This window comes from Streptomyces sp. IMTB 2501 (assembly GCF_001953885.1).
GTDB lineage: Bacteria > Actinomycetota > Actinomycetes > Streptomycetales > Streptomycetaceae > Streptomyces.
The window spans coordinates 1-57671 of sequence record NZ_MQUS01000026.1 but is presented as its reverse complement, the minus strand read 5'-3'; the positions used below and the strand labels follow the sequence as shown (position 1 = coordinate 57671).

Here is a 57671-nt window from a genome sequence, read left to right as displayed (position 1 = left end):
AGTCTCTGATCACCCAGCGCCGACCGCAGGATGTCCATGTCCCGTGCCGCCTCCACGGTGGAGACGTGCCGCAGCAGCCGCGCCGAGCGCGCCCCGCAGCTCTCCGCGAACGTCTTGTCCGCCGTGACCAGCGCGTTCCGCTCCTGCTGGTCGTCGGGCGTGAGGTCCGTCTGTGTGTATGTGTCCATCTGGCGGCCGTCGAGGCATTCGACGGGCTCGCTGCGGGCGACGCCCCGCGGGTCCACCGCGACCAGGTCGTAGCGGGCACGGACGTCGGCCGGGTAGCCGGCGCCCGCGTAGCTCTGGAGGTAGCTGACCGCCGAGCCGCCCGGACCGCCCGGGTTGATCAGCAGCGAACCGAGCGGCTTGCCCTTGCCGGATGCCTTCTTGCGGGCGACGGCGAGCCGGACGTCGCCCGCGCCGGGCTTGGCGTAGTCCAGCGGAGCCTTCATGGTCGCGCACTGGAAACCGGGGACACCGCAGCTGCGCCAGTGCAGCTGCTGGGTGTAGTACGACGACAGCGCGGAGGGCGTCGCACGCGGCAGAGCGGCCAGCACCGCATCCGCCGCACCGCCCGACGAGGTGGTCGAGCTCTCGGAGGAGCAGGCGGACACGAGCAGGGCGGCGGCCGTGAACAGGCTGGCCGTGAGGCGGGCCGTCGTCCGGGAGCGGGTGCGCCGGGTCCGGCGGAGGGATGGCCTGGTGTGCATCAGGCGAGCGTAACGCTGTGCGACCGCTCGGGCGCGATGCGTGCGGGCGATGAGCTCGTACGGGGGACATACGAGGGATGTGCCGTCGCGATCGCCGCATGCCTCTCACCCCGCCCGCAGCGCCATCGTCATCGCCTCCACCGCCAGCAGCGGAGCCACATTGCGGTCCAGGGCCTCGCGGCACGCGGCGATCGCCTCGATGCGGCGGAGCGTTGACTCCGGGGAGCTGCCGCGCGCCAGCCGCTCCAGGGCGTCCTCGGCGTCCGCATTGGCGATCGCCACGCGTGAGCCGAGCTGGAGGGCGAGGACGTCGCGGTAGAAGGCGGTGAGGTCGCCGAGGGCGATGTCGAGGCTGTCGCGCTGCGTGCGGGTTCTGCGGCGCTTCTGCATGTCCTCGAGGTCCTTCATCACGCCCGCCGTACCGCGCGGCAGCCGGCCGCCCTGGACCGCGCCCAGCGCCGCCTTCAGCTCCTCGGTCTCCTTGCCGTCCATCTCCTCGGCGAGCTGCTTGGCGTCCTCGGCGGCCGCGTCGACCAGTTCCTGGGCGGCCTTCAGACAGGCGCCGACCTCGTCCAGCCGCAGCGGCAGCTTGAGCACGGAGGCCCGGCGCTCGCGGGCCGCCGGGTCCGTGGCCAGGCGCCGGGCCCGGTCGACATGCCCCTGGGTGGCGCGTGCGGCGGCCGTCGCGACCTGGGGTTCGATGCCGTCGCGCCGTACGAGCATGTCGGCGACCGCGTCCACGGACGGCGTGCGCAGGTTCAGATGGCGGCAGCGGGAGCGGATCGTCGGCAGGACGTCCTCGATGGAAGGGGCGCACAGCAGCCAGACCGTGCGCGGGGCGGGCTCCTCGACGGCTTTGAGGACGGCGTTGGCCGACTTCTCGTTCAGCCGCTCGGCGTCCTCGACCAGGATGATCTGCCAGCGGCCGTTCGCCGGGGAGGTGAACGACTTGCGGACCGTGTCCCGCATGTCCTTCACGAGGATCTCGGAGCCCACGGCGGCCACGGTGGTGACGTCCGCGTGGGTGCCGAGCAGCGCGGTGTGGCAGCCGTCGCAGAAGCCGCAGCCGGGAGTTCCGCCGAGGGCGCGGTCGGGGCTCACGCACTGCAGGGCCGCGGCGAAGGCTCTGGCCGCCTGGTTCCGGCCCGCTCCGGGCGGGCCCGTGAACAGCCAGGCGTGCGTCATCTTCGACGTCTCGGGCAGCGGCCCGTCGGCCGCGGCGGCCGTGACGAGGGCGTCGGCGTCCCGCGCGGCGGCGTCGAGCACCGCGCTCACCTTCTCCTGCCCGACGAGGTCGTCCCATACGGTCATGGGTCACGCCGCCCTTCCGTCACACTCCGCGTTCCTTCATCCATTGTGCGGGTGGGCACTGACAACTCGGTCCACGTGCGCGTCGACGGCAGGCGGAAAGGCGAGGGCGGCGCCGGCCGGTGTTCCGACCCACGCCGCCCTCTGTACACCGTTCCCAGCCGTCAGCCCCGTCGGCCCCGGCCCCTGCGGTGCTGCTCCTCGTCCTGGCTGCCGTGCTCCCGCTCGTCGTACGAACCCAGCAGTTCGTCCGCCAGCGACGGCAGGTCGTCCAGCGGGGTCTCCTCGGCCCAGTCGGAACGCGGCCGACGGCGAGGCTTGCCGTCGGCGTCGACCTGCGGCATCTCGCGCGTACGGTCCTCGGAGCCATCGGGGCCCGCGGCCGGCCGCTCGTCCCGGAAGAACCCGGGCGGCACCCGGTCCGCCGAAGCGTCCCCCCGTACGGGCGGCAGTACGGCCGTCTCGTCGGCCGCACCCGGAACCACCGGAGGCAGCACGGCGGTCTCGTCGGCGGGGCCCTCGGACACAGCCGGAAGGACCGTTGTCTCGTCGGCAGGGCCGGAAGCCGCCGGAGGCTGCGGCAGCTCGGCGGTCACCTCGGAGTCCGCAGGGGAGCCGCCGGAAGCCTTGGCGTCCCGGGCATCCCGGGCGTCGTCCGCGGAGCCGTCCCGCTCCTCACGCACCCGACGCAGCACCGTCGTCTCGTCGGTTCCCGGCGAGACCACCGGCGTCGGAACCGTCTCCTCGGAGCCGCGCGCGTCCGGCGACACCACCGGCGTGGGGACCGTCGCCGCGTCCGGGACGACGCCCGGTGCGGACGGCTGGGGGGTGCCGGGCCTGCGGGCCGCCGTGTCGGCCGCCGCCGCCGCCTGGGCCGCCTGCCGGCGGGCCTCCTCGGCACGCAGCAGCGCCTCCTCGGCCTTGCGCTGCTTCTCCAGGCGCCGCGCGTCTTCCTCGGCGCGCAGCCGGGCCTCTTCCTCGGCCTGCTTGCGGCGCCGCTCCTCCTCGGCCCTGCGGCGGGCCTCCTCCTCGGCGCGGGCCTTCTCCTCGGCGAGCAGGCGCTGCCGCTCCTCCTCCGCGCGCCGGGCGGCCTCCGCGGCCCGCTGCCGGGCCTCCTCCGCCTGCCGTTCGGCCTCGCGGCGCTGCGCCTCCTCCAGCTCGCGGCGCTTGCGTTCCTCCTCCTCGGCGCGCAGCCGGGCCAGCTCCTCCTGGCGCTCGCGCTCCAGGCGCTCCTCCTCGGCCTTGCGCGCGGCCTCTTCCTCGGCCTTGCGGCGGGCCTCCTCCTCGGCCTTCTTGCGCGCCTCCTCCTGGGCCTTGATCTCGGCCTCGGACAGCGGCAGCACGGTGTCGAGCCGGTGCCGGATCACCGTGGTGACGGCCTCGGGCTCCTGGCCCGCGTCCACGACCAGATAGCGGCCGGGGTCGGAGGCGGCCAGCGTGAGGAAACCGGCCCGCACGCGCGCGTGGAACTCCGCCGGCTCCGACTCCAGCCGGTCCGGCGCCTCGGTGAACCGCTCACGGGCGGTCTCCGGGGAGACATCCAGCAGAACGGTCAGGTGCGGGACGAGTCCGTTGGTCGCCCAGCGGTTGATGCGGGCGATCTCGGTCGGGGACAGATCACGGCCCGCGCCCTGGTAGGCGACGGAAGAATCGATGTAACGGTCGCTGATCACCACCGCGCCGCGCTCCAGGGCGGGCCGTACAACGGTGTCGACGTGCTCGGCGCGGTCGGCGGCGTAGAGCAGCGCCTCGGCTCGGTGCGACAGGCCTGCCGAGGACACGTCCAGCAGGATCGAGCGCAGCCGCTTGCCGACCGGGGTGGCACCCGGCTCACGGGTGAGCACGACCTCGTGGCCCTTGGCGCGGATCCACTCGGCGAGGGCCTCGGCCTGGGTGGACTTTCCGGCGCCGTCGCCGCCCTCCAGGGCGATGAAGAAACCGCCCGTCGCCGGTGCCTCGACCGGGTCGTCGCCGCCGAGCAGCGCGTCCTTGAGGTCCTGGCGCAGCGGGATGCCGGAGCGGTCGTCGACCTTGGCGAGCACCAGCGCCGCGACCGGCAGCAGCAGTGCGCCGACCAGCATCAGCGTGAAGGAGGCACCGCCGTGCGCGAACACGAACCGGCCGTTCTCCAGCCGGTGCCGGCCGATGAGCCCGGCGACCACGGGGGCGATCAGCGCACCGAGCGCAATGAAGACCCGGACGACCGCGTGCAGGTGCTCGGTGACGCGCGCCCGGCGGTACTCCTCGGTCTCCTGGTCGAGCAGGGCGTGCCCGGTGTTCGCGGCCACGCCCGCGCCGGCACCGGCCAGCGTGACGATCAGCAGGACCGTGGTGACGTCCGGGACCAGCCCGGCGGCCAGCAGGGCGATGCCGGTGAGGGCGATCGCGAGGGCGAGCAGCCGACGGCGCGAGAGCGAGGGCAGCAGCGCGGGGGCCGTACGGATGCCGACCGCGACACCGCCGGTCAGGCCCAGCACCAGCAGGCCGTACAGAACCGGGCCGCCGGCCAGGTCGGTGGCGTGCAGCACGCAGACCGACACGGCGGCGGCGATGGCTCCGGCGACCGCCGCGCAGGCCGGGACGAGCAGCGGGATCGCGCCCGTACGGCCCTTGTCGACGCCGGTACCGGTGCGCGGGCGGCGCAGGCCCTCCAGCGGGGACCGCGCGCGGGGGGTGCGCGTGTCGGGCAGCTCCAGGAAGGTCAGCACGGACAGGGAGGCGGCGAACAGGCCGGCCGCCACATACGCCCCGAGGGCCGCGTGGTGCTGGTCGAACCAGGCCACACCGGCGCCCAGCAGGTTGTTGAGCAGACCGGCGACGACCAGCGTGGCGGCCGCCAGCGGGACCGCGAGGAAGCTCGTGCGCAGCGAGAGGCGGCGCAGGGCGTCCATGTGGTCCGGCAGCGGCCGTACGGTGGCGCCCTCCGGGGGCGGACCGGGCAGCAGGGCCGGGGCCGCGCTCTCCCGGCACACCGTCCACAGGCGCTCGGCGACACCGGTGACGAAGGCGGTGACCAGCAGGACGGCCAGTGCGTTGTCCGGGGTCCAGTCGATCCACAGCGGGGCGATGATCAGCAGGGCGGCGCGCACGCCGTCGGCGCCGACCATGGTCCAGCGGCGGTCCAGCGGGCCGTCCTGGCCGGTGAGCGCGGTCAGCGGGCCGAGCAGGACCGCGCCGAACAGCAGCGCGGCGAGGACACGCGCCGCGAAGACCGTCGCCACTGCGAACGCCACCCCCCGGTATCCACCCCCGAAGGAGCCCTGGGCGATCGCCGCCTGGAGGGCGAGGACGACCAGGACGAGGAGTGCCAGGGTGTCGCCGACACCGCTCACCAGCTGCGCGCTCCACAAGCGCCGCAGCTGCGGTCGGCGCAGCAGGGAGCGGACGGCGCGCTCGCGGGAGTCCGCGACCAGGGCGTCGTCCGGAGCTGTGGTGGGGGCCGTTGGCTGCTCGGCTCGCGTCATGCGTTCAGCCTATCGGCAGCCACCGACACCACACGTCGCCTGCCCTGGCATGAGCACGCCCCGACACCAAAGTGATGCCGGGGCGTTCGCTGAGCGAAGCCGGAGAGCGGCCGACGCCGGGTTTGTCCCCCGGTCAGTCCTTCGCGTCAGCTCTCCGGGTCGGTCCGCCGGGTCAGTCCTCCGCACCGGAAGCCGTCGCCTTGGAGGCCGTGGCCTTCTTGGCGGTCGTCTTCTTCGCCGTGGTCTTCTTCGCGGCCGCGGTCGTCTTCTTCGCCGCCGTCTTCTTGGCCGCGGTCTTCTTCGCCGGGGCTGTCCTCTTGGCCACGGCCTTCTTCGCGGTCTTCTTGGCGGGGGCCTTCGCGCGCTTCTCGACGAGCAGTTCGAAGCCGCGCTCCGGGGTGATCGTCTCGACGCTGTCGCCCGAGCGCAGGGTCGCGTTGGTCTCCCCGTCGGTGACGTACGGACCGAAGCGGCCGTCCTTGACCACGACCGGCTTGCCGGAGACCGGGTCCTCGCCCAGCTCCTTCAGGGGCGGCTTGGCGGCGGCCCGACCACGCTGCTTGGGCTGGGCGTAGATCGCCTGCGCCTCCTCCAGCGTGATCGTGAAGAGCTGGTCCTCGGACTGCAGCGAACGCGAGTCCGTGCCCTTCTTCAGATACGGGCCGTAGCGGCCGTTCTGTGCGGTGATCTCCTGGCCGTCGGCGTCGGTGCCGACGACACGCGGCAGCGACATCAGCTTCAGGGCGTCGTCGAGCGTCACCGTGTCGAGCGCCATCGACTTGAACAGCGAGGCCGTACGCGGCTTGACCGCGTTCTTGCCGGTCTTCGGGGTGCCCTCGGGGAGGATCTCCGTGACGTACGGGCCGTAGCGGCCGTCCTTGGCGACGATCGTGTGGCCGGTGGCCGGGTCCGTGCCCAACTCGAAGTCGCCGCTCGGCTTGGCCAGCAACTCCTCGGCCAGCTCGGCGGTCAGCTCGTCCGGCGCCAGGTCGGCCGGGATGTCGGCGCGCTGGTGCTGCTCGGTGTCCTTCTCGCCGCGCTCGATGTACGGGCCGTAGCGGCCGACGCGGAGCACGATGTCGTTGCCCACGGGGAACGACGACACCTCGCGCGCGTCGATCGCGCCCAGGTCGGTCACCAGCTCCTTGAGGCCGCCGAGGTGGTCCCCGTCGCCGTTGCCGGCGTCGGCCGCGCCGCCCGTGGCGGTGCCCTCGCCGAAGTAGAAGCGCTTGAGCCACGGCACGGCCTGGGCCTCACCGGCCGCGATGCGGTCGAGGTCGTCCTCCATCTTGGCGGTGAAGTCGTAGTCGACGAGCCGCCCGAAGTGCTTCTCCAGGAGGTTCACCACGGCGAAGGACAGGAAGGACGGCACCAGGGCCGTGCCCTTCTTGAAGACATAGCCACGGTCGAGGATCGTGCCGATGATCGACGCGTACGTCGACGGGCGGCCGATCTCGCGCTCTTCCAGCTCCTTGACCAGCGAGGCCTCGGTGTAGCGGGCCGGGGGCTTGGTGGCGTGGCCGTCGGCCGTGATCTCCTCGGCGGACAGCGCGTCGCCCTCGGCGACCTGCGGCAGCCGGCGCTCGCGGTCGTCCAGCTCGGCGTTCGGGTCGTCGGCACCCTCGACGTAGGCCTTCAGGAAGCCGTGGAAGGTGATCGTCTTGCCGGAGGCGCTGAACTCGACGTCCCGGCCGTCGGCGGCGGCGCCGCCGATCTTCACGGTCACGCTGTTGCCAGTCGCGTCCTTCATCTGGGAGGCGACGGTCCGCTTCCAGATCAGCTCGTACAGCTTGAACTGGTCGCCGGTCAGGCCGGTCTCGGCGGGAGTGCGGAAACGATCACCCGAGGGCCGGATCGCCTCGTGGGCCTCCTGCGCGTTCTTGACCTTGGCGGCGTACGTACGCGGCTGCGGGGGCAGGTAGTCGGCGCCGTACAGCTGCGTGACCTGGGCGCGGGCTGCCGCGATCGCGGTGTCGCTCAGCGTCGTGGAGTCCGTACGCATGTACGTGATGTAGCCGTTCTCGTACAGCTTCTGCGCGACCTGCATCGTGGCCTTCGCACCGAAGCCGAGCTTGCGGCTGGCCTCCTGCTGCAGCGTCGTCGTACGGAACGGGGCGTACGGCGAGCGGCGGTACGGCTTGGACTCGACGGAGCGCACGGAGAACTGCGTGTTCTCCAGGGCGGCGGCGAGGGCGCGGGCGGTCGCCTCGTCGAGGTGGAGGATGTTCGCGCTCTTGAGTTGTCCCAGGGAGTCGAAGTCGCGGCCCTGCGCGATCCGCCTGCCGTCGACGGTCTGCAGGCGGGCGACCAGCGACGACGGGTCCGACGGATCACCCGCGCGGCCGGTCGCGAAGGTGCCCGTCAGGTCCCAGTACTCAGCAGAACGAAACGCGATGCGCTCGCGTTCCCGCTCCACGACGAGTCGCGTGGCGACGGACTGCACACGGCCGGCCGAGAGCCGGGGCATGACCTTCTTCCACAGCACCGGCGAGACCTCGTAGCCATAGAGGCGGTCGAGGATGCGGCGGGTCTCCTGGGCGTCGACCAGCTTCTGGTTGAGCTGGCGCGGGTTGGCGACGGCCTCACGGATCGCGTCCTTGGTGATCTCGTGGAACACCATCCGCTTGACCGGGATCTTCGGCTTGAGGACCTCCTGGAGGTGCCAGGCGATCGCCTCGCCCTCCCGGTCCTCATCGGTGGCGAGGAAGAGCTCGTCGGACTCCTTCAGCAGGTCCTTGAGCTTCTTGACCTGCGCCCTCTTGTCGGCGTTGACCACATAGATCGGCTGGAAGTCATGGTCGACGTCCACACCGAGACGGCGCACCTCGCCGGTGTACTTCTCGGGCACCTCCGCGGCGCCGTTGGGGAGGTCGCGGATGTGCCCGACGCTCGCTTCGACGACGTAGCCGGGGCCGAGATAGCCCTTGATCGTCTTCGCCTTGGCAGGCGACTCGACGATGACGAGTCGGCGGCCGCCCTGTGCGGTCTCGCTGGTCGGGGACAACTTCGCTCTTCTCTCCGGTCGACGCTGGGGCCTCCCCAGGCCTTCGTCCCGGGGTCGCGGCGTAGTGCTGGCACGTGTGACGCTGCGGAGTGTGACGGTACAGCCCGCCCCCGTGTCAAACGGGAAAAGCCCACAACGGCCACTCGAACGGTAACCCGACTACCGCCATTCCTGCCGCCCGGAGTACCGGGTACCCACTTGAGGCATGTCCGGAGCGTGACGCTCCCCTTACTCCCGCGGCACTCTCGCCGCAGCACACCCGCCGACGTCAGAGGCGGGTCAAGCAGTACAGACCGAGGGCCAGCGCGACCGTCCCGGCCACGCTCGCGAGGGAGGCCGATGCGACCTGGTTCACACCCTGCGCCACCGGCTCGCGACGCTTGAGGCGGGTACCGGTCCAGGCCAGCAGGGCACCTCCGAACAGGGCGAACACCGTTCCCGCGAAGATCGCCGGCACGCTCTCCATCGCCCGCCCGCCCCTTCCGTGCCGTCCGGCTCCGCCCAGCGCCGGGAGAGTGGCACGCGCGGGAGACGGGCGGTCGACATCGGGGTGAACGGAGGGTCGACGTGATGCCGAACACATGAGCGGACACCGTCGGTGCGGGCACGGGGGTCCGTATTTTTCCGGCCTTTTTCCCGGCACCGGCGCGTCACGGCCCCGGCCGCCGTCCCACACCGGCCCGTGCCACCGGCATACGACGATGATCCCGGCGCGGTCACCCGGACATCCCGGGACGACTACGACCGCAGGAGCACCCGGCGTACCTCAGGCGCACCAGCCGCCATGGCCCCCGGCCCGCCGGGCCCGTGCGCCGGACCAGCCGTCGAACCCGCCGGTCCATTCGCAGGCGGCCCAGCGCGCGGACTCGGCGCGGAGATTCAGGGTGCAGACGCGATGCGCCGACCCAGTGCGCTCACTCGGTTCGCTCAGTTCGCCGGTTCGAGGAAGCCCTGCTCCACCAGCAGGCGGATCTGTGCGGGCGTCCGGTCGCGGAGCAACACCGGGTCCTCGTTGACGAGTTGGGCGATGGCGTCCAGGATGCGGCCCGCGCTCAGCGTGCCGTCGCAGACGCCCGCGAACCCTGCGCCGACCGTGTCCACCTTCGTGGCCCGGCACATCCCGCGGTGCTGGCGCAGCACCACATGCTCCGGATCCTCGGCACCGGGCAGCCCGACCTGCTCCTGGACCACCTCGGCGGCGAGCCTGAAGTGGCTGGCGAGCAGCGCCGCGTCGTCATGCTCCCGGAGATAGTCGAGCCGCTCGAAGTGCGCCCGGATCGTGTCCCCGAGAGGCTGCTCGACCGGATGCGGCCACTCCTCCACGGTGACGACGGGATCGGCGGACCCCGTCCTGCGCAGAGTGATCCAGCCGAAGCCGACCGCCTTGACCTTGCGTGCCTCGAACTCGTCGAGCCAGGCGTCGTAACGCGCCTGGTACTCCGCCGGATCCCCGCGGTGGTCACCGGCGTCCCTCAGCCACAGCTCGGCGTACTGCGTGACGTCCTGCACCTCGCGCTGCACGATCCAGGCATCGCACCCGCGCGGCACCCATGACCTGAGCCTGTCCTGCCAGTCCTCCCCTGCCACGTGCTGCCAGTTGGCGAGGAACTGCGCGAACCCGCCCTCGTTCAGCCGTTCCCCCGCCTGCTGAACGAGCGAGCGGCACAGATCGTCCCCGCCCATGCCACCGTCCCGGTACGTCAGCCGGGCACCGGGGGAGATGACGAACGGCGGGTTGGACACGATCAGGTCGAAGGTCTCGTCGTCCCGGACGGGCGCGAACAGCGAACCCTCGCGCAGGTCGGCGGCGGGCGCGCCGGAGAGCGCGAGCGTGAGCGCTGTGATGTGCAGGGCCCGCGGGTTGAGGTCGGTCGCCGTCACGCGCGTGGCGTGCTGGGCGGCGTGCAGCGCCTGGATGCCGGAGCCCGTGCCGAGGTCCAGGGCGGAGGCGACCGGCGTGCGGACGGTGATGCCGGCAAGGGTCGTGGAGGCGCCACCGACGCCCAGGACGACGCCCTCGTCGCGCTGCCCGATGCCGCCCGCACCGCCGACGGCGCAGCCCAGGTCGGAGACGATGAACCAGTCCTCGCCGCCGGGGCCGCCGTAGGGGCGTACGTCCACGGTGGCGGCCACCTCGTCGCCGCCCACGCGCGTGAGCCACCCGGCCTCCAGCGCCTCCTCGGCCGGCAGAACGGCCGCCACGCGCGCGTGCGGCACCGGTTGCTGGAGCAGGAACAGCCGTACGAGCGTCTCCAGCGGCGTGTCGCCGCGCGTCGCCCGGAGGGCGGGCACGGTCTCGCTGCGGGCCAGCGCCGCGTACGCGGGGGCGCCGAGCCGGTCGAGCAGCCCGTCGGCGGTGAAGGAGGCGGCCAGCAGCGCGTCCCGCAGGCGCGCGGCGGTGTCGGGCCGGTCGGAAGCGGGCAGGGAAGCGAGTCCGGAGTCAGTCACGCCCCCCATTGTGGCCCGCGGCACGGCCCGGACGCGGCCTCAGCACGCCTCACCGACACACCCCGGCCACGACCGGCCGGCCGCTGCCGACGGCCCGCCCGAGCGAGACCGCCGCGCTTGCCTGCCGGCCGTGAACCGTGAGCCGTGAAGCGTCAGCCCTGGGCCCCGGCCGTGAGCCCGGCTGTGGACCGCCGCGTCAGCCCGCCGACGGCGAAGACGCCGACGACGCGACCTTCTTGCAGCTGGCCTGCTGGGCGATGGCGTTCTTGACCTCGCCCTGCTGGAGCTTGTCCAGCGCGTCGGTGCCGCTCTTGTGCTGCTTCTCCAGGTCCGTCATCTGCGTGGCGACGTCGTGCAGCCCGGAGGCGAACTTCGCCTGGTCCTTGGTGTCCAGCGCGTCGACCTGCTTCTTCAGTCCGGCGTACGCGACGGAAAGGCCGTTGAAGCTCTTCACGACGGCCTGCAGCCGCTGGTCACCGTCGGCGACACCGGGCGGCGCACCCGCCTTGCTCACCGCGCCGGCGATCGCCTTGTAGCCGTCGGACATGTCCTGGAAAGCCTGGGAGTCCGTCTTCTGGAGCGTCTCGGGCTTGGCGGTGTCGGCGGCCGTCGTACTGATCGCCGCGTTCGCCGACTTGATCTTCGCGTCCTGCGCGGGCACCGCGTCACAGACCGACTTGGCCCAGGCGACCAGCTTGGGGTCGGGCCCCTTGTCACCGCCGCTGCTGGTGCATCCCGTCAGCGCCACCACCAGTACCGCACCGCCGGACAGTGCGGCCGCGAGCTTCTTGTTCACCGGATTGGTCCCTTCCCTGGCTCTCGGCCCACGGACCCTACACGGCGGATGCACACTCTCCGCACCCCGAACGCCACCTAAGGCCCTCTTTGTGATCCTTTGCACCATGAGAGACAAGGCTCACCACGTGGGCGATCCCACAGCCACCCCCACAGACACCCCCGCAGTGCACCCACAGGGCACCCACAGCCGCGTGCAGGCACGCGAACGGGCGGGCGGCACGTCAACACGTGCCGCCCGCCCGCCCGTTGACCAGGGCTTCTCCTACAGACCCAGGAGTACGCCTACGAAACCACCGCCGTGTTCGGCGAGTTGGCGACCCGCTCGGTGCTCTCGTCATCACCGACGGCGATCCCGCGACGCTTGGAGACGTACACGGCGACGACGATCACAATGAGCGCGAGGAGCGCGATCGTGATCCGCACGCCCAGGTTCTTGTCGCTGCCGTAGGAGAACTTGATCACCGCGGGCGCGATGAGCAGCGAGACCAGGTTCATGACCTTCAGCAGCGGGTTGATCGCTGGTCCGGCGGTGTCCTTGAAGGGGTCACCGACCGTGTCGCCGATCACCGTGGCCGCGTGGGCCTCGCTGCCCTTGCCGCCGTGATGGCCGTCCTCCACCAGCTTCTTGGCGTTGTCCCAGGCTCCGCCGGAGTTGGCGAGGAACACCGCCATCAGCGTGCCCGCGCCGATCGCGCCGGCGAGGTAGGAACCGAGCGAGCCGACGCCGAGCGTGAACCCGACGAAGATGGGCGCCATCACGGCGAGCAGACCCGGTGTGGCCAGCTCTCTGAGGGCGTCCCTGGTGCAGATGTCGACGACCTTGCCGTACTCGGGCTTCTCGCTGTAGTCCATGATCCCGGGCCTCTCCCGGAACTGCCGCCGTACCTCGAACACCACCGAACCCGCCGAACGCGACACGGCGTTGATGGCCAGTCCGGAGAAGAGGAAGACGACTGCGGCGCCCGCGATGAGGCCGACGAGGTTGTTGGGCTGGGAGATGTCCAGGGACAGGCTCATCGGCGCACCGGGGCCGGTGAGTTTCTCCCCGACGCCCTGCACGTTGGTGGTGATCGCGTCGCGGTACGACCCGAACAGCGCCGACGCGGCGAGGACGGCGGTGGCGATGGCGATGCCCTTGGTGATGGCCTTGGTGGTGTTGCCGACCGCGTCCAGGTTGGTGAGCACCCGGGCGCCCGCGCCCTCGACGTCGCCGGACATCTCGGCGATGCCCTGGGCGTTGTCGGAGACCGGCCCGAAGGTGTCCATGGCGACGATCACGCCGACCGTGGTGAGCAGTCCGGTGCCGGCCAGCGCGACCGCGAACAGCGCGAGCATGATCGACGTACCGCCGAGCAGGAACGCGCCGTACACGCCGAGGCCGATGAGCAGCGCGGTGTAGACGGCCGACTCCAGGCCCACCGAGATGCCGGACAGCACGACCGTGGCCGGGCCCGTGAGGGAGGTTTTCCCGATGTCCCTGACGGGGCGGCGGTTGGTCTCGGTGAAGTAGCCGGTCAGCTGCTGGATGACGGCGGCGAGCAGGATGCCGATCGCCACCGCGACCAGGGCGAGGATCCGCGGGTCACCGTCCTTTGCCTTGATCGCCGCGTCGGTCACCCCGTTGAGGTCGGAGTACTTCGACGGCAGATAGACGAAGACGGCGATCGCGACCAGCACCACGGAGATCACCGCGGAGATGAAGAAGCCGCGGTTGATCGCCGTCATGCCGCTGCGGTCGGCGCGGCGCGGGGCGACCGCGAAGATGCCGATCATCGCCGTGACAACGCCGATGGCGGGCACGAGCAGCGGGAACGCCAGCCCGGAGTCACCGAAGGCGACCTTGCCGAGGATCAGGGCCGCCACCAGGGTCACGGCATACGACTCGAAGAGGTCGGCCGCCATGCCCGCGCAGTCGCCGACGTTGTCGCCCACATTGTCGGCGATGGTCGCGGCATTGCGCGGATCGTCCTCCGGAATGCCCTGCTCGACCTTGCCGACCAGGTCGGCGCCGACGTCGGCGGCCTTGGTGAAGATGCCGCCGCCCACACGCATGAACATGGCGATCAGGGCGGCGCCGAGGCCGAAGCCCTCAAGCACCTTCGGCGCGTCGGCCGCGTACACCAGCACCACACAGGAGGCGCCCAGCAGGCCTAGCCCCACCGTGAACATGCCGACCACGCCGCCCGTGCGAAATGCGATCTTCATCGCGGTGTGCGAAACGGTGGTGAGATCCTTTTCCGGTTCTCCTGGTGCCGGTGTGGCCTCCCGGGCCGCCGCGGCGACCCGCACGTTGCTGCGCACGGCGAGCCACATGCCGATATAGCCGGTGGCTGCCGAGAACGCCGCACCGATCAGGAAGAACACCGATCGTCCGGCGCGCTGATTCCAGTCGTCCGCGGGCAGCAGCATGAGCAGGAAGAAGACGACGACAGCGAATACGCCGAGCGTGCGCAGCTGCCGGGCGAGATACGCCTTCGCACCTTCCTGGACCGCCTCGGCGATCTTTTTCATGCTGTCGGTGCCCTCGCCGGCGGCCAGTACCTGGCGCACCAGGATCCCCGCGACCGCCAGTGCGGCCAGGGCGACCGCCGCGATGACGGCCACCATGATCCGGTTGTCGTCGGTCAGGACTGCCGCTGCAAGGGTTGTGGGGTGATCCGATTGAGGGATGGAAAGCCCCGCCATTCGTCCTCCTTGACGCTTGGGCTGAGCTCAAGATGTGGACGGATTCTAGGTACCTCGGAGTGATCTCAACAGAGCGCGGTAAACGGAATTAGCCTCAACGGGCTCATCAGCAAATGATCGCGATCCCGCCATCCAACCCGAATGGAGTAATGCCCTCGAACCATTGACGGGCCAGAGGCCGCTGGATTGGCGCTTGATCAAATGCAGCGAGGGTTTGATCGTGATTTCATTCACGAATTCGTGGGCGTGTCGGAAAAACGATGAGGGCCCTGCTCGGCAGGGCCCTCGAACGGTGGAACGGCGGCGCTCAGAGCAGCGCCGCGGCCGGCGGTGTGGTCGGCCAGGTCATGCGGATACGGCCGCCGTCCTGCCCGGTGGTGACCTCGACGTCGTCGACGAGGCCGCTGATGACCGCGAGGCCCATCTCGTCCTCCTCGGTGTCCGCGTCGCTGTCCTGCCCGGCACCGGGCGCGCCTGTCGGGACGGCGTGCGGCGCCTCGTCGCCGACCTCGATGGAGAACTGTTTCTCCTCTTCGATCAGCGCCACCTTCACAGGCGCGCTGATGCCACTGCTCTGGTGGAGTCCGACGGCGCGGGAGCAGGCCTCGCCGACGGCGAGCCGGACCTCGTCCAGGACGGCCTCGTCCACTCCTGCCCTGCGTGCCACCGCGGCCGCCACCAACCGGGCGGTCCGGACGTGCTCGGGCAGCGCGCTGAAGCGGAGTTCGACGGTGGCCATGCATCCCCCTCGCGACTACGGGCGTGCGGTCGGGGGCGGGGCCGCCGAAAGCCCGCCCCCCTGCTGTGGTTCTGTGCCCGGGCCCCTTCATCGGCCCGGACGGGACCGCCCGGCGTACGGGCTCCGGAGGGAGCCCGACGCCGGTCACGGGTCCAGGTCAGTCGGTGGCCGCCACCGCTTCCTCGACCGAGGTGTGGATCGGGAACACCTTGGTGAGGCCGGTGATACGGAAGATCTTGAGAATGCGCTCCTGGTTGCAGACCAGGCGCAGCGAGCCCTCATGGGCACGCACTCGCTTCAGGCCGCCGACCAGCACGCCGAGCCCGGTGGAGTCGAGGAAGTCCACGCCCTCCATGTCGACGACGAGGTGGAAATTCCCGTCGTTCACCAGCTCGACCAGCTGCTCGCGCAGCTTGGGCGCGGTATACACGTCGATTTCGCCACCGACTCGGACGACCGTACGATCGCCGACGGTCTCGGTCGACAAGGACAGGTCCACGGATCCTCCAGCACCTTGCTATCGAGCGGTCGCCCCTCGGGCACCTCGGCTTGCGGCCCCCGGGACGCTTCGCCAGCCGCGATGGCATTCAATCACTTACCGGCAGGCGTGCACGACGCCTTGGCTCCATTGTCCGTCACTCCAGTGACACACTCGGTGCCGATGGCCAAGAATCACCGATCCGATCGACCCCCGGCGGACCCGGCGCCACGCCCGTCTCCGGGCGCGGTCCTGGACCGGCTCGCCTCCGGGCCGAGCCGGTCTGCGCGCATCACTCATACGGAGCACTTGCCCCCGCGCGTGGGCCGCCATGCCGTCTGGCCTCATCGGATTCGGTCCGAGGTGATCGCTGCCGTCCAGGCGTGCGGCATCGAACACCCCTGGGCGCACCAGACCCTGGCCGCCGAGCACGCCCTGGACGGCGAGTCGGTGATCGTCGCCACCGGCACCGCCTCCGGCAAGTCCCTCGCGTATCTGGTGCCCGTCCTGTCCACCCTCCTGGACGGCTCCGAGGCGCCGAACGGCCGAGGGGCCACCGCCCTGTACCTGGCGCCCACCAAGGCGCTCGCGGCGGATCAGTGCCGGTCCGTGAAGGAACTTTCACAATCTCTGGGCACTGCCGTACGCCCCGCGGTGTACGACGGGGACACCCCGTTCGAGGAACGGGAGTGGATCCGCCAGTACGCCAACTACGTCCTCACCAACCCCGACATGCTGCACCGCGGGATACTTCCGTCCCACCCGCGCTGGTCCTCCTTCCTGAAGTCGCTCAAGTACGTCGTCATCGACGAGTGCCACACCTACCGCGGCGTCTTCGGCTCGCATGTCGCCCAGGTACTGCGCCGGCTTCGCCGTCTGTGCGCCCGCTACGGCTCCTCGCCCGTCTTCCTGCTGGCCTCCGCGACCGCCGCCGAGCCCGCCGTGGCCGCGCGGCGACTGACCGGCCTGCCGGTGGTCGAGGTCGCCGACGACGCCTCCCCGCGCGGGGAACTCGTCTTCGCCCTCTGGGAGCCCCCGCTCACCGAACTGCACGGCGAGAGGGGCGCCCCCGTCCGGCGCACCGCCACCGCCGAGACCGCCGACCTGCTGACCGACCTGACCGTGCAGGGCGTGCGCTCGGTCGCCTTCGTACGGTCCCGGCGTGGCGCCGAGCTGATCTCGGTGATCGCCCAGGAGCGGCTCGCCGAGGTCGACCGCTCCCTGGTCCGGCGGGTCGCGGCCTACCGCGGCGGCTACCTCCCCGAGGAGCGCCGCGCCCTGGAACGCGCCCTGCACTCCGGCGATCTCCTCGGCCTCGCCGCCACCACGGCCCTGGAGCTGGGTGTGGACGTCTCCGGCCTGGACGCCGTGGTGATCGCCGGATACCCGGGCACGCGCGCGTCCCTGTGGCAGCAGGCGGGCCGCGCCGGCCGCTCCGGGCAGGGTGCCCTGGCGGTTCTCGTCGCCCGCGACGACCCGCTGGACACCTTCCTGGTCCACCATCCGGAGGCCCTGTTCGACCAACCGGTGGAATCCACCGTCCTCGACCCCGACAACCCCTACGTCCTCGCCCCGCACCTGTGCGCCGCCGCCGCGGAACTCCCGCTGACCGAGGAGGACCTGGAACTCTTCGGCCCCGCCTGCGTGGACGTGCTGCCGCAGCTGGAGGCCGCGAAGCTGCTGCGCCGGCGCACGAAGGCCTGGCACTGGACGCGCCGGGAGCGGGCCGCCGACCTGACCGACATCCGCGGCGCGGGCGGGCGGCCGGTGCAGGTCGTCGAGTCCAGCACGGGCCGGCTGCTCGGCACGGTCGACGCGGGCGCCGCGCACTCGACGGTCCACGAGGGCGCCGTCCATCTGCACCAGGGCCGCACCTACCTGGTGCGCTCGCTCGACCTGGAGGACTCCGTCGCCCTCGTGGAGCAGGCCGATCCGCCGTACTCCACGGTCGCCCGCGACACCACCGCGATCTCCATCCTGGAGACGGACACCGAGATCCCGTGGGGCGCCGGCCGCCTCTGCTACGGCTCGGTCGAGGTCACCAACCAGGTGGTCTCCTACCTCCGCAGACGCCTCATCACCGGCGAAGTGCTCGGCGAGACCAAACTCGACCTCCCTCCTCGTACGCTGCGCACCCGGGCGGTGTGGTGGACGGTCACCGACGACCAGCTGGACGAGGCCCGGATCAACCCGGAGATCCTCGGCGGCTCCCTGCACGCCGCCGAACACGCCTCCATCGGCCTGCTCCCCCTCTTCGCGACCTGCGACCGCTGGGACATCGGCGGCGTCTCCATCCCGCTGCACCCGGACACCCTGCTGCCGACGGTTTTCGTGTACGACGGCCACCCCGGCGGCGCGGGCTTCGCCGAGCGCGCCTTCCACACCGCCCGCGCCTGGCTCACCGCCACCCGCGAGGCCATCGCCTCCTGCGAGTGCGAGGCCGGCTGCCCGTCCTGCATCCAGTCCCCCAAGTGCGGCAACGGCAACGACCCACTGCACAAGAGGGGGGCGGTACGACTCCTCACGGTGCTGTTGCGTGGAGCGCCGGGGGAGGCGGAGGCCGAGGGGAGCGACGGAACCTCGGCCGAGGCGGCTCCGGGGCAGGTACCCCGGGCTTGAGCGTGAGCGCGCCCGGCTCCTCGGGCACCGTCCTCTCCAGGCGCCAGCCCCTCCGTCACCGGCCTCTCCCGCACCGGTTCCGTCAGCAGGGCTCCGGGCGACGCCGGTCCTGTCGGCACGGATCTCCCCGGCACCGCACCCGCCGGCCCCGCTCTGGCCCTGGCCTCCGCCGCGAACGGCCCTTTCCCCGAGGCCGCCGTCACGTCCGAGGTCTCGCCGACGATCGCGCACCGCACCAGCCGTACGCCCTGGGCCGCCGCCACCCGCTCGGCCCGCGCGCAGGCGGCCGTACGGCCCTCGGCCCAGTGGTCCGCCGCCGCGAGCGCCGCCAGGTCCGCGCCGCCGGCCGCCCGGTGCCGGACCACCACGGCCTGTCCGAGTGCGAGTACGGCGCCGAACACCACACAGAGCACGGCGATCGCCCCCAGGCTCCACACGGTGGCGGACCCCCGGTCGGACTGTTGCCGGTCCCGCGCCCAGTCTCTCCTCACGGCCCCGCCTCCCCAGCCCCTGCGGTCTCCTCGGCCCCTGTCGTCTCCTCGGCCGGTGCGACGGCCTCCTCCCGCACCTCGAACGGCAGCCCGCTCAGCACCGGCGGCCTCGCCACCACCGTCACCCGGACCTGGTCGCCCTCGCGCCCGACGGTCACGCGCGCCCCGCGTGGCGCCGCTTCCCGGGTCACCGTCACCACCGCGTCGGCCGGGTCCTGCCGGGCGGCGGCCCGGGCGCCGATGCGGGCGGCGTCCACGCACCGGATCTGCGCGGCCACCACGAGCAGCCCCCAGACCAGTGCCATCGTGAACGCCACCAGCACACACAGCACCACGGCCGCCTCCGCGGTCACGAACCCCCGGTCCGCGCCTCGCTCACATCCGCGCACTGAGGGCCTTCTTCACGATGTCCTGCAGCTCCGCCCGGACCTGGCCGCTGGTGACGACCTCGTAGAGCAGCAGGGCGAACCCGACGGCCGCGATGATCCCCATCGCGTACTCGGACGTCACCATTCCGGCGTCCCCGCGCCGCTTCCCCCACAGCCGTACCGCCGCTTCCTTGATCTTCCGGTGCATTCCAACCCCCGCGAGATTCATGTCTCTTGCTCTTCTCCGCTCTTGCTCTTCGTCGCGACTTCTTCGGTGCCTGCTCGGGCTCGTTCGCTCGCGTTCGTCCCCGTATCGCCTCACCTGCCTCTCATCACGCCGCCCGCGAGTCCGATCACGACGGGCAGCACACCGACCGCGATGAAGGCGGGCAGGAAGCACAGACCCACCGGCGCGGAGATCAGTACGGCCGCGCGCCGGGCCCGGGCCGTCGCGGTACGGGCCCACTCCGCGCGTGCGTCCGAGGCGAGGCGGGCTGCCGGGCCGGCCGCCGGAAGCCCGGACTCGTCGGCCCGCTCCAGCAGCCGCGCCAGGGCTCCGGCGCCGGGCAGCTCGGCCAACCTCCGCCAGGCGGCCGCCGGTTCACCACCGAGCCGTACCTCCGCAGCGCCCTGCGCCAGCGCCTGTCCCACGGGCCCGCCGAGCGCCTCGCCCACCGCCTGGGCGGCGATCACCGGGCCGGCGCCCGCAGCGACACAGGCGGCCAGCAGGTCGGCGGCGAGCGGGAGTTGGCGGGCAGCCGCGGGGGCGTCGACCGGGTCCGCCCGGCCGGATGCCGCCTGCCTGCTCCGCCAGCGCCACAGCACGACCCCGATCCCCAGCCCCAGCGCAGCCCCGGTCACACCCCCGACCAGGACCCAGGCGCCGCACACCGCCCCGGCCGGCGGCAGCCACCGACGCGCGGCGTCCGCCGCCACGAACCGCGCTCTGGTCACCGGAACTTCCCGGCTCAGCAGCTCGGCCACCCGCCGCCTGGCCCGACGCCGGCGCCGGACCAGGTCCAACCGCCAAGCCGTCCAGCCGAGAGCCAGCGCCACACCCGCGACCATCCCCAACCTGTGGACAACTTCCCCGCTCATACCGCCCGTTCTCCTCACACGTCCCGTCCCCGAGCGCCCGTCACACGCCGCGCCCCGCACACTGCCTCTTCGCTGACACCGCCCCCCGCTCTCCGCACGTCCCGGAGCGCAGCGGATCGCCGCTCCCCCTCACACCGCCCCCGCCTGCCGCACGATCCGCGCCGCCCACCACATGCCGGCCGCCTCGAACGCCGACCCGGCTGTCAGGCAGGCGAGGCCGGGGCCGGTGTGGAACAGCACATGGAGGGGGGCCGCGCCCAGGGCCGAGCCGAGCAGCAGGCCGAGGGCGGGCAGGACGGCGAGCAGTACGGTGGTGGCCCGGACACCCGCCAACTGGGCCCGCAGGTCCGCACGCTGGTCCCGCTCGGCCCGAAGGGCCGCCTCCAGCCGGTCCAGGCCGGCCGCGAGTCCGGCGCCCTGGTCCACGGCCACCCGCCAGCACGCGGCGAGCCCGAGCAGGCCCTCGGCGCCCGGCTGCCGGGCCGCCGCGGCGAGCGCGCCGGGCACGTCCCCGCCGAACCGCGCCGCCGCGGCCACGGTCGCCTGCGCCTCGCCCAGCCCGCCGGAGTCACACGCCGCCCGCAACAGCGCCTCGCCCGGCTGCCGTCCGGCGCGCACCTCCCCGGCGAGCGCCCCACACAGGGCGATCACCGCGTCCGCCCGCCGCTCCCGGACGCGCCGGTCCTGGCGCGCCAGCCGCACCCGACGCAGCACCGGCACCCCGGCCGCCCCCGCGGCGGCCGGAATCACCGAGGCCCCCAGCAGCCCGATCAGCAGGCCGGCCGCCAGCGCCCACCATTCGACCCCCAACCGGCCGCGCAGTCGGACCAGTTCCGCGCGGGCTTGGTCCCAGGAGGGCGGACCGATCGCCACCGCTCCCCCGCCCGCGAGCAGCAGCCGCGCCCGCCGGGCTCCGTAATGAGGCCCGCCCAGCAGCCAGACCAGCGCGCCGAGACAGATCAGCGCGGCCGCCATGGACGTCTCACCGGTCACTTCCGTCACCTTTCTCCGCCCTCCCCGAACCCGAACTCGCCCGCGGCGTCAAGGAGGTGCCGCAGCCGCTCCCAGCCCCGCTCCCGCACGAAGGCCCGCTCGCCCCAGCGCAGGGCCGGGACCGTCCGGACCAGCCCTGTGGCGTCCCGCTCCAGTACGTGCACCTCGGCGATCCGACGCCGCCCGGACCTGTCCCGTACGAGATGCACGACCACGGAGAGCGCGGCCGCCAACTGGCTGTGCAGTGCGGCCCGGTCCAGCCCGGCGGCCGTGGCAAGCGCCTCCAGGCGGGCGGGTACGTCTCCGGCGGCGTTGGCGTGGACCGTGCAACAGCCGCCCTCGTGGCCCGTGTTGAGAGCCGCGAGCAGATGCACGACCTCGGGTCCGCGGACCTCTCCGACGACCAGCCGGTCGGGCCGCATCCGCAGCGCCTGCCGGACGAGGTCCTCCAGGGTGACCAGGCCGGCGCCCTCCTGGTTCGCGGGCCGGGTCTCCAGCCGGACGACATGCGGGTGGTCCGGCCGCAGCTCGGCCGAGTCCTCGGCGAGCACGATCCGCTCGCCCGCTCCGACCAGGCCCAGCAGCGCACTGAGCAGGGTCGTCTTGCCGCTTCCGGTCCCGCCGCTGACGAGGAAGGACAGCCGGGCCGCCAGCAGTGCCCGCAGGATCCGGTCGCCGCCGGGCGGCACGGTGCCGGCCTCGACCAGTTCCTCCAACGTGAAAGCCCTGGGCCGTACGACCCGCAGGGCCAGGCAGGTGCAGCCGACGGCGACCGGGGGCAGCACCGCATGGAGCCTGGTGCCGTCGGGAAGCCGGGCGTCCGCCCACGGCCGGGCGTCGTCCAGCCGGCGTCCGGCCACGGCGGCCAGCCGCTGCGCAAGGCGTCGTACGGCCGCCGCGTCGGGGAAGGTCACCGGGGTCAGCTCCAGTCCCCCGCCGCGGTCCACCCACACCTGGTCCGGGGCGGACACCAGGACGTCGGTGACATCCGGGTCGGCGAGCAGCGGCTCCAGGGGGCCTGAGCCGACGAGTTCCGACCTCAGCTGCCGGGCCGCGCCGAGGACCTCGGCGTCGCCGAGGACCCGGCCCTGTTCGCGCAGGGCCTGGGCCACGCGCGCGGGGGTGGGTTCGGCGCCGCTCTCGGCCAGCCGGCGCCGGACGCCGTCAAGCAGGGCGGCGCCGTCCGCGCGGTCAAGTCCGGGGAGGCTCATCGGGTGCCTCCCGCCTCGACCAGCGCGCGTTCCCAGAAGTTCGCGCAGAAGCGGGCGAGCGGGCCGCGTCCTGTCGCGGCGGGCGGTTTCGCGCCGCCGTGCGGGCGCAGCAGCGGCGGTTCGACCGGCACCTCGCCGGCCAGCGGCAGGCTGAGCAAGCGGGCCACCTCCCGGTCGTCCAGGCCCGGTGCGTACGGCCCGCGTACCGCCACGCGCAGGTCGCGCACGACCATGCCGACGGCGGAGGCGACCCGGCCGGCGGCCGCGACCGCGCGCAGGTCGGCCGGGACGACGAGCAGCGCCAGGTCGAGCTGGGCGAGGGCTTCGGCGACCCCGTCGTCGAGCCGGCGGGGCAGGTCGACCGCGACCGTGCCGCCGCGCCGCCGGGCGGCGGCGAGCACCGCGCGCACCGCCTGCGGCGGGATGGCGACGCAGTCCCCGCGGTCCCAGCTCAGCACCCGCAGGGCGTGCAGTTCGGGCAGGGACTCCTCCAAGGCGCCGCCGCCGACCCGGCCACGGGAGGCGGCGAAGGCGGGCCAGCGCAGTCCGTCGGCGCTCTCGCCGCCGAGGAGTACGTCGAGTCCGCCGCCGAGCGGATCGGCGTCCACGAGGAGGGTGCGCAGTCCCTCGCGCGCGGAGGTGACGGCGAGCGCGCACGCGAGCGTGGAGGCGCCGGCCCCGCCCCGGCCGCCGATCACCCCGACGGTGAGCGCTGGGCGGCCGACGCCCTCGGCGACGTCGGCGATCCGGTCGACCAGCCACTGCTCGCCGTCGGGCAGCATCAGGACGTGGTCCGCGCCGATCTCCACAGCGCGTTTCCACACCCCCGGGTCATCCTGGTCACGGCCGACCAGCACCACTCCGCGCCGCCGCGGAGCCGCGCCGACCCGGCGGGCGGCGTCGTCGCCGACCAGCACCAGCGGGGCCGTCTCCCAGCCGTCACCGTGGTCCGGTACGCCGTGGTGAACCACGGGTGTGGCGCCCGCGGCCGCGCACAGGCGCAGCAGGTCGTCCAGGAGTTCGGCGTCCTCGGTGACGATGAGCGGCCGGTCCGGTCGGTCTCCGGTGCCGGGCGGCGGGTCGTGAGTGACGGTTCCGGTCACGGGTGTTCCCCCCTCGCTGCGTGGGCCGCGCAGCCCCTGCGGCCACGCGATTCCCAAAGGTGTGAAGAACCGCCAAGCGGCCCCCCATATGAACGGCCGACAGAAACCGGCCAAACGCGCTCCGACAATCGGAACCGGCCATGAACTCGCCGCGGCCCGAGCGCGCTGGAATCACGGTGCAGCGATCCGCGAAATCATGTGGATCTTGGTGGAAAACTGTGGACAACTCAGCGGCTGTGAATATCGCCGTCACCCAAACCGGTGACCTCTGTACCGATCCCTGTGCGACTTCCACAGAGCAGCGCGATGATTACCGGGAGTGACGGATCATGGGCGCCCGGAAGCGGCGGCCGCGACGGCTCGATGCCGGTCCCGCAGCCGGAAGGAGAAAGGGAGAGAAGAGTGAAAACCCATCTGGACATGCGACGACCCCCGCCGGGGGGGAGAGCGGGGGTCGTCCCCACGGCCGACTCGGGGGGGGAGGAGTCGGACCGGGTTAGCACGGTCGCGAACGATCCGTGACTTCCATGGTGTACCCGAGAGCCCTCTCAGGCAAACCCACGCGCCCCACCTTACGCCGAATGGTGGGCGCCTATGCTCGGGGGCGTGGAAAACCACTCCTTGCCCCGCGCAGCAGCCTTCTTTGACCTGGACAAGACGGTCATTGCGAAGTCAAGCACACTCACCTTCAGCAAGTCCTTCTACCAAGGTGGGCTGATCAACCGCAGGGCCGCGCTGCGCACCGCATATGCCCAGTTCGTCTTCCTGGTCGGCGGCCTGGATCACGACCAGATGGAGCGCATGCGCGAGTATCTGTCCGACCTGTGCCGCGGCTGGAACGTGCAGCAGGTGCGGGAGATCGTCGCCGAGACCCTGCACGACCTGATCGACCCGATCATCTACGACGAGGCCGCCTCCCTCATCGAGGAGCACCACACGGCTGGCCGGGACGTGGTGATCGTGTCCACCTCGGGCGCCGAGGTGGTGGAGCCGGTCGGCGAACTGCTGGGCGCGGACCGGGTGGTGGCCACACGCATGGTCGTCGGCGAGGACGGCTGCTTCACCGGGGAGGTGGAGTACTACGCCTACGGCCCGACCAAGGCCGAGGCGATCCGGGAACTCGCCGAGTCCGAGGGCTACGACCTCGACCGCTGCTTCGCCTACAGCGACTCCGCCACCGATCTGCCGATGCTCCAGGCCGTCGGGCATCCGCACGCGGTGAACCCGGACCGCGCGCTGCGCCGCGAGGCAGTCGCGCGCGGCTGGCCGATTCTGGAATTCCGGCGACCGGTCCCGCTCAAGAAGCGGCTGCCCTCGTTCTCCGTCCCGCCCCGGCCCACGCTGGTCGCGGCGGCGGCCATAGGAGCGGCGGCCGCGACCGCCGGTCTCGTCTGGTACGCCAGCCGGCGCCGGAGCACCGCCTGAACCGGAGCATCACCTGGCACCGGAGCATCGCCTGACACCGGCATGCCACCCGAACGGCGCCCGTTTCACCCCTGTTTGAACCTGCAAGTAAAGAACCGCAGGCAGGGGTTCCGCTTCCTCCCCGCTCGCGGTACAAAGACTTTAGGCCCGCGAGACCAGAGGACATCCGCGAGGATCACCTACCACTACGCACTTGGCCCACGGACCATGCATGGACATCGGGCACCCACGCGACGTCGACCCGTCGATTACGGGCCAGCCGCACCAGGTGACGGGCAAAGCTCCCGACCTGATGGGCAGATATCGAGGACGCTTGGTAACCCGGTGAGCATGCCAGCGGCGGTACGAGGACTCGTACCGCCGCAACTCGTGTAGAGACGTTTCCTCAGGCCGCACCGCGCTGCAGCGCCTCGCACACGGCCGTCGACTCACGCGCCCCCAGCTCGATCGCCCTGGCGCAGTGGGCGATCCACGCCGTCATGCCCTCGGGGGTGCCGGAGACATATCCGTCCAGCGCCGCCAGATAGGAAGCGCGGCCCAGTTCGGCATGGCCGACCTCGGCCGGGCAGATCGCCTTCGGGTCCAGGCCGCTGCCGATCAGCACGATCCGCTCAGCCGCGCGCGCGACCAGGCCGTTGTGGGACACGAAGGGCCGCAGCGCGAGCAGTTCGCCGTGCACCACGGCGGCCGTCACCAGCGCGGGCGCGGACGTCCCGGCGATGATCAGATCCGCGAGCCCCTCCAGCCGGCCGGAGACCTCCCGGGCGTCAGGCAGCGGCAGCTCGATCAGCGGCTCGTCCACCGGCTCGCCGGCCTGGCGCGGCCTGCCGACCTCGTCGGTCTTGTCGGCCGCGGCCACCAGGTGCAGCCGGGCCAGCACCCGCAGGGGCGACTGCCGCCAGATGGACAGCAGCTGTCCCGCCTCCGCCGAGAGCCTGAGGGCGGCACCCATGACGCGCGACTCGTCGTCGGCACTGAAGTCGGTGCGCCGCCGCACCTCCTCCAGGGCCCAGTCGGCGCCGGACAGCGCCGCGGAACCGCGGGCACCGCGCAGGGCCGCCTCGCCGGTGATCTCGGTGCTACGGCGCCGCATGATCCGGTGCCCGTAGACCCGGTCCACGGCCTTGCGCACGGACTCCACGGAGTCGGCCACACCGGGCAGCGAGCCCAGGGCCGCGAGCGGGTCGGCGTTCGCGCCTGTCGTACTCATGAGTACGACCCTACGCACCCCGGCGACCCACCCCTCGAAGGAGTGGTCTTCTTCACTTCCCCCTGACACATACAGCCATCACCTCACTACCCTTGGTGAACATGAAAATTGCTTTCGTCGGGAAGGGCGGCAGCGGCAAGACCACCCTCTCCTCCCTCTTCATCCGCCATCTCGCCGCCACCGGCGTCCCGGTGGTCGCCATCGACGCGGACATCAACCAGCACCTCGGTCCCGCGCTCGGCCTCGACGAGGCGGAGGCGGCCGCGCTGCCGGCCATGGGCGAGCGGCTGCCCCTGATCAAGGACTATCTGCGCGGCTCCAACCCGCGCGTCCGCTCCGCCGCCACGATGATCAAGACGACCCCGCCCGGTGAGGGCTCACGGCTGGTCCGGGTCCGGGAACCCAATCCGGTCTACGACGCCTGTGCGCGGCCGGTGGAACTCGACGGCGGCGCCGTCCGTTTGATGGTCACGGGCCCCTTCACGGACGCCGACCTGGGGGTCGCCTGCTACCACTCCAAGACGGGAGCGGTGGAGCTGTTCCTGAACCACCTCGTCGACGGCCCCGACGAGTACGTCGTGGTTGACATGACGGCGGGTTCGGACTCCTTCGCCTCCGGCATGTTCACCCGCTTCGACATGACGTTCCTCGTCGCCGAGCCGACCCGGAAGGGGGTCTCCGTCTATCGCCAGTACAAGGAGTACGCCCGCGACTTCGGCGTCGCCCTGAAGGTCGTCGGCAACAAGATCCAGGAACAGGACGACGTCGACTTCCTGCGCGCGGAGGTCGGGGACGACCTGCTCGTGACCTTCGGTCGCTCGGACTGGGTGCGTGCCATGGAGAAGGGCCGGCCGCCCCAGTTCAACCTCCTGGAGGAGGCCAACGCCCGCGCCCTGCACGCCCTTCGGGCCACCGCGGACGCCACGTACGAGCTACGGGACTGGGAGCGCTACACCCGCCAGATGGTGCACTTCCACCTGAAGAACGCCGAGGCGTGGGGCAATGAGCGCACCGGAGCCGACCTGGCCGCACAGGTCGACCCTGGCTTCATGCTCGGCGAAGAGATCGGTGCGGGTATGACAACTCCCGTGTGACGCCTGCTGCTTGTCCCTCACCGCTTGACACCTACTGCTTGACCGCCGGCGCCCCGGGCACGCCCTTCGGGGCCGGGGCCGGGCTGCCGGACAGGAAGGACGCCCAGCCTTGCCGGGGGGCCTCGCCCACCTGCAGGGTGCGCAGCTGCTTCAGGACCTTCGGGTCCTGGGCGTCCAGCCAGTCGGCCAGCTGGTGGAAGGACACACAGCGCACGCCGGGCTTGTTGCACACCTCCCTGACCGTGTCGTCGACGGCGCGCATGTAAGTGCCGCCATTCCACGACTCGAAGTGGTTGCCGATGATCAGCGGTGCGCGGTTGCCGTCGTAGGCCCGGTAGAAGCCCTTGACGAGGCCGTCGCGCATCTGGTCGCCCCAGTAGTCGAACTTGTCAGGGTCGCCCTGGGTCTGGGTGCCGGACTGGTTGACCATGAAGTTGTAGTCCATGGTCAGCTGTTCATAGGTGTGCCCGGGGAAGGGCACCAGCTGCATCGACAGGTCCCACAGGCCTTCCTTCTTCTTGGGCCAGACCTGCTCGTTGACCCCGCTGGAGTCGTAGCGGAAGCCCAACTGGCTGGCGGCCTTGATGAAGTTCTGCTGGCCCTCCAGGCAGGGGGTGCGGGCACCGATCAGCTCCTTGTCGTAGTCGAAGGGAAGCGGAGCCGACTTCTTCATGCCGGTGTTGGACTTCCAGGACTTGACGAACTGCTTCGCCTGAGCGATCTCGCTCTTCCACTCGTCCACCGACCAGGTGCCGACCCCGCCGTCGGGCCCGCAGAAGTGGCCGTTGAAGTGCGTGCCGATCTCGTTGCCCTCCAGCCAGGCGAGCCGGGCCTGTTTGACGGTGTCGGCGATCCCCTTCTCGTCGTTGAAGCCGATGTCGGAACTGCCCGGCGAGTGCTGGGGCGGCTTGTACTGTTCGCGCTTCTCCTTCGGCAACATGTACACGCCACTGAGGAAGTACGTCATGGTCGCGCGGTTCTCCTTGGAGACCTTGCGGAAGTGCGAGAACAGCTTCTGGCTGTCCTCGCCCGCTCCGTCCCAGGAGAACACCACGAACTGCGGCGGCTTCTGCCCCGGCTTCAGCCGCTCCGGTCTGGGCAGATGCGGCTGAGAGCCGGTGTACGCGGTGGATCCGTCACCGATCAGCCGGAGCACACTCTGGGGCGCCGGGGCAGCCTTCTGCGGGCCGGACACCCCTTTCTTCGAACCGTGGGAGCCGGTCGCGCAACCGGCGAGCGACGAGGCACAGGCCGCGGCGACCACGACGCCGACGGCGATCCTCTGGGTGGCGGTCATGCTCCGCCCACCTTCTTCCTTCTCTCAGGCGAACGCTGACGTGGGCTGCTTTCTGGCGATATGCCGGGACTGCACCGGCAGCGCCGCCAAGGTCCCACGGGAGCGAGAAGGAATTAGTACGACAAGCCGATCAAATGATTAGTTCACTCATGCGTGCGATCGACTGGGCCATTTGCACCGAAAAGCAATGCCTTGTCTTTACGTGTCATTGCGATTCGTTTACCGGCGTTGATCCATCCCGCCCAGTCCGCGACCGTGCCGCCCCGGAGGAGACGGGACCATGTCAGCCTGCGCACCCCCGCACCCTCAGCACCCGCATCCGCCGCACGCCCCGCCGCCGGGCCACCGGCCCCGCTTCCCCGTGGCGGGCGCCGACCCGTCCGCGTCCGTCTCGGTCTTCCTCATCGCCCTGCCCCTGTCCCTGGGCATTGCCCTGGCCACCGGCGCTCCGCTCCAGGCCGGCCTCGTCGCCGCCGCCGTGGGCGGACTCGTCGTCGGCCGGCTCGGCGGCTGCCCGCTCCAGGTCAGCGGTCCCGCCGCCGGGCTCACCGTGGTCACCGCCGACCTGATCCACCGCTACGGCTGGCGGGCGACGTGCGGCATCACCGTCATCGCCGGACTCGCCCAGCTCGCTCTCGGCTGTCTGCGGGTGGCGCGCGGCGCGCTCACGGTCAGCCCCGCCGTGGTGCACGGCATGCTCGCCGGGATCGGCATCACCATCGCCGTCGCCCAGCTGCACATCGTCCTCGGCGGCAGCCCGGACGGCTCCGTCCTCGCCAACCTGCGTGCGCTGCCCGCCCAGTTGGCAGGTCTGCGTCCGGGCGCCGTCTCGATGAGCGCGCTGACGCTCGCCCTGCTGCTGGCCTGGCTCCGTCTGCCCGGCTGCCCCGGTCGGCTGCTGCGGAGAGTGCCTGCCGCGCTCGTGGCCGTGGCCGGGTCGACCGCGACGGCGGCCCTCACCGGGCTGGCCCTGCCCCGGGTCGAGCTGCCGGCCTGGCGCAGCCACGCCCTGGCCGGACTGCCCGAGGGTCCTGCGCTCGGCCTCGCTGCCGCCGTGCTCACCACCACCCTGGTGCGCAGCGTGCAGTCGCTGCTCGGGGCGGTGGCCGTGGACAAGCTGGTCGCGGCCCGCCCCGGCAGTGTCTCCCGGGGCGGGGCCGCTCCGACCTCGACCGGGAGCTGCTGGGCCAGGGCGCCGCCAGCATCGTCTCCGGGGCGCTCGGCGGACTGCCGGTCGCCGGGGTGGCCGTGCGCAGTACCGCGAACGTGAACTCCGGTGCGCTGAGCCGGAACTCCACGACGCCGCACGGCGTTCTCGTAGTAGTCGCCGCGCTGCTGATGGTCCCGGTCCTGGGGGAGATCCCGCTCGCCTCCCTCGCCGCCCTGGTGATGGCCGTCGGTATCCAGATGATGTCCCTGCACCACATCCGCGCGGTGACGCGCCACCGGGAAGTGCCGGTCTACGCCGTGACCACACTCGGCGCGGTGGTCCTCGGCGTCCTTGAGGGCGTGTTCCTCGGCGTCGCCGTGGCGGTCGCCCTCGCCCTCCACCGCCTTGCCCGCACCCGCATCACCCACGAAGAGAAGGAAGGAGTCCATCACGTACGGATCCAAGGTCAGTTGACGTTCCTCGCGGTGCCCCGGCTCAGCCAAGCCCTGCATCTCGTACCCCAAGGCGCCCACGCCGTCGTGGAGTTGGACGGTTCGTTCATGGACCACGCGGCGTACGAGTCACTGCAGGACTGGACGTGTGCCCACACCGCGCGAGGCGGTAGGCCGAGGTGTCGGGCCGGCGCGGCGGAATCCGGACCGCCGGGCCGCCCCCGTCCACCCGGTGCCGCCGCCGGCCCTGGACTCCCTGGCACTCACCGGTCCTGCTTCCCGGAAATCGTCGCCGCCCCGGCGGGCCGGGACGCGGGGCGGGAACTCGCCCGTGGGATCGGCTCGTTCCAGCGCAACACCGCGCCGCTGGTGCGGGCGGAGCTGGCGCGGCTCGCCCGGGAGGGGCAGCGGCCCGCGCAGCTCTTCCTCACCTGTGCCGACTCCCGGCCCGGCACGTCGATGACCACCGCCAGCGGTCCCGGCGATCTGTTCGTCGTCCGCAACGTCGGCAACCTGGTGCCGGCGCCGGGCGAGGAACACGGCGACGACTCGGTGGCGGCCGCCGTCGAGTACGCCGTGGAGGTGCTCGGGGTGCGCTCCATCACCGTGTGCGGGCACTCGGGATGCGGGGCGATGCAGGCGCTGCCGACCGCGAGCGGGGTGGGCGGGAGCACCCCGCTGCGGCGCTGGCACCGGCACGGGCTGCCGAGTCTGGCGCGGATGACCGAGGACCGGCGCGCCCGGCCCCGGCTCGCGGGCCGGTCTCCGGCGGACGCGTTGGAGCGGCTGTGTCTGGTCAACGTGCTCCAGCAGCCGGAGCACCTGCGGGCGCACACCCCGGTGGCCCGGACGCTGGCCCGGGGCGAGCTGGAGCTGCACGGGATGTACTTCCACGTGAGTGAGGCGCAGGCGTATCTGCCGGCGGGGAGCGAAGAGGGCGGCCTGTTCGAGGGCGTCAGGGGAAAGATCACGGAAGGGGTGGTCACCGGGGAGACGCACAGTCCGACGTGAGAGAACGGCACTTCGGCAGGGGCACCTGGATAGGTCTAAACCAATTTTTCCGTCGGCCCTTGTCATCGGACCCCCGCGTCTGATGAGCTGTGGCCTGGGACACAACGGACACCCTTCGAGAGGGAGATGTCGTGAGCAACGAGAGCCTGGCCAACCTGCTCAAGGAAGAACGCAGGTTCGCGCCGCCCGCCGACCTGGCCGCGCATGCCAACGTCACCGCGGAGGCGTATGCACAGGCCAAGGCTGACAGGCTCGGCTTCTGGGCCGAGCAGGCCCGCCGGCTGACCTGGGCCAAGGAGCCTGCCGAGACGCTGGACTGGTCGAACCCGCCGTTCGCGAAGTGGTTCAAGGACGGCGAACTGAACGTCGCGTACAACTGCGTGGACCGCCATGTGGAGGCCGGTCTCGGGGACCGGGTCGCCATCCACTTCGAGGGTGAGCCCGGCGACAGCCGCTCGATCACCTACGCGGAGCTGAAGGACGAGGTCTCCAAGGCGGCCAACGCCCTCCTGGAGCTGGGTGTCCGCAAGGGCGACCGGGTCGCCATCTACATGCCGATGATCCCCGAGACCGCCATCGCGATGCTGGCCTCGGCCCGGATCGGCGCCGCCCACTCGGTGGTCTTCGGCGGCTTCTCGGCCGACGCGCTCGCGACCCGCATCCAGGACGCGGACGCCAAGGTCGTCATCACCTCCGACGGCGGCTACCGGCGTGGCAAGCCCTCCGCGCTCAAGCCGGCCGTGGACGAGGCGATCGGCAAGGTCGACAACGTGGAGCACGTGCTGGTGGTGCGCCGTACCGGCCAGGACGTGGCCTGGAACGACGAGCGGGACCACTGGTGGCACGACCTGGTCGAGCGTCAGCCGGCCGAGCACACCCCGGAGGCGTTCGAGGCGGAGCACCCGCTGTTCATCCTCTACACCTCCGGCACCACCGGTAAGCCGAAGGGCATCCTGCACACCTCCGGCGGCTATCTCACCCAGGCGGCGTACACGCACTGGGCGGTGTTCGACCTCAAGCCGGAGACGGACGTGTACTGGTGCACGGCCGACGTCGGCTGGGTCACCGGGCACTCGTACATCGTCTATGGCCCCCTGGCCAACGGCGCGACGCAGGTCATGTACGAGGGCACGCCGGACACCCCGCACCAGGGCCGGTTCTGGGAGATCGTGCAGAAGTACAAGGTCTCGATCCTCTACACCGCGCCGACGGCGATCCGGACGTTCATGAAGTGGGGCGACGACATCCCCGCCAAGTTCGACCTCAGCAGCCTGCGGGTCCTGGGGTCGGTCGGCGAGCCGATCAACCCCGAGGCGTGGATCTGGTACCGCAAGAACATCGGCGCGGACCGGACGCCCGTCGTGGACACCTGGTGGCAGACCGAGACCGGCGCCATGATGATCTCCCCGTTGCCGGGTGTCACCGACGCCAAGCCCGGTTCCGCGCAGACCCCGCTGCCCGGCATCTCGGCGACCGTCGTCGACGACGAGGCGCACGAGGTGCCCAACGGCGGCGGTGGCTATCTGGTGCTGACCGAGCCGTGGCCGTCGATGCTGCGCACCATCTGGGGCGACGACCAGCGGTTCATCGACACCTACTGGTCCCGTTTCGAGGGCAAGTACTTCGCCGGCGACGGCGCGAAGAAGGACGACGACGGCGACATCTGGCTCCTCGGCCGGGTCGATGACGTGATGCTCGTGTCGGGCCACAACATCTCCACCACCGAGGTGGAGTCGGCGCTCGTCTCCCACTCGGCGGTCGCCGAGGCGGCCGTCGTCGGGGCCGCGGATGAGACCACCGGCCAGGCGATCGTCGCGTTCGTGATCCTGCGCGGTACGGCCGCGGAGACCGAGGGGCTCGTCGGCGAGCTGCGCGACCACGTGGGCGCCACGCTCGGTCCGATCGCCAAGCCCAAGCGGATCCTGCCGGTGGCCGAGCTGCCCAAGACCCGCTCCGGCAAGATCATGCGCCGCCTGCTGCGGGACGTGGCCGAGAACCGCCAGCTCGGTGACGTCACCACGCTGACGGACTCCACGGTCATGGACCTCATCCAGACCAGGCTGCCGGCGGCGCCGAGCGAGGACTGACCGGCATCAGCCTCGGGGGCACCCGGCCGACAGGCTGGGTGCCCCTTTTGCGTCTACGGTGAAGATCACCGGTCCCGGACCGCACCCTCCGGGTCACCGCACCCTTTGAGCCCCCACGCAACTTTAGGTAAGCTAAGTAAAGCGTCAAGAACGCGACAAGGGTGCGCCGGGAAGTCTGGTCGGCATGTGAGCCGTCCTGCCTACCCACCGGAGATCTCCATGACCGCGCCCCGCACCCCCCGCAAAGCCTTCGGACGCCTCTCCCTGCCCGAGCGCGCCATCGTCGCGGACGCGCTGCGCACCGAGACCGTCGGCGGCATCCTGCTCCTCCTCGCCGCCGTAGCAGCGCTGATCTGGGCGAACATCCCCGCCCTGCGGCACAGCTACGAGTCGGTCGGCGACTTCCACCTGGGCCACGGCACCCTCGGCCTGAACCTCTCGGTCGCCCACTGGGCGGCCGACGGTCTGCTCGCGGTGTTCTTCTTCGTCGCCGGCATCGAGCTGAAGCGTGAGCTGGTCGCCGGAGACCTGCGCGACCCCAGGGCGGCCGTACTGCCCGTGGTGGCCGCGCTGTGCGGCATGGCCGTACCCGCGCTCGTCTACACCCTCACCAACCTCACCGGGCACGGCTCGACACAGGGCTGGGCGGTGCCCACCGCCACCGACATCGCCTTCGCGCTCGCCGTCCTCGCGGTCATCGGCACCTCCCTGCCCAGCTCGCTGCGCGCCTTCCTGCTCACCCTCGCGGTCGTCGACGACCTCTTCGCGATCCTGATCATCGCGATCTTCTTCACCGACCGGCTGAACTTCGCCGCGCTCGGCGGCGCCGTCGCCGGACTGGTGGTCTTCTGGCTGCTGCTGCGCAAGGGCGTGCGCGGCTGGTACGTGTATGTGCCGCTGGCCGTGCTGATCTGGGCGCTGATGTACAACAGCGGCGTGCACGCCACCATCGCCGGTGTGGCGATGGGCCTGATGCTGCGCTGCACCACCCGTGAAGGTGAGCAGCACTCGCCGGGCGAGCACATCGAGCACCTGGTGCGGCCTCTGTCCGCCGGGCTCGCCGTGCCGTTGTTCGCGCTGTTCAGCGCCGGGGTGAAGATCTCCGGAGGAGCGCTCGGGGACGTGTTCACGAAGCCGGAGACGCTCGGTGTGGTGCTGGGGCTCGTCGTCGGCAAGGCGCTCGGCATCTTCGGCGGCACCTGGCTCACCGTCCGCTTCACCCGTGCCTCCCTCAGTGAGGACCTCGCCTGGGCCGACGTCTTCGCGGTGGCCTCCCTCGCCGGCATCGGCTTCACCGTCTCCCTGCTCATCGGCGAACTCGCCTTCGCCGGCGACGCCGTCCTCACCGACGAGGTCAAGGCCGCCGTCCTCGCCGGATCGCTGATAGCGGCGGTGTGCGCGACGGTGCTGCTGAAGATACGCAACGCCAAGTACCGCAGGCTGTGCGCGGAGGAGGACCGCGACGACGACCTCGACGGCATCCCGGACATCTACGAGCAGGACGACCCGGCCTATCACCTGCGCATGGCCGAGATCCATGAGCGCAAGGCCGCCGAACCCCGGCGGATCGCGGCGGAGCGGGCGGCCGCGGCGCGCCACGGGCTTGCGGAAGTACCGGGCGGGGCAGGCGAGGAGGGCGACCGTCCGGCATGATCTGACGAGACGGTACAAAGCAAGACGGCCATACGAGCGGGCCGGCCGGCCGCCTACGACGGCTGGTACGCCCGCGGCACGAGAGACCACTGAGGGAGAACGCGATGAGCGCACCCGACGGCAGCCCGGTCGGCGCCGAACGCAGCATCGGCCAGCTGTTCGCCTCGGCGACGACCGAAATGTCGGCGCTGGTGCACGACGAGATCGCCCTGGCCAAGGCCCAGCTGAAGCAGGACGTGAAGCGCGGCGCGGTCAGCGGCGGCGCCTTCACTGTGGCGGCCGCGGTGCTCCTCTTCTCCCTGCCGATGCTCAACTTCGCCCTCGCCTACGGCATCCGGACCTGGAGCCACTGGAACCTGGCGATCTGCTTCGTGCTGTCCTTCGCGGCCAACGTGCTCGTCGCCATCCTCCTCGGGATCATCGGCGTGGCCTTCGCGAAGAAGGCCAAGAGGAGCCAGGGCCCGCAGAAGGTGGCCGCGTCGATGAAGGAGACGGCGGGCGTCCTGCAGAACGCCAAGCCGCACCCGCGCGCGGAGCTGCCCGAGGACCGGACCCCCGCGGCCATCGAAGCTGTGGCACGCTCACAGTCATGACGGACCCCGCCCCCTCGGCTCTGGTACGGATGGACGTTCCCCACGGGAAAAAGGTGACGCACAGGGACGTCGCCGCCAACGGCGCGCGCTTCCACATCGCCGAACTCGGCGACGGCCCCCTGGTGCTGCTGCTGCACGGCTTCCCGCAGTTCTGGTGGACCTGGCGGCACCAGCTGGTCGCGCTCGCGGACGCGGGCTACCGGGCGGTGGCGATGGACCTGCGGGGCGTCGGCGGCAGCGACCGCACGCCCCGCGGGTACGACCCCGCCAACCTCGCCCTCGACGTCACCGGCGTGATCCGCTCGCTCGGCGAGCCGGACGCGGCGCTGGTCGGCCACGACCTGGGCGGCTATCTGGCGTGGACGGCGGCGACGATGCGGCCCAAGCTCGTCCGGCGCCTCGCCGTGGTGTCGATGCCGCATCCGCGGCGCTGGCGCTCGGCGATGCTGCGGGACGCCCGGCAGACGGCCGCCAACTCCTACATCTGGGGTTTCCAGCGGCCTTGGCTTCCGGAGCGTCAACTCACCGCTGATGGTGGGGCGTTGGTGGGCCGGCTGATCCGGGAGTGGTCCGGTCCGCAGCCGCCGGAGGACGAGGCGGTGGAGACGTACCAGCGGGCCATGTGCATCCCGTCGACCGCGCACTGCGCGATCGAGCCGTACCGCTGGCTGGTGCGCTCGCTGGCCCGCCCGGACGGCATCCAGTTCAACCGGCGGATGAGGCGGCCGGTGCGGGTGCCGACGCTGCATCTGCACGGCTCGCTGGACCCGGTGACGCGCACACGCAGCGCGGCCGGTTCGGGCGAATACGTCGAAGCGCCGTACCGCTGGCGCCTGTTCGACGGTCTCGGACACTTCCCGCACGAGGAGGACCCGACGGCGTTCTCCACGGAACTGGTCAACTGGCTGAAGGATCCCGAGCCGGACCGGTGACCGTACAGTCACGTTTGGATGCGTGGAGTATCCGGATCGTGAACACTTGTCCCCCGAACGGCCACATGCCTGCCGCATAGGCCAATTGGGCGGCGCTCAGGCGGTTATCGACCTTCGGGCAGGGGCACACGTCGGGGTATGGGCTGGACGCACGACTACAGTGACGCACCCCGCAACCGCCGCTCGACCGCAGGTCTGAGCACGCCTCAGCGAGGCAACCCGCAACTCGCGGAGGGGGACCTTCGCGTGGGGATCCCGCGCATCCTGCGCCGCCGGGCCCGCTGGGTCTCGGTGCGGCTGCGTCACCCGCGCGGCTGAACCCCCGAGGAGGGGCACACGCACACCCTCCCGGGGGTCACAGGGCGCAGTTGTCCGTACCCACCTGCTCGTTCGCCGTACGTCCCTGCTGGATGTCGGGCTGGATCTCGTCCGCCGTGAGGGCGTAACCGGTATCGGCGTCGTCCAGGGACTTGGCGAACACCACGCCGTACACCCGGCCGTCGGGGGTGAGCAGCGGGCCGCCCGAGTTGCCCTGGCGGATGGTGGTGTACAGCGAGTAGACGTCGCGGCGGACGGTGCCGCGGTGGTAGATGTCCGGGCCGTTCGCCGTGATGCGCCCGCGCACCCGGGCGGCACGCACGTCGTACGAGCCGTTCTCCGGGAAGCCCGCGACGATCGCGCCGTCCCCGCCGGCCGCGTCCCGCGCGGAGAACCTGAGGGTGTGCGCCTTCAGATCGGGTACGTCGAGTACGGCGATGTCGCGCTTCCAGTCGTACAGGACGACCTTGGCGTCGTACTTGCGGCCCTCGCCGCCTATCTGGACGGTGGGTGAGTCGACGCCGCCGACGACATGCGCGTTGGTCATGACCCGGCGGTCGGCGAAGACGAATCCGGTGCCCTCCAGGACCTTGCCGCAGCTCTGCGCGGTGCCGGTCACCTTGACGATGGAGCGCTGGGCGCGCAGGGCCACCGAGCTGTTCGCGAGCGCCGGGTCGGGCGGCTGGACGTCCTTGATCGGCTCGTTGGCGAACGGGCTGAAGACCTGCGGGAAGCCGTTCTGCGCTAGGACGGAGGAGAAGTCCGCGAACCAGGTGTCGGCCTGCGCGGGCAGCGCCCGGGAGACGCCGAGGAGCACCTTGGAGCCGCGGACCTCCTTGCCGAGCGTCGGCAGCGTCGTACCCGCGAGGGCGGAGCCGATCAGCCAGGCCACCAGGAGCATCGCGACGACGTTGACCAGCGCGCCGCCGGTGGCGTCCAGGGCGCGGGCCGGGGACCAGGTGATGTACCGGCGCAGCTTGTTGCCGAGGTGGGTGGTCAGGGCCTGGCCGACGGAGGCGCAGACGATGACGACGACCACGGCGACCACGGCGGCGGTGGTGCCGACGTCGGCGTTGTCGGTCACGGCGTCCCAGATCACGGGCAGCGCGTACACGGCGACGAGGCCGCCGCCCAGGAACCCGATCACCGACAGGATGCCGACGACGAAGCCCTGGCGGTAGCCGACGACCGCGAACCACACGGCCGCGACCAGCAACAGGATGTCCAGCACGTTCACTGCTTCAGGCCTCGCCTATTCCGCTCCGCTCGCCGGGCCGCGGGCCCGGCCGGGGGTCCGGGGGTTGCCCCCGGAATGACACCGCACGGACGACACCCTGTCATGACCGCCAGTCGAGTGGGACCTGCTTCTCCCTGTCCCAGGGGCGTTCCCAGCCCGCGAAGTGCAGCAGGCGGTCGATCACTCCGGCCGTGAAACCCCACACCAGGGCCGATTCGACCAGGAATGCCGGGCCGCGGTGTCCGCTGGGATGGACGGTGGTGGCGCGGTTGGCGGGGTCCGTGAGATCCGCCACGGGGACCGTGAACACCCGCGCCGTCTCGTTCGGATCGACGACGCCGACCGGGCTGGGCTCGCGCCACCAGCCGAGCACGGGCGTGACGACGAAACCGCTCACCGGGATGTACAGCGCGGGCAGCACACCGAAGAGCTGGACGCCGGACGGATCGAGGCCGGTCTCCTCCTCGGCCTCGCGCAGCGCGGCTCTGAGCGGTCCGTCCGTGTGCGGGTCGCCGTCCTCGGGGTCGAGCGCGCCGCCCGGGAAGGACGGCTGCCCGGCATGCGAGCGCAGGGAGCCCGCGCGCTCCATCAGCAGCAGCTCCGGGCCGTGCTCGCCCTCGCCGAACAGGATCAGCACGGCGGACTGCCGCCCCGAGCCGTTCTCCGGCGGCAGGAAGCGGCTCAGCTGGAGCGGCTCGATCGTCTCGGCGGCCCGCACCACGGGCGCCAGCCAGTCCGGCAGCCCCGCCTTGCTGAGCGTCACCGCGCCGCCCCGCGTCTCACTGGCCCTCGCCATCGCCACCCCCGTCGCTCTGTCCGTCCAACGCCCGAGGGCCCCGGGATCGTTCCGTCACGCGGCCCCCAGGGGCGGGGCCGGCTTGCCGCCCGCGTCGAGATAGGCCTGCGGGGGCTTGAGCCGCTGGCCGGGGAAGCCGCCCTTCTCGTACTTCAGGAGCTTCCTGGCCTTCTCGGGGTCGGTCTCGCCCTCGCCGTAGGCCGGGCAGAGCGGGGCGATCGGGCAGGCGCCGCAGGCGGGCTTGCGGGCGTGGCAGATCCGGCGACCGTGCCAGACCACGTGGTGGGACAGGTCGGTCCACTCGGTCTTCGGGAACAGCGCGCCGACGGCGGCCTCGATCTTGTCGGGGTCGGTCTCGTCGGTCCACTGCCAGCGCCGGACCAGCCGCTGGAAGTGGGTGTCCACGGTGATCCCGGGCCGGCCGAAGGCGTTGCCGAGGACCACGAAGGCGGTCTTGCGGCCGACGCCCGGCAGTTTGACCAGGTCTTCGAGCCTCCCGGGCACCTCGCCGCCGAAGTCCTCGGCCAGGGCCTTGGAGAGCCCTATGACCGACTTGGTCTTGGCCCGGAAGAACCCGCAGGGGCGCAGGATCTCCTCGACCTCCTCCGGATTGGCGGCTGCCAGGTCCTCGGGGGTCGGGTACCTGGCGAAGAGCGCGGGGGTCGTCTGGTTGACGCGCAGGTCGGTGGTCTGGGCCGACAGCACGGTGGCGACCAGCAGCTCGAAGGGGTTCTCGAAGTCCAGCTCCGGGTGGGCGTACGGATACACCTCGGCGAGCTCGCGGTTGATGCGGCGGGCGCGGCGGACCAGGGCGGCAGGGGACTCCTGTGCCGGAGGCTTCACGGCGACCTTCTCGGCGCTCTTCTCAGCGGTCTTCGCGGGCGCCGCCTTCTTCGCGGCCTTCTTGGCCTGCACGGTTTTCTTCGTCACGGCCTTCTTGGCCGGCGCTGTCTTCCTGGCCGGCTTCTCCGCAGCGGCCTTCTTCACCGGCGCAGCCTTCTTCGCCGTGACCTTTTTTGCCGTTTTTCCGGTTTTCTTACCATCGCCGGAGCTCTGTTCGCCCACAGCGGAATCACGACGTACAACCACCCGCTAAGCCCCCTTGTCCTGTGCTCTCACCGGCGTTTTGGACACCCGGCCAGCCTAAAGCCCGGCACCGACATCCGCCTCGGACCCCGAGGATCGGCCCCCGATTGGACCCCTGACGCTTACCTCGGGACACCTGTGCGGCATCCTTGTGACAGATCACACTGTTTGGACCGCCCGGCAAGATGGGGAGCACGGTCCCCTGGTACCACGGGGGAGCAAGATCCCCTGAGCAGGTCGACAAGGAGAGAACTCGTGGACGACGTTCTGCGGCGCAACCCGCTCTTCGCGGCTCTCGACGACGAGCAGGCCGCGGAGCTTCGCGCCTCCATGAGTGAGGTGACCCTCGCACGCGGCGACTCCCTCTTCCACGAGGGCGACCCCGGGGACCGGCTGTATGTCGTCACCGAGGGCAAGGTCAAGCTGCATCGCACCTCCCCCGACGGCCGCGAGAACATGCTCGCCGTCGTCGGCCCCAGCGAGCTGATCGGCGAGCTGTCGCTCTTCGACCCCGGCCCGCGTACGGCCACCGCGACCGCGCTGACCGAGGTCAAGCTGCTCGGCCTCGGTCACGGTGACCTCCAGCCCTGGCTGAACGCCCGGCCCGAGGTGGCCGGCGCCCTGCTGCGCGCCGTCGCCCGCCGTCTGCGCAAGACCAACGACGCCATGTCCGACCTGGTCTTCTCCGACGTCCCCGGCCGCGTGGCGCGCGCCCTGCTGGACCTCTCGCGCCGCTTCGGCGTGCAGTCCGAGGAGGGCATCCACGTCGTCCACGACCTCACACAGGAGGAGCTGGCCCAGCTGGTCGGCGCCTCGCGCGAGACCGTGAACAAGGCACTGGCGGACTTCGCCCAGCGCGGGTGGCTCCGCCTGGAGGCGCGGGCCGTGATCCTGCTGGACGTGGAGAGGCTGGCGAAGCGGTCCCGCTGACGCCGGTCCTGGCCGAACGGGCTGTTCGATGCCGGCCGGCGCCGAAAATGTGCCGCACTTCCGCATCGCACAGGGCACAGTGGGCGCATGCCCGAACCCCCCGTCCCGCACGGCCTCGACGACCAGGGCTTCATCGCGCGCGAAGGCTCCCTCGCGCGCGTGCCCGCCGTTTTCCGCCCGGTCGTGGCCGACGCGCGTGACCGGGTACTGGATCTCTTCGGGTCCCGGCTGCACAGCGCCTACCTCTACGGGTCGGTCCCGCGCGGCACCGCGCGCGTGGGACGCAGCGATCTGGACCTGTTCGTCGCGCTCGTGGACGAGCCGACCGACGCCGACCGGGAGGTCCTGCGGGCGCTCGGCGAGGCCGTCGACAAGGAGTTCCCGCAGATCGACGGCGTCAGCAGCCTGCTGTACGGCCGGGACCGGCTGCTGAGCGAGCTGGAGCGGTACGACCTGGGCTGGTTCGTGGCCTGTCTGTGCACCCCGCTGCTCGGTGAGGACCTCGCCGAGTATCTGCCGCGCTACCGCCCCGACTCCCTGCTCGCCCGCGAGACCAACGGCGACCTGGGCCGGTGGCTGCCCCGCTGGCGGGAGCGGATCGCGGGCGCCCAGGACACCGAGGAGGCCCGGCGGCCGCTCGTGCGCTTCATGTCCCGGCATCTGGTCCGCACGGGCTTCACTCTCGTCATGCCCCGCTGGAACGGCTGGACCAGCGATCTGCCCGAGATGGCCGAGGTGTGCGGCGCCTACTACCCCGAGCGGGCCGCACAGCTGCGTACGGCGGCACGCTACGCCCAGGAGCCCGTCGGCGATCCCGAGGTGCTGCGGTCGTACGTGGACGACCTCGGCCCCTGGCTCGCCGACGAGTACGCGCGCGTGCACGGCGTGAAGAGCCCGCGTCCGGAGGACTGACCCGGACCACCGGGAAGCCGCTTCCGAAGTCGGCCGGAAGACACCCCCGTCCCCGGGCAACCCTCCTGCCCCCGGCCTCATCTTGCCTCCGGCAGCAGCGAACCGACCGGAAGGCAGCCGACGTTGACCCGAGCGCACTCTCCCTTCGTCCGGCGTGGCGCGGCGCTGGCCGCCGCCCTCGGGCTCGTGGCCGCCGCCGGACCGCAGGCGGCCCACGCGGCGTCGGCCGCCACGGTCACCGGCCCCGCGGCCCTGCACTGGTCCACCTGTCCCGCGGGCTCCGACGCGCCGCGCGGCACGTACTGCGCCACCCTCAAGGTGCCGCTCGACTACGCCAGGCCGAGCGGCCGTCAGATCAAGCTCACCCTGTCCATGGCCGGCGCTCTGAACGCCCCGCGCACCCTCGTGGTCAACCCCGGCGGGCCGGGCGAACCGGGCATCGGTACGGCCAAGTTGGTGTGGAGCTCGCTGCCCGAGGACGTCGGCACGGCGTACAACGTGGTCAGTTTCGACCCGCGCGGCGTCGGTGCCAGCACGCCCGTCTCCTGCGGCGACACGAGCAAACTGATCAAGCATCCGGCCGCGCCGTACACGCCCGCGACCGCGGCTCAGGAACGTGCGCGCAGCACGGTCGCCCGCAGGGTCGCCGAGCAGTGCTCCACGCACGCGAAGGACCTGCTGCCGTACATCACCACCGAGAACGCGGCCCGCGACATGGACCGGATCCGTAGCGCGTTCCACCGCGACAAGCTGGACTACCTCGGCTATTCGTACGGGACGCGGCTCGGCGCGACGTACGCGACGCTGTTCCCCGCGCACACCGGCCGCATGATTCTGGACAGCGTCGTCGATCCGAAGGTCACCACCTACGGCTCGCAGTACGAGCAGGATCCGGCGCTCCAGCACCGGGCCGGCCAGTTCTTCGCCTGGGCGGCCGGGAAGGACGCGACCTACCACCTGGGCGGCAGCCGGGCGAAGGTGTCGGCCGCGTGGAACGCCGTCCGTACGAAGCTGGCCGCCCACCCCGCCGGAGGCCGCGCGGGCAGCGCCGAGCTGGACGATCTGCTGGCCTCCGCCATGTACACCGATCTGCTCTGGGGCGACGTGGCCCAGGCCGTCTCGGACTACCGGCGCGGGAACGCGCGCACGCTGCTCGCCGCGACCGACCAGCTGGCCCTCGGCGGCGTGGACCCGGCCCAGCTCGCCTACAACTGCGCGGACGACGCCTGGCCGCGCGACTGGGCGACCTGGCACCGGGACACGGCGGCGGCCGCCCCCAAGGCGCCCCTGTTCGCCTGGCTGAACACCTGGTACAGCGCGCCCTGCGCGTACTGGAAGGCCCCGACGGCCAAGCCCGTGAAGATCGGCTCGATGAAGGTGCCGCCGGTCCTGCTGCTGCAGGCCAAGGACGACCCGGCGACCCCGGTCGTGGGCGCGCGGCGCATGCAGCAGGCGCTGTCCAGTTCCCGCCTCGTCGTCGCGGGCGGCGGCAACCACGGCCAGTACCTGTTCGACGGGAACGCCTGCATGGACCGCGCCGGCAACGGCTATCTGCTCACGGGGAGGCTTCCGGCCGAGAACGCCACCTGCCCCGCGTCGCCGGCGCCGTAGCCCCGGGGCGGAATGCGCTGTGACGCGAGTCATAGCACATGGCTGTCACGGTTTTCCGAGCCGACGTGTCTCAGTGCCGTCCGAAGAGAGGAGCCGAGCCGGATCATGGCCGCCGAGGATGCCTTCACCGAGCACCGCCCGCTGCTGTTCACCATCGCCTACGAGATGCTGGGCAGCGCCGCCGACGCCGAGGACGTGCTGCAGGAGAGCTACCTGCGCTGGCGGGAGGTCGATCGGGCCAGCGTCGAGCACACGCGCGCGTACCTGGTACGGACGGTGACCCGGCAGGCACTCAACCACCTGCGAGCGGCCAAGTCCCGGCGCGAGGAGTACGTCGGCTCGTGGCTGCCCGAGCCGATCCGCACCGCACCCGAGGTCGGCGACGACGTGGTCCTGGCGGAGTCGGTGTCGATGGCCATGCTGCTGGTCCTGGAGACGCTGAACCCGACCGAGCGCGCGGTGTTCGTGCTGCACGACGTGTTCGGCTACACCCACGGTGAGATCGCCGCCGCGATCGGCAAGGCCGAGGTCACCGTCCGGCAGATCGCGCACCGCGCGCGTGGGCACGTCCACGCCCGCCGCCGCCGCTTCGAGCCCGACTCCGCCGCCACCGGGGAGATCGTCGAGCGGTTCATGCGGTCGGCGGCGGACGGGGACGTGCAGGCGCTGATGGATCTGCTCGCGCCCGATGTCGTGGTGATCTCCGACGGCGGCGGGAAGGTCACCGCCGCCCGCCGCCCGGTCGTCGGGCGCGACGACGTCGCCCGGTTCGTGCTCGGCGTGTACCGCACCAGCGCGACGACGGCCCGGATCGAACCCGCCCGCTACAACGGCATGCCCGCGGCCCGGTTCGTCACCGGCGGCGCGCTGGACTGGCTGGTGGCGTTCGAGATCCGCGACGGACGGATCACCGGCCTCTACGGCATGCGCAACCCCGACAAGCTGGACCGCGCCGACATGGTGCGCCCACTCGACAGAGGAGCACTCGGCTGAGGAGGCCGACAGGTATGGAGACCATGACCGTGGAACGCGTCATCGACGCCCCGATCGACGACGTGTTCGCCTGGCTCACGACCACCACCCACTACACCGCCTCGCCCCTGGTGCTGCGCTGCCGGCTGGCCCGGCACGGCGAGGGCGCGCCCTACGGCGTCGGCGCGATCCGCAACCACCTCTGGCTGATCGGCTGGTTCCGGGAACGCATCAGCGTGTACGAACCGCCGTACGCCACGGAGTACGTCGTGGAGCGCAGCGTGCCGCCGGCCCGGCATGAACTCGGGCGGATGACGTTCAGCGAGACGGACGCCGGAACGCTCGTCCGCTGGACGACCCGGGCGGAGATCCCGCTCCCGCTGCTCGGCGGCTTCCTCACCCGGTTCCTGGCCCGCCCGGTCATCACCCGCACCTTCGGCAACATCCTCAAGGCGGCCGAGAAGGCGCTGACCGGTCCGGCCGCGAAGCCTCCGACGAGGAGGACTCCGACGACCCGGTAGGCGTCACATCGGCTGGATCAGCCCGTGCTCGCTCAGATAGTCCAGCTGGGCCCGTACGGAAAGCTCCGCCGCCGGCCACAGGGAGCGGTCCACGTCGGCGTACACATGCGCGACGACCTCGGCCGGGCTGCGGTAGCCGTCCTCGACCGCCGTCTCCACCTGGGCGAGCCGGTGGGCGCGGTGGGCGAGGTAGAACTCGACGGCGCCCTGGGCGTCCTCCAGGACCGGCCCGTGCCCCGGCAGGACCGTGTGCACGCCGTCGTCGACCGTCAGCGAGCGCAGCCGGCGCAGCGAGTCCAGATAGTCGCCCAGGCGGCCGTCCGGGTGCGCCACGACCGTCGTACCGCGCCCGAGGATGGTGTCGCCGGTCAGCACGGCCCGGTCGGCCGGGAGATGGAAGCACAGCGAGTCCGCGGTGTGCCCGGGGGTCGGCACGACCCTCAGCTCCAGGTCGCCGACGGTGATCACGTCCCCGGCGGCCAGGCCCTCGTCGCCCAGGCGCAGGGCCGGGTCGAGGGCACGCACGCGCGTGCCGGTCAGTTCCGCGAAGCGGGCGGCGCCCTCGGCGTGGTCGGGGTGGCCGTGGGTGAGCAGGGTCAGGGCTATGCGCTTGCCCGCCTTCTCGGCCATGTTCACGACATTGGTCAGATGGCCGTCGTCCAGCGGGCCCGGGTCGATCACCACGGCGAGATGGGAGTCGGGCTCGGCGACGATCCAGGTGTTGGTGCCGTCCAGGGTCATCGCGGAGGCGTTGGGCGCGAGGACGTTGACGGCCCGTTCGGTGGCGGGGCCGGAGAGCACCTGGCCGCGGGGCTGGCCCGGCAGGGCGCTTGCGTCGGTCATGCGGGGCTTCCGCCCTTCGTCTCGGCGGTCGTCCGCGCTCTCGGCCCGGCCGTCGTCGGAACGTCCGCCTCGGCGTTCGTCGCGGCCGTGGGAATGTGCTTGGTGAACTCGTCGTGCCCCGGCCAGGACAGCACGATCTCGCCGTCCACGAGGCGGGCACCGGCCATCACCGGGGTCATGTCGCGCCCGGGGGCGGCCGCGAGCGCCGCGGCCGCGGAGGCGTACGGAGTCAGCTGGCGGAGCGTGGCGATGGTGGGCGGCATCATCAGCAGGTCGCCCTTGTCGTAGCCGGCGGCGGCCTCGGCGGGGCGGATCCACACCGTGCGGTCGGCCTCCGTGGAGGCGTTCCGGGTGCGCTGGCCCTGCGGCAGGGCGGCCACGAAGAACCAGGTGTCGTAGCGGCGGGCCTCGAACTCCGGGGTGATCCAGCGCGTCCAGGCGCCCAGCAGGTCCGAGCGCAGCACCAGGCCGCGCAGGTCGAGGAACTCGGCGAAGGACAGCTCACGCGCGACCAGCGCGGCCCGGTCCGCCTCCCAGTCGTCCCCGGTGGTGTCGCCGACGACCGAGTCCGCGTCGGGCCCGGCGAGCAGCACGCCCGCCTCCTCGTACGTCTCCCTCACGGCCGCGCAGACGATCGCCTGGGCGCCCGGTTCGTCGACGCCGAGCCGCTCGGCCCACCACGCGCGCGTGGGGCCCGCCCAGCGCACCAGACGGTCGTCGTCGCGCGGGTCCACGCCGCCCCCCGGATACGCGTACGCGCCCCCGGCGAAGGCCATGGAGGCGCGTCTGCGCAGCATGTGGACGACCGGGCCGGACTCGGTGTCCTTCAGGAGCAGAACCGTGGCCGCGCGTCTCGGGGACACCGGGGTGAGGGTGCCGTCCGCGAGCGCGCGGATACGGTCCGGCCACTCCGGGGGATACCACTGACCGTTCGCCATGGCCGGAGGCTATCCCGTGGAGAGCGAATGTTCGAGAGGTGCCCGAGGTCAGCGGGTTCGCAGGGTTACGGGGCGAGCTCGACCTGGATCTCGATCTCGACCGGCGCGTCCAGGGGCAGCACCGCGACGCCGACCGCGCTGCGGGCGTGCACGCCCTTGTCGCCGAGGACCTCGCCGAGCAGTTCGCTGGCGCCGTTGACGACAGCGGGCTGACCGGTGAAGTCGGACGCGGAGGCGACGAAGCCGACGACCTTCACCACGCGCGCGATGCGGTCCAGATCACCGGCGACGGACTTCACCGCGGCCAGCGCGTTCAGCGCGCAGGTGCGGGCCAGGTCCTTGGCCTCCTCCGGCGTGACCTCGGCACCCACCTTGCCGGTGACCGGCAGCTTGCCCTCGACCATCGGCAGCTGGCCGGCGGTGTAGACGTACACACCGGACTGGACGGCCGGCTGGTACGCGGCCAGGGGCGGTACGACCTCCGGCAGGGTCAGGCCCAGTTCGGCCAGCTTGGCCTCGACCGCGCTCACGCCTGCTTCTCCCGCTTCAGGTAGGCCACGAGCTGCTCGGGGTTGTTGGGCCCCGGCACGACCTGGACGAGCTCCCAGCCGTCCTCGCCCCAGGTGTCCAGAATCTGCTTCGTGGCATGGACGAGCAGCGGCACGGTTGCGTATTCCCACTTGGTCATGGGGCCGACTGTAGCCGCTGTGACCACCGGGGAACGCGGCCGCCCGCGGCGGGCGCCGTCCCCGGGGCGGGCGGCCCGAGTGTGACGACCGTTATCCACAGCCCCGGGCGTGCCCGTCGGCCGGACTGGTTAGTCTCGAAGACGTGAGCAGGCTCCAGGTCGTCAGCGGCAAGGGCGGGACCGGAAAGACGACGGTCGCCGCCGCACTGGCGCTGGCCCTCGCGACCGAGGGGAAGCGGACGCTTCTCGTGGAGGTCGAGGGCCGGCAGGGCATCGCCCAGCTCTTCGAGACGGAGGCGTTGCCGTATGAGGAGCGGAAGATCGCGGTCGCTCCCGGGGGCGGCGAGGTGTATGCCCTGGCCATAGACCCCGAACTGGCCCTTCTGGACTACCTCCAGATGTTCTACAAGCTCGGCGGGGCGGGCCGCGCCCTGAAGAAGCTCGGCGCGATCGACTTCGCCACCACCATCGCACCTGGTATCCGGGACGTCCTGCTGACCGGCAAGGCGTGCGAAGCCGTGCGCCGCAAGGACAAAAAGGGGCGGTTCGCGTACGACTACGTCGTCATGGACGCCCCGCCCACCGGCCGCATCACCCGCTTCTTGAATGTGAACGACGAGGTGGCGGGCCTCGCGAAGATCGGCCCCATACACAATCAGGCGCAGGCGGTGATGCGGGTGCTGAAGTCGCCGGAGACGGCGGTGCACCTGGTGACGCTGCTGGAGGAGATGCCGGTCCAGGAGACCGCCGACGGCATCGCCGAACTCCGCGCCGCACGGCTTCCGGTGGGCCGGGTCATCGTGAACATGGTCCGGCCGGAGGTGTTGGACGCGTCCGACCTGGAACTCGTACGGACCGTGGAGCGTTCATCGGTTGCACAGGCGTTGTCGGCGGCCGGGCTGGGCGGGGCCCGGCGCGGCGGGAACGCGGAGAAGCTGGTGGACCCACTGCTGCGGCAGGCCGCGGAGTACGCCGAGCGGTACGCGCTGGAGCAGGAGCAGCGCGTGGCCCTCGGCGAGCTGGACCTCCCGCTGGGCGAACTGCCGCTGCTCGCCGAGGGCATGGACCTGGCGGGTTTGTACGAACTCGCCACCGAGCTGCGGAAGCAGGGGGTGTCATGAGTCCGGACCCGGCCGAGGCACAGGAGACAGCCGAGGGGTGCGAGTCCGCCGAGGCCCGTGAGCAGGTCCGGCATCTCTCCCCCGCACGCGTGCTGGACCTCGATCCGCTGCTGGACGACCCGAAGACCCGGATCGTGGTGTGCTGCGGTTCGGGCGGGGTCGGCAAGACGACGACCGCGGCGGCCCTCGGGCTCAGGGCGGCCGAGCGGGGCCGCAAGGTGGTCGTCCTCACCATCGACCCGGCCAGGCGGCTGGCCCAGTCGATGGGCATCGACTCCCTCGACAACGTGCCCCGGCGGGTGAAGGGCACCGAGGGCGACGGGGAACTGCACGCCATGATGCTCGACATGAAGCGCACCTTCGACGAGGTCGTGGAGGCGCACGCGGATCCCGAGCGGGCGGCCGCGATCCTGGCCAACCCCTTCTACCAATCGCTCTCGGCGGGCTTCGCGGGCACGCAGGAGTACATGGCGATGGAGAAGCTGGGCCAGTTGCGCGCGAAGGACGAGTGGGACCTGATCGTGGTCGACACCCCGCCGTCCCGCTCGGCGCTGGACTTCCTGGACGCACCGAAGAGGCTGGGCTCCTTCCTCGACGGCCGCCTCATCCGCCTGCTGACGGCCCCCGCCAAGCTCGGCGGACGCGCGGGCATGGCCTTCCTCAACGTCGGCATGTCGATGATGACCGGCACCCTGGGCAAACTGCTGGGCGGCCAGCTGCTGAAGGACGTCCAGACCTTCGTGGCCGCGATGGACACCACCTTCGGCGGGTTCCGCACGCGCGCGGACGCCACGTACAAGCTGCTCCAGGCGCCCGGTACGGCGTTTCTGGTGGTCGCGGCCCCGGAGTGGGACGCGCTCCGTGAGGCGGCGTACTTCGTGGAGCGGCTGGCCGCGGAGAAGATGCCACTGGTGGGCCTGGTACTGAACCGGGTCCATGGCACCGACGCGGGCCGGCTCTCGGCCGAGCGGGCGCTCGCCGCCGCCGAAAATCTTGACGACCCCCGCATTGTGGATCAGGGGGGCGGGAAAGCTGGACTTCGTAACTCTCCCGACCCATACGGCAGTTCGCGATCTCCCGCATCCCCGGCCGCAACCGACGCCCCTGCTTCCGAGGAAGGCTCCCCCGCCGACACGGAGCGCCCTGTCGACCGGCTCACCGCGGGACTGTTGCGACTGCACGCCGATCGCATGCAGTTGCTCTCGCGCGAGCAGCGCACGCGTGACCGTTTCATCGCCCGTCACCCCGAGGTGGCGGTGGTCGAAGTGCCCGCACTGCCCGGCGACGTCCACGACCTCACGGGCCTGCGCGACATCGGCGCCCGGCTGGCAGCGGGCGCGGCGGAGCAGGCGGAGCCGGCGTAGCGGACAGGGCAGACGCGGCCGCGAGCACATGAGGTGGCGGTCGTACCCACGTAAGTGACTGTCGTGCAGGCGTGGGTGTCAGTCGTACGTACGTGGGTGGCACACGCGCGTACGGCACGTGCATCGCATGCATGTGGGACGGCACATGTGACACACGCGGATGCAAAGGTGGTCCCGCGGACACGGCGGCAGGCCCGCACAGGCCCACCATGTATCTGTCGTCCGCCGGCAGGGCCGCAAGGCCGATCACGGCTTCCCCAGGCGTAGGCCGGATCGACGCTTCCCCACTCGGCAGAGGGAATGTACTCAGCTCACCGCCGCGTAGTGCTCGTACACCTCGTCGCTGTCGAGGGGCACGATGCCCACGCCACGCTCGTACTCCAAGCGGGCTGTCTCCAGCAGCCTGCGCCAGGAGGTCACGGTGGGCCGTCGGCGCAGCAGTGCGCGGCGCTCCCGCTCCGTCATGCCTCCCCACACGCCGAATTCGACGCGGTTGTCCAGCGCATCGGCCAGGCATTCGGTGCGTACCGGACATCCGGTGCACACCGCCTTGGCCCTGTTCTGCGCTGCTCCTTGAACGAACAGTTCATCCGGATCGGTAGTGCGGCAGGCAGCCTGCGCACTCCAGTCGGTTACCCAGCCCATACCGGCGCCGTCCTCTCCCGAATCGAGGCTCCCCCACGGCGGCAGCGGCATATTCACCGCCGCCAGTTGAGGACGTTACGGAAGGTGGGCACAGCGCAACACCCCCTTCGGGCCCAATCTTGAATGGCCCGAACGGACTATGGGTAAGCGGCAGATCACCCGCGGGAGTGAGCTGGCGACATACGCGACCATCCCGGCAATCCGGGACAGCTGTGGTGCGCCACAACGGACGCCGGGTAACACAGGAGGCGGATTCGGACACCTCCACCTCACGAACGGTCACGTCCCCGGGTAAGAAAACGGGGTACACCCGGAACGATTCGGGGTCGCCGGACGTATTGATACGTGGCCGTACTGCTGTGACAGTTGAGAGCAGCTTAGGCCAAGGCCTGCGCGCGTGTCCGGGAAATGGAAACGTAGGCAGGTCAGGTCGCGCTGCCGTCACGATCCGGCACCCGAACATCCCGGGGGGAGCCGCTCCCTCGGAACGCTCAGGAGTACGGATTAGGCTGCCCCCATGCCAAAGAAGCGCTCGGGTGGTGGTCTGTCGCCAACACAGCAGGCCGCCAAGTTCCTCGGTGTCAGTGTGCTCGCCGGAGCCGTCATGGCGGGCATCGCGCTGCCCGCGGTCGGCGCGCTGGGCCTCGTGGCCAAGGGCTCGGTCCAGAGCTTCGACGGGATCCCGGCCAACCTGAAGAGTCCCCAGCTCAGTCAGCGCACGACGATCCTGGACAACCAGGGCCAGCAGATCGCGAGCGTCTACTCCCGCGACCGTACGGTGGTGGACCTCCAGGACATCTCGCCGTACATGCAGAAGGCGATCGTCGCGATCGAGGACGCGCGCTTCTACCAGCACGGCGCGATCGACCTCAAGGGTGTGCTGCGCGCCCTGAACAAGAACGCGCAGCAAGGCGGTGTCGCCCAGGGCGCCTCCACCCTCACCCAGCAGCTGGTGAAGAACTACTTCATCGAGGAGGCCGGCGACGACCCGACGAAGGTCGCCCAGGCCACCCAGCAGACCCTCGGCCGCAAGATCAAGGAGCTGAAGTACGCGATCCAGATCGAGGAGAAGCTCGGCAAGAAGAAGATCCTCGAGAACTACCTGAACATCACCTTCTTCGGCGAGCAGGCCTACGGCGTCGAGGCCGCGTCCCAGCGGTACTTCTCCAAGCATGCCAAGGACCTGAACCTCCAGGAATCGGCGCTGCTGGCCGGCATCGTGCAGTCCCCGAGCCGCTACGACCCGGTCAACGACGAGGCCGAGGCCACCAGGCGGCGCAATGTCGTGCTGCAGCGGATGGCGGAGGTCGGCGACATCTCCCAGCAGGACGCCGACGAGGCCAAGAAGGCGCCGCTCGGACTGAACCCGAGCCGGCCGAAGAACGGCTGCATCACCGCGGTCAAGGGCGCCGGCTTCTTCTGTGACTACGTCCGCGACGTCGTCCTGAACGACCCGGTCCTCGGCAAGACCCGGGAGGCCCGGGCGAAGCTGTGGAACCAGGGCGGTCTGACGATCCGTACGACCCTCGACCCACAGGCGCAGCAATCCGTACAGGCCTCCATCAAGGACCACGTCTACCAGTCCGACCCGGTGGCGACGGCCGCGACCATCGTCGAGCCCGGCACGGGCAAGATCCTCGCCATGGGCCAGTCCCGCCCGTACGGCTTCGGCAAGGACGAGACGCAGATCAACCTCTCCGCCAACTCGGACATGGGCGGCGGTGCGGGCTACCAGGGCGGTTCGACGTTCAAGCCGATCGTCGCGGCGGCCGCGATCGAGGGCGGCAAGCCCCCGACCCAGCAGTACCCGTCGCCATACCAGATGACGTACCCGAGCCCGGTGCAGGCGTGTGACGGCAAGGTCTGGCGCAACGACCCGACCAACCCGGCCAAGCTGACGAACGAGAACCAGTCCGAGCACGGCCCGTACGGCATGAAGGAAGCGACCGCCAAGTCGGTCAACACCTACTACGTGCAGCTGATAAGCGACATCGGCATCTGTCCCGTCACCGAGATGGCGAAGAAGATCGGCGTCCAGCGTGCCGACGGCCGCACGCTGGACCAGGCCCCGTCCATCGCGCTCGGCACCCAGGAGGTGTCGCCGCTGACGATGGCGAACGCGTACGCCACCTTCGCCTCGCGCGGCATGTACTGCACCCCGGTCGCCATCGAGTCGATCACCCAGCAGGTCGGCAGCGAGGAGAAGCCGCTGGACGTGCCGAAGTCGACCTGCTCGCGCGCGATGTCCGAGAAGACCGCGGACACCATCAGCACGCTCCTCAAGGGCGTGGTCGAGGACGGTACGGGCCAGGAGGCCGGTCTCGGCAGCCGCCCGAGCGCGGGCAAGACGGGTACGACGGACGAGCGTTACGCCGCCTGGTTCGTCGGCTACACCCCGAACATGGCGGGCGCGGTCTGGGTCGGCGACCCGCAGCACAGGCGCCAGATGACCAACATCACCATCGGCGGCGTCCTGCACGAGAAGGTGTTCGGCGGTGAGGTGCCCGGCCCGATCTGGCGCGACATGATGACCGGCGCGCTGGCGGGCAAGCCGGCGCAGAACTTCCACCTGATCAACATCCCCGACGACAACAACAAGAAGCCGGGGGACGGGCGGGGAAAAGGACACGGGGGGAACGACGGGGGCAAGAACGGGGCCAGCACGGGCGGGATCGGCGGCCTGATCGGCGGTCTGACGGGCGGGGCAACGGACGGCACCACGGGTGACACGACCGGCGGCGGTGCCTTCCCGGCACCGACGATCTCCCTCCCGGGCAACTTCGTCCAGGGGCAGACGAACGGCGGAAGCAGGGGGAACGGGAACGGGGGGTTGCGGGGGTAGTCCCGTCGTACGAGTACGGCGGCGGGGCCGCACCCTGAGCTGAAGGGGTGCGGCCNNCGGGCCCGGGCCCGGCCCGGGCCGGGCCCGGGCTCAGCCCTGGAGCAGCTTCTTCACCACGGCGGCGACGCGGCCGCCCTCGGCCTGGCCGGCCACCTTCGGGTTCACGATCTTCATGACGGCACCCATGGCCCGCGGCCCCTCGGCACCGGCCGCCTTCGCCTCTTCCACAGCCTGGGCGACGATCGCGTTCAGCTCGTCGTCGGACAGTTGCTTGGGCAGGTACTCGGCGAGCACCTCGCCCTCCGCCTTCTCCCGCTCGGCCGACTCGGCCCGACCACCCTGCGCGAAGGCCTCAGCGGCCTCCCGGCGCTTCTTCGCCTCGCGAGTGATCACCTTGAGAACCTCGTCGTCGGTGAGCTCCCGCTTCTCCTTGCCCGCGACCTCCTCCTTGGTGATCGCGGCGAGCGTCAGCCGGAGCGTCGAGGAGCGGAGCTCGTCTCGCCCCTTGATCGCGGCGTTGAGGTGGTCCTGCAGCTTCGACTTGAGCGTGGTGGTCATGGGATCGATTGTCGCAGGTGCACCAAGGCGAACGCCCGCTGATTTAACGCAGGCCGGGCGTCCGGGGGAGGCCGGGCGGTCACGTCGTACATCCGGTGTCTGACACGATGGACGTATGCGCGCGCGATACGGAGTACCCCTGGGAATCATGGCGGCAGGCGCCGCCGGTCTGGCGTACGCGGCGGGTTTCGAGGCCCGCTCCTTCCGCCTCCGACGAGTGACGATCCCGGTCCTCCCGCCGGGCATGCACCCGCTGCGCGTGCTCCAGGTCTCCGACATCCACATGGTGAGCGGCCAGCGCAAGAAGCAGCGGTGGCTGCAGTCGCTGGCGGGCCTGCGCCCGGACTTCGTGATCAACACGGGCGACAACCTGTCCGACCCGGAGGGCGTCCCGGAGGTCCTGGACGCCCTCGGCCCCCTGATGGAGTTCCCGGGCGCGTACGTCTTCGGCTCCAACGACTACTACGGCCCCAAACTCCGCAACCCCGCCCGCTACTTGATGGAGAAGGCGAACGGCCGCCACGGCCTGAACGGCAACAAGCCCGCCGTCGGCGCCATCCACAACCCGTGGGAGGACCTGCGCGACGGCTTCGACACGGCGGGCTGGCTGAACCTGACGAACACACGGGGTGTCCTGAAGGCCGAGGGCGTCTCGATCGAGCTGACCGGCCTCGACGACCCCCACATCAAGCGCGACCGCTACGCCCAGGTGGCGGGCGGCCCCTCAGGCACCTACGACTTCTCGATGGGCGTGGTCCACGCCCCGTACCTGCGCGTCCTGGACTCCTTCACGGCGGACGGCTACCCCCTGGTCCTGGCCGGCCACACCCACGGCGGCCAGCTGTGCATCCCCTTCTACGGCGCCCTCGTCACCAACTGCGACCTGGACACGGACCGGGTGAAGGGCCTCTCCGCCCACACGGCGGACGGCCACACCTCCTACCTCCACGTCTCAGCGGGCTGTGGCACCAACCGCTACACCCCGGTCCGCTTCGCCTGCCCACCGGAGGCGACGCTGCTGACGTTGGTGGGGCGCTAGGACCGGGGTCTTCCGGGAGGTAACCCACCCGGGCTACGCCACATGGCCGCACCCCTCGCCCGCTCCTAGCGTGAGGGCATGACCGCCCCGATACCCAGGGAGATCCCGGACCTGCCCGCGGTCCCGGCCACCACGCCCCCGCTGCTGCGCGCCCCTGTCCCGGCCGCGGCGGTGGTGGCGCCGGTCCGCCGCCCCGCGGTCGCGCTCTTCCGCCTCCTGACCGCCGTGGTGGCGGCAGCCGGTGTGGCCCTGGAGCTCCTCCTGGGCACCCCGGACCGCACCCTGAGCTACTTCGGCGTCCAGGCGAACATCCTGCTGGCGATCGCCATGTTCCTGTCGGCGTCGAGGGCGCGGCGGGCCCGCCGCCCGTTGTCGCCCACCGTGACCGGCGCCACACTCCTCTACGTCGTGATCACTGCGCTCGTCTACCACCTGCTGCTGGCCCACACGACGCCGCCGTTCTCCATGACCGCCGCGACAACGGCCCCGGTGCGCTGGCACGGCCAGTGGGCGACCCTGCAGATCCTGCACACGATCGCGCCGACGGCGGCCGTGCTGGACTGGCTGCTGCTCACGCCCGCGGCCCGCCTTCACCTGCGCCAGGCGGCCACCTGGCTCCTCTACCCCCTGGCCTACCTGGCCTTCTTACTGGGCAGAGCGGCCGTCCTCACACCCTCGTCCCCGGCCCGCTACCTCTACCCCTTCCTGGACGTGGCCGCCCACGGCTACCGCGGCACCCTGGCCAACGCCCTCCTCCTGGGCCTCGCGATGTACGCCCTGGCCGTCTTCCTGGTGGCCATCGACCACACCCGCCCCACCCCGGTCCGCCGCCGCGTCTAAACCGGATTTCGTCTACGGCCACCGGTGGGCTAAAGTAAACGTCGTCGCCGCGGGAAGCAGCGACATCGGGGTGTAGCGCAGCTTGGCAGCGCGCTTCGTTCGGGACGAAGAGGTCGTGGGTTCAAATCCCGCCACCCCGACAGCCGTAACAGCAGGTGAGGCACCTACTAGTCACTAGTAGGTGCCTCACCTGTTTGGTCTGCGTGTCTAACTGCGTGACTACCGCTTTTCGCGTGTCTACGAACGCCGCTCCTGCGCTCCGAAGATCCCGTCCATGACCACAGCCCCGGTCTGGATCACGGGCCGGATCTGCTTCCGGTAGACCTCCTCGGTCACGGCCGTCCCGGAGTGCCCGATGAGCCGGGAGATCTCTTCCAGCGGGACGTCCCGGTCGGACAGCAGGGACACGAAGCTGTGCCGCAGCTCCCTCGGCGTCCACTCGTCCGCGTTGATCCCGTCGATGCCTTTGAGCGCCTGGCGGAAGGCACGCCGGACGTTGGCAGCGTCGAGCGGCTTACCCACGGCCGAGGAGAAGACGAGGCCGTGTTCCTCCCACTCCTCATCGGCGGCGAGCCGGTCCCACCCCTGATCCTCGAATTGCTGCCCCCGAGGCTCTGCAACGCGAAGTCCTCGAAGTGACCGGCATCAAGATCGCGCTTCCCGCGACCCTGACCGGCGTGTACAAGAACATGAAGGGCTTGATCGTCTCGCTGGTCTTCCGCTGTGAAGCCGCCGACGGCACGCCCACCACCGGTGACGAGACCCGCGCACTGCGCTGGGCCACCCGTGAAGAGGTCACCGAGCTTGCCGACGAGGCGTACGCGATCCGCGTCCTGGACGCACTCGACGCGACGTCCCCGCCGGCCATCCGCGCCCACGATGGCGTGAAACTCGTCTAGCCCGAACCCGCTACACATGGCGGCCTACCAGCACAAAGGAACTTGTTCACACGGCCAGCGGTCTGGAGTCCGGCAGGTTCCACCTGGCCCTCGCGGTCTCCCCGCAGGTGATCGCCCTGTCCGTCACGGACGACGGAGGCGCGGCGACGGCCCCGAAGGTCAAGCCCAGGCTGAGGACGCCGAGCACGGCTGTGGCTTGGGCATGGTCAGCGCGATCGCTCACCGGGTCGTGGTCCACGACAGCGACGGCGGCCACACGGTTACCGCGGAACTCTTCGCACAGCTGGGCCCAGGGGGACAGTCATGCTGACGACGGCCCTTGCTGAGGACTTACATACGGGCGGGCAGTACGGCTCCTATCAGTGTTGGGCCGCTGCCTACCCCTTCCACGAGGTCCGTTCCGTCACGCTGGGGTCGCACGCCGCCACAAGTCCCCGCCTGGCGCTGCGCTGGCTTCGGGAGCGTACGAGTCACATCGCGGACCAGCTCGACGCCGCATACTCACAGCCGGGCCGCCACTGGCTCACCAATGAGCCGGAGCACGAACGAGCCCTCGCGTATCTGGCCACAGGAACGGCCTACCAACTCACCTTGTACGACAAGAACACGCGCTACGCGCTCGTGGCCTCCCCCAGAGGAGCGGCATCGTGACGGGACCCGTGCGCGGCTACTGGTGCGAGTGCTGGACTGAGGACCTCGGCAGTGGCCAGCCGCCGGCACTCCGGGCAGCTTTCGACGCGTACTCGGCACCTCAGGCGGACAGATGGGTCGCGGTCACTCTCCGCACCATCTCACCGGCGCTGGACTCCGACGCCTCCGCCCAAGCATGGGCTTGGCTGTACGGCGACGGCATCAAGACCAGGCGAGCCCTTCTACGCGCCGAGCCATGCACGGTGTCAGTGACCCACGCCGGAACCCGCATCACATGGACGATTCGGCCAGTGCTCTTCCTGCCGCTCTCACACCGTCAGAGCGCGGAACTTCCCCCATGCGCAAACGACTTCAAACGCCACCGCAGCATTCACATCAACAGCCCCGATCCTCATTGAGCTTCTTCAGCGGTGACTCTCCAGGGTGAGGACGGCCTTGG

47 protein-coding genes, 1 tRNA gene and 5 pseudogenes (1 of these 53 running past the window's edge) are annotated in these 57671 nt (G+C 71.3%); 24 read left to right on the top strand and 29 right to left on the bottom strand.

What is annotated here, in order from left to right:
• From AV521_RS34295 to bldG, 10 genes are all read right to left on the bottom strand, one after another.
• A protein-coding gene (locus tag AV521_RS34295) for an alpha/beta hydrolase (RefSeq protein ID WP_076094099.1) crosses the window boundary here: on the bottom strand, positions 1-710 show its beginning. 895 nt of this gene lie to the left of the window's left edge; only the first 710 of its 1605 coding nucleotides appear in the window; the start codon lies at positions 708-710; the stop codon falls past the left edge of the window.
• A 105-nt stretch (positions 711-815) separates the two neighbouring features.
• On the bottom strand, positions 816-2021 hold the full coding sequence (locus tag AV521_RS34290) for a DNA polymerase III subunit delta' (RefSeq protein WP_076094097.1): 1206 nt from the start codon (positions 2019-2021) through the stop codon (positions 816-818).
• A 161-nt stretch (positions 2022-2182) separates the two neighbouring features.
• Positions 2183-5482 carry a dTMP kinase gene (tmk, locus tag AV521_RS34285; protein ID WP_076094095.1) on the bottom strand — a complete coding sequence of 1100 codons (3300 nt, stop codon included), beginning with the start codon at positions 5480-5482 and terminating at the stop codon, positions 2183-2185.
• 172 nt (positions 5483-5654) lie between these two features.
• Positions 5655-8486 (bottom strand): type I DNA topoisomerase, encoded by a 2832-nt coding sequence (topA, locus tag AV521_RS34280; protein ID WP_076094093.1) that lies wholly within the window; start codon positions 8484-8486, stop codon positions 5655-5657.
• 268 nt (positions 8487-8754) lie between these two features.
• Positions 8755-8952 (bottom strand): hypothetical protein, encoded by a 198-nt coding sequence (locus AV521_RS34275; RefSeq protein WP_076094091.1) that lies wholly within the window; start codon positions 8950-8952, stop codon positions 8755-8757.
• A 461-nt stretch (positions 8953-9413) separates the two neighbouring features.
• Entirely contained in the window at positions 9414-10943 is a 1530-nt protein-coding gene (locus AV521_RS34270; protein ID WP_256725780.1) for a class I SAM-dependent methyltransferase, read from the bottom strand.
• A 187-nt stretch (positions 10944-11130) separates the two neighbouring features.
• Positions 11131-11730 (bottom strand): small secreted protein, encoded by a 600-nt coding sequence (locus tag AV521_RS34265; protein ID WP_076094089.1) that lies wholly within the window; start codon positions 11728-11730, stop codon positions 11131-11133.
• 284 nt (positions 11731-12014) lie between these two features.
• On the bottom strand, positions 12015-14417 hold the full coding sequence (locus tag AV521_RS34260; protein WP_076094087.1) for a sodium-translocating pyrophosphatase: 2403 nt from the start codon (positions 14415-14417) through the stop codon (positions 12015-12017).
• 307 nt (positions 14418-14724) lie between these two features.
• Entirely contained in the window at positions 14725-15156 is a 432-nt protein-coding gene (locus AV521_RS34255) for an ATP-binding protein (protein WP_076094085.1), read from the bottom strand.
• Between the two features lie 157 nt (positions 15157-15313).
• The gene (gene bldG, locus AV521_RS34250; protein ID WP_023547751.1) at positions 15314-15655 is read right to left on the bottom strand and encodes an anti-sigma factor antagonist BldG; all 342 of its coding nucleotides are present in this window, start codon (positions 15653-15655) and stop codon (positions 15314-15316) included.
• Between the two features lie 81 nt (positions 15656-15736).
• On the opposite strand from bldG, the gene AV521_RS34245 reads away from it, so the two are divergent.
• Positions 15737-18253 (top strand): DEAD/DEAH box helicase, encoded by a 2517-nt coding sequence (locus tag AV521_RS34245; protein WP_079249532.1) that lies wholly within the window; start codon positions 15737-15739, stop codon positions 18251-18253.
• A 113-nt stretch (positions 18254-18366) separates the two neighbouring features.
• Here AV521_RS34245 and AV521_RS34240 read toward each other — a convergent pair.
• From AV521_RS34240 to ssd, 7 genes and pseudogenes are all read right to left on the bottom strand, one after another.
• A pseudogene (locus AV521_RS34240) lies at positions 18367-18744 on the bottom strand (Rv3654c family TadE-like protein); the annotation flags it as partial.
• A complete protein-coding gene (locus AV521_RS34235) occupies positions 18741-19097 on the bottom strand; it encodes a TadE family type IV pilus minor pilin (protein WP_076094081.1) in 357 nt (118 codons plus the stop codon). The gene AV521_RS34235 and the pseudogene AV521_RS34240, both read right to left, overlap by 4 nt.
• A 22-nt stretch (positions 19098-19119) precedes the next feature.
• A complete protein-coding gene (locus AV521_RS34230; protein ID WP_076094080.1) occupies positions 19120-19320 on the bottom strand; it encodes a DUF4244 domain-containing protein in 201 nt (66 codons plus the stop codon).
• A 110-nt stretch (positions 19321-19430) separates the two neighbouring features.
• Positions 19431-20210, bottom strand: coding sequence for a type II secretion system F family protein (locus tag AV521_RS34225; RefSeq protein WP_076094078.1), 780 nt, complete (start codon positions 20208-20210; stop codon positions 19431-19433).
• Between the two features lie 129 nt (positions 20211-20339).
• On the bottom strand, positions 20340-21185 hold the full coding sequence (locus AV521_RS34220; RefSeq protein WP_179023605.1) for a type II secretion system F family protein: 846 nt from the start codon (positions 21183-21185) through the stop codon (positions 20340-20342).
• Positions 21186-21208: 23 nt separating this feature from the next.
• Positions 21209-22414, bottom strand: coding sequence for a TadA family conjugal transfer-associated ATPase (locus tag AV521_RS34215; RefSeq protein ID WP_076094074.1), 1206 nt, complete (start codon positions 22412-22414; stop codon positions 21209-21211).
• The gene (gene ssd / locus AV521_RS34210) at positions 22411-23517 is read right to left on the bottom strand and encodes a septum site-determining protein Ssd (protein WP_076094072.1); all 1107 of its coding nucleotides are present in this window, start codon (positions 23515-23517) and stop codon (positions 22411-22413) included. The genes AV521_RS34215 and ssd overlap by 4 nt, the downstream gene beginning before the upstream one ends.
• Positions 23518-24111: 594 nt before the next feature.
• Between ssd and AV521_RS34205 the strand changes: the two genes are divergently transcribed.
• Positions 24112-24942: an HAD family phosphatase gene (locus AV521_RS34205; protein ID WP_076094070.1), complete on the top strand. Its 831-nt coding sequence runs from the start codon at positions 24112-24114 to the stop codon at positions 24940-24942.
• Between the two features lie 385 nt (positions 24943-25327).
• Here the strand turns inward: AV521_RS34205 and AV521_RS34200 are convergent, their stop codons facing one another.
• Complete coding sequence (locus AV521_RS34200) at positions 25328-26152, bottom strand: Fic family protein (protein WP_076094068.1); 825 nt, start codon at positions 26150-26152, stop codon at positions 25328-25330.
• A 101-nt stretch (positions 26153-26253) separates the two neighbouring features.
• Here AV521_RS34200 and AV521_RS34195 point away from each other — a divergent pair, with 101 nt between their 5' ends.
• Positions 26254-27246 carry an ATP-binding protein gene (locus AV521_RS34195; protein ID WP_179023591.1) on the top strand — a complete coding sequence of 331 codons (993 nt, stop codon included), beginning with the start codon at positions 26254-26256 and terminating at the stop codon, positions 27244-27246.
• A gap of 31 nt (positions 27247-27277) precedes the next feature.
• On the opposite strand, the gene AV521_RS34190 is transcribed toward AV521_RS34195, so the two are convergent.
• The gene (locus tag AV521_RS34190) at positions 27278-28543 is read right to left on the bottom strand and encodes a hypothetical protein (protein ID WP_076094064.1); all 1266 of its coding nucleotides are present in this window, start codon (positions 28541-28543) and stop codon (positions 27278-27280) included.
• Between the two features lie 280 nt (positions 28544-28823).
• Between AV521_RS34190 and AV521_RS34185 the strand changes: the two are divergent.
• The 6 genes and pseudogenes from AV521_RS34185 to AV521_RS51400 all read left to right on the top strand — a co-directional run bounded on the left by AV521_RS34185 (position 28824) and on the right by AV521_RS51400 (position 36739).
• Positions 28824-31156 (top strand): annotated as a pseudogene (locus AV521_RS34185) (SulP family inorganic anion transporter).
• A gap of 131 nt (positions 31157-31287) precedes the next feature.
• Entirely contained in the window at positions 31288-33243 is a 1956-nt protein-coding gene (gene acs / locus AV521_RS34180) for an acetate--CoA ligase (RefSeq protein ID WP_076094063.1), read from the top strand.
• Positions 33244-33462: 219 nt separating this feature from the next.
• Positions 33463-34896, top strand: coding sequence for a Na+/H+ antiporter NhaA (nhaA, locus tag AV521_RS34175; protein ID WP_076094060.1), 1434 nt, complete (start codon positions 33463-33465; stop codon positions 34894-34896).
• 104 nt (positions 34897-35000) lie between these two features.
• Positions 35001-35489, top strand: coding sequence for a phage holin family protein (locus tag AV521_RS34170; protein ID WP_076094058.1), 489 nt, complete (start codon positions 35001-35003; stop codon positions 35487-35489).
• Positions 35486-36421: an alpha/beta fold hydrolase gene (locus tag AV521_RS34165; RefSeq protein ID WP_076094056.1), complete on the top strand. Its 936-nt coding sequence runs from the start codon at positions 35486-35488 to the stop codon at positions 36419-36421. Before AV521_RS34170 ends, AV521_RS34165 begins: the two co-directional genes overlap by 4 nt.
• Positions 36422-36559: 138 nt before the next feature.
• Positions 36560-36739 (top strand): hypothetical protein, encoded by a 180-nt coding sequence (locus tag AV521_RS51400; protein WP_076094055.1) that lies wholly within the window; start codon positions 36560-36562, stop codon positions 36737-36739.
• Positions 36740-36776: 37 nt separating this feature from the next.
• Here AV521_RS51400 and AV521_RS34155 read toward each other — a convergent pair whose 3' ends face one another.
• The 3 genes from AV521_RS34155 to nth all read right to left on the bottom strand — a co-directional run bounded on the left by AV521_RS34155 (position 36777) and on the right by nth (position 39837).
• Positions 36777-37976, bottom strand: coding sequence for a MarP family serine protease (locus AV521_RS34155; protein ID WP_076094053.1), 1200 nt, complete (start codon positions 37974-37976; stop codon positions 36777-36779).
• Between the two features lie 100 nt (positions 37977-38076).
• Positions 38077-38772 carry a CoA pyrophosphatase gene (locus AV521_RS34150; RefSeq protein WP_076094050.1) on the bottom strand — a complete coding sequence of 232 codons (696 nt, stop codon included), beginning with the start codon at positions 38770-38772 and terminating at the stop codon, positions 38077-38079.
• Between the two features lie 54 nt (positions 38773-38826).
• The gene (gene nth / locus AV521_RS34145; RefSeq protein WP_107481107.1) at positions 38827-39837 is read right to left on the bottom strand and encodes an endonuclease III; all 1011 of its coding nucleotides are present in this window, start codon (positions 39835-39837) and stop codon (positions 38827-38829) included.
• Between the two features lie 276 nt (positions 39838-40113).
• On the opposite strand from nth, the gene AV521_RS34140 reads away from it, so the two are divergent.
• The 5 genes from AV521_RS34140 (at position 40114) to AV521_RS34120 (ending at position 44804) form a co-directional block, all read left to right on the top strand.
• Positions 40114-40788, top strand: coding sequence for a Crp/Fnr family transcriptional regulator (locus AV521_RS34140; RefSeq protein WP_023547771.1), 675 nt, complete (start codon positions 40114-40116; stop codon positions 40786-40788).
• Positions 40789-40875: 87 nt separating this feature from the next.
• The gene (locus tag AV521_RS34135) at positions 40876-41700 is read left to right on the top strand and encodes a nucleotidyltransferase domain-containing protein (RefSeq protein WP_076094046.1); all 825 of its coding nucleotides are present in this window, start codon (positions 40876-40878) and stop codon (positions 41698-41700) included.
• A 123-nt stretch (positions 41701-41823) separates the two neighbouring features.
• Entirely contained in the window at positions 41824-43311 is a 1488-nt protein-coding gene (locus AV521_RS34130) for an alpha/beta hydrolase (protein WP_107481106.1), read from the top strand.
• Between the two features lie 105 nt (positions 43312-43416).
• Positions 43417-44304 carry an RNA polymerase sigma-70 factor gene (locus tag AV521_RS34125; protein WP_076094044.1) on the top strand — a complete coding sequence of 296 codons (888 nt, stop codon included), beginning with the start codon at positions 43417-43419 and terminating at the stop codon, positions 44302-44304.
• Between the two features lie 14 nt (positions 44305-44318).
• Positions 44319-44804 (top strand): SRPBCC family protein, encoded by a 486-nt coding sequence (locus AV521_RS34120; protein ID WP_076094042.1) that lies wholly within the window; start codon positions 44319-44321, stop codon positions 44802-44804.
• Between the two features lie 3 nt (positions 44805-44807).
• Here the strand turns inward: AV521_RS34120 and AV521_RS34115 are convergent, their stop codons facing one another.
• The 4 genes from AV521_RS34115 to AV521_RS48075 form a co-directional block, all read right to left on the bottom strand.
• Positions 44808-45647: an MBL fold metallo-hydrolase gene (locus tag AV521_RS34115; protein WP_076094040.1), complete on the bottom strand. Its 840-nt coding sequence runs from the start codon at positions 45645-45647 to the stop codon at positions 44808-44810.
• Positions 45644-46585 (bottom strand): NUDIX hydrolase, encoded by a 942-nt coding sequence (locus AV521_RS34110; protein WP_079249529.1) that lies wholly within the window; start codon positions 46583-46585, stop codon positions 45644-45646. Before AV521_RS34110 ends, AV521_RS34115 begins: the two co-directional genes overlap by 4 nt.
• A 65-nt stretch (positions 46586-46650) precedes the next feature.
• A complete protein-coding gene (locus AV521_RS34105; protein ID WP_076094038.1) occupies positions 46651-47115 on the bottom strand; it encodes a RidA family protein in 465 nt (154 codons plus the stop codon).
• Positions 47112-47273 carry a DUF4177 domain-containing protein gene (locus tag AV521_RS48075; protein WP_003975360.1) on the bottom strand — a complete coding sequence of 54 codons (162 nt, stop codon included), beginning with the start codon at positions 47271-47273 and terminating at the stop codon, positions 47112-47114. The genes AV521_RS34105 and AV521_RS48075 overlap by 4 nt, the downstream gene beginning before the upstream one ends.
• A gap of 143 nt (positions 47274-47416) precedes the next feature.
• On the opposite strand from AV521_RS48075, the gene AV521_RS34095 reads away from it, so the two are divergent.
• Positions 47417-48394: an ArsA-related P-loop ATPase gene (locus tag AV521_RS34095; RefSeq protein ID WP_076094037.1), complete on the top strand. Its 978-nt coding sequence runs from the start codon at positions 47417-47419 to the stop codon at positions 48392-48394.
• Entirely contained in the window at positions 48391-49758 is a 1368-nt protein-coding gene (locus tag AV521_RS34090) for an ArsA family ATPase (RefSeq protein ID WP_076094035.1), read from the top strand. Before AV521_RS34095 ends, AV521_RS34090 begins: the two co-directional genes overlap by 4 nt.
• A 306-nt stretch (positions 49759-50064) precedes the next feature.
• Here the strand turns inward: AV521_RS34090 and wblA are convergent, their stop codons facing one another.
• A complete protein-coding gene (gene wblA, locus AV521_RS34085; protein WP_023547781.1) occupies positions 50065-50403 on the bottom strand; it encodes a transcriptional regulator WblA in 339 nt (112 codons plus the stop codon).
• A 517-nt stretch (positions 50404-50920) separates the two neighbouring features.
• On the opposite strand from wblA, the gene AV521_RS34075 reads away from it, so the two are divergent.
• Positions 50921-53245 (top strand): transglycosylase domain-containing protein, encoded by a 2325-nt coding sequence (locus tag AV521_RS34075; protein WP_076094031.1) that lies wholly within the window; start codon positions 50921-50923, stop codon positions 53243-53245.
• A gap of 90 nt (positions 53246-53335) precedes the next feature.
• Here AV521_RS34075 and AV521_RS34070 read toward each other — a convergent pair whose 3' ends face one another.
• Entirely contained in the window at positions 53336-53803 is a 468-nt protein-coding gene (locus AV521_RS34070; protein ID WP_076094030.1) for a GatB/YqeY domain-containing protein, read from the bottom strand.
• Positions 53804-53918: 115 nt separating this feature from the next.
• Here AV521_RS34070 and AV521_RS34065 point away from each other — a divergent pair, with 115 nt between their 5' ends.
• The 3 genes from AV521_RS34065 to AV521_RS34055 all read left to right on the top strand — a co-directional run bounded on the left by AV521_RS34065 (position 53919) and on the right by AV521_RS34055 (position 55822).
• Positions 53919-54842, top strand: coding sequence for a metallophosphoesterase (locus tag AV521_RS34065; protein WP_076094028.1), 924 nt, complete (start codon positions 53919-53921; stop codon positions 54840-54842).
• Between the two features lie 78 nt (positions 54843-54920).
• Positions 54921-55682 carry a Pr6Pr family membrane protein gene (locus AV521_RS34060; protein ID WP_076094027.1) on the top strand — a complete coding sequence of 254 codons (762 nt, stop codon included), beginning with the start codon at positions 54921-54923 and terminating at the stop codon, positions 55680-55682.
• A 66-nt stretch (positions 55683-55748) separates the two neighbouring features.
• Positions 55749-55822 (top strand) — tRNA-Pro (locus AV521_RS34055).
• Positions 55823-55919: 97 nt separating this feature from the next.
• Here AV521_RS34055 and AV521_RS34050 read toward each other — a convergent pair.
• A pseudogene (locus AV521_RS34050) lies at positions 55920-56288 on the bottom strand (tyrosine-type recombinase/integrase); the annotation flags it as partial.
• Here AV521_RS34050 and AV521_RS34045 point away from each other — a divergent pair.
• The 4 genes and pseudogenes from AV521_RS34045 to AV521_RS51390 all read left to right on the top strand — a co-directional run.
• A pseudogene (locus AV521_RS34045) lies at positions 56288-56581 on the top strand (NUDIX hydrolase); the annotation flags it as partial. The pseudogenes AV521_RS34050 and AV521_RS34045 sit on opposite strands and share 1 nt — an antisense overlap.
• Before the next feature lie 29 nt (positions 56582-56610).
• A pseudogene (locus AV521_RS51395) lies at positions 56611-56891 on the top strand (ATP-binding protein); the annotation flags it as partial.
• Positions 56885-57232, top strand: coding sequence for a hypothetical protein (locus AV521_RS34035; protein ID WP_076094025.1), 348 nt, complete (start codon positions 56885-56887; stop codon positions 57230-57232). The pseudogene AV521_RS51395 and the gene AV521_RS34035, both read left to right, overlap by 7 nt.
• The gene (locus tag AV521_RS51390; RefSeq protein ID WP_076094023.1) at positions 57229-57630 is read left to right on the top strand and encodes a hypothetical protein; all 402 of its coding nucleotides are present in this window, start codon (positions 57229-57231) and stop codon (positions 57628-57630) included. Before AV521_RS34035 ends, AV521_RS51390 begins: the two co-directional genes overlap by 4 nt.
• Positions 57631-57671: the final 41 nt, after the last annotated feature.

Excerpts from the sequence above, each read along its gene's own strand:
- AV521_RS34290 (WP_076094097.1), bottom strand. The coding sequence starts at position 2,021 with ATGACCGTATGGGACGACCTCGTCGGGCAGGAGAAGGTGAGCGCGGTG.
- tmk (WP_076094095.1), bottom strand. The coding sequence starts at position 5,482 with ATGACGCGAGCCGAGCAGCCAACGGCCCCCACCACAGCTCCGGACGAC.
- AV521_RS34275 (WP_076094091.1), bottom strand. The coding sequence starts at position 8,952 with ATGGAGAGCGTGCCGGCGATCTTCGCGGGAACGGTGTTCGCCCTGTTC.
- AV521_RS34270 (WP_256725780.1), bottom strand. The coding sequence starts at position 10,943 with ATGGGGGGCGTGACTGACTCCGGACTCGCTTCCCTGCCCGCTTCCGAC.
- AV521_RS34260 (WP_076094087.1), bottom strand. The coding sequence starts at position 14,417 with ATGGCGGGGCTTTCCATCCCTCAATCGGATCACCCCACAACCCTTGCA.
- AV521_RS34255 (WP_076094085.1), bottom strand. The coding sequence starts at position 15,156 with ATGGCCACCGTCGAACTCCGCTTCAGCGCGCTGCCCGAGCACGTCCGG.
- AV521_RS34245 (WP_079249532.1), top strand. The coding sequence starts at position 15,737 with ATGGCATTCAATCACTTACCGGCAGGCGTGCACGACGCCTTGGCTCCA.
- AV521_RS34230 (WP_076094080.1), bottom strand. The coding sequence starts at position 19,320 with ATGCACCGGAAGATCAAGGAAGCGGCGGTACGGCTGTGGGGGAAGCGG.
- AV521_RS34225 (WP_076094078.1), bottom strand. The coding sequence starts at position 20,210 with ATGAGCGGGGAAGTTGTCCACAGGTTGGGGATGGTCGCGGGTGTGGCG.
- AV521_RS34220 (WP_179023605.1), bottom strand. The coding sequence starts at position 21,185 with ATGGCGGCCGCGCTGATCTGTCTCGGCGCGCTGGTCTGGCTGCTGGGC.
- AV521_RS34215 (WP_076094074.1), bottom strand. The coding sequence starts at position 22,414 with ATGAGCCTCCCCGGACTTGACCGCGCGGACGGCGCCGCCCTGCTTGAC.
- AV521_RS34205 (WP_076094070.1), top strand. The coding sequence starts at position 24,112 with ATGCTCGGGGGCGTGGAAAACCACTCCTTGCCCCGCGCAGCAGCCTTC.
- AV521_RS34200 (WP_076094068.1), bottom strand. The coding sequence starts at position 26,152 with ATGAGTACGACAGGCGCGAACGCCGACCCGCTCGCGGCCCTGGGCTCG.
- AV521_RS34195 (WP_179023591.1), top strand. The coding sequence starts at position 26,254 with ATGAAAATTGCTTTCGTCGGGAAGGGCGGCAGCGGCAAGACCACCCTC.
- AV521_RS34190 (WP_076094064.1), bottom strand. The coding sequence starts at position 28,543 with ATGACCGCCACCCAGAGGATCGCCGTCGGCGTCGTGGTCGCCGCGGCC.
- nhaA (WP_076094060.1), top strand. The coding sequence starts at position 33,463 with ATGACCGCGCCCCGCACCCCCCGCAAAGCCTTCGGACGCCTCTCCCTG.
- AV521_RS34170 (WP_076094058.1), top strand. The coding sequence starts at position 35,001 with ATGAGCGCACCCGACGGCAGCCCGGTCGGCGCCGAACGCAGCATCGGC.
- AV521_RS34165 (WP_076094056.1), top strand. The coding sequence starts at position 35,486 with ATGACGGACCCCGCCCCCTCGGCTCTGGTACGGATGGACGTTCCCCAC.
- AV521_RS51400 (WP_076094055.1), top strand. The coding sequence starts at position 36,560 with ATGGGCTGGACGCACGACTACAGTGACGCACCCCGCAACCGCCGCTCG.
- AV521_RS34150 (WP_076094050.1), bottom strand. The coding sequence starts at position 38,772 with ATGGCGAGGGCCAGTGAGACGCGGGGCGGCGCGGTGACGCTCAGCAAG.
- AV521_RS34135 (WP_076094046.1), top strand. The coding sequence starts at position 40,876 with ATGCCCGAACCCCCCGTCCCGCACGGCCTCGACGACCAGGGCTTCATC.
- AV521_RS34125 (WP_076094044.1), top strand. The coding sequence starts at position 43,417 with ATGGCCGCCGAGGATGCCTTCACCGAGCACCGCCCGCTGCTGTTCACC.
- AV521_RS34120 (WP_076094042.1), top strand. The coding sequence starts at position 44,319 with ATGGAGACCATGACCGTGGAACGCGTCATCGACGCCCCGATCGACGAC.
- AV521_RS34115 (WP_076094040.1), bottom strand. The coding sequence starts at position 45,647 with ATGACCGACGCAAGCGCCCTGCCGGGCCAGCCCCGCGGCCAGGTGCTC.
- AV521_RS34110 (WP_079249529.1), bottom strand. The coding sequence starts at position 46,585 with ATGGCGAACGGTCAGTGGTATCCCCCGGAGTGGCCGGACCGTATCCGC.
- AV521_RS48075 (WP_003975360.1), bottom strand. The coding sequence starts at position 47,273 with ATGACCAAGTGGGAATACGCAACCGTGCCGCTGCTCGTCCATGCCACG.
- AV521_RS34090 (WP_076094035.1), top strand. The coding sequence starts at position 48,391 with ATGAGTCCGGACCCGGCCGAGGCACAGGAGACAGCCGAGGGGTGCGAG.
- wblA (WP_023547781.1), bottom strand. The coding sequence starts at position 50,403 with ATGGGCTGGGTAACCGACTGGAGTGCGCAGGCTGCCTGCCGCACTACC.
- AV521_RS34075 (WP_076094031.1), top strand. The coding sequence starts at position 50,921 with ATGCCAAAGAAGCGCTCGGGTGGTGGTCTGTCGCCAACACAGCAGGCC.
- AV521_RS34070 (WP_076094030.1), bottom strand. The coding sequence starts at position 53,803 with ATGACCACCACGCTCAAGTCGAAGCTGCAGGACCACCTCAACGCCGCG.
- AV521_RS34065 (WP_076094028.1), top strand. The coding sequence starts at position 53,919 with ATGCGCGCGCGATACGGAGTACCCCTGGGAATCATGGCGGCAGGCGCC.
- AV521_RS34060 (WP_076094027.1), top strand. The coding sequence starts at position 54,921 with ATGACCGCCCCGATACCCAGGGAGATCCCGGACCTGCCCGCGGTCCCG.
- AV521_RS34035 (WP_076094025.1), top strand. The coding sequence starts at position 56,885 with ATGCTGACGACGGCCCTTGCTGAGGACTTACATACGGGCGGGCAGTAC.